A 44785-nucleotide genomic window follows, 5' to 3' on the forward strand; every position below is an offset into this window, starting at 1 on the left:
TGAGCGAGCGAGGGAATTGTACATGGAATCACCACGACACAATGAAATGGTAAGAGTTTCTTACATCATGGCAAAAGGAAATAAGAACGGATATAATTTGGAGACCTTTAGTGAATCCAATTGGTTCTATGATCGGGTAATGAGATTAAATACTCATTATCACGACCCTAACCCGCCAGTATGGCGCGGAGCTGTAGCATTTATTTCACCGTACAATGTATTACTGCCCATTCCACAAAGTGTTATTGAAGCAAATACCAAAGCTGTTGTGAATCAGAATAAGGGGTACGACGGTGCTGAAAACAATGTGGAACCAGTCCAGACTATTGAATAAAACAGCTTTCGCATGAGGAGTATTGTTATATTATTGGCATTTGCATTGTTGACTTCTTTGTCTGTCAATGCTCAAGACTTAATAAACGATGCCAAAAAGATAGAGGAACTCCCGGATATGCCCTTTTTACCTGACCCCCTGGTGTTCATGAACCAGACAGGGCAACAGGTAGATGTCGATAATGAACTGCTGTGGGAAGCGAAGAGGGATCGGATTAAATCCCAATACCAATACTGGGTATCGGGGTCACTACCCCCTGCGCCGGATAAAATTTATCCGGAAGTATTATCAGAACGACGTGAAAATGGAGTGCTGATTCGCACCGTGATTATCCGGTTTGGTCCGGATAGAAAAGCGCAGATAACTGTTGAGTTAATGATTCCACCACTCGAAGGTAAACTCCCCGTTTTTATGACACAATGGAATCATCGTGGTTGGGCTCAGGTGGCCGTTCGCAGAGGGTACATAGGGTGTGTGTATGCAGGTGCGGATGCCAAAGATGATACAAAAAATTATAGCGACATTTTTTCTGAATATGATTTTGCGACCTTGATGAAACGTGCATGGGGGAGTCACAGAGTCGTTGATTATTTATATACGTTGCCGCAAGTGGATACCGATAAGATCGCTCTAACCGGTCATTCCAGAAATGGAAAACAATCGTTGATGGCTGCTGCTTTTGATGATCGCATAGCTGCTGTCGTTAGTAGTAGCGGAGGAACTGGAGGAGAAAGCCTCTTCAGATTTACAGATGAACGTTTTGATACCGAGTCCGTAGAAGAGATTACCAGAAAATTTCCATACTGGTTCCATCCACGATTAAGGTTGTTCTCCGGTCGAGAACATAAGCTACCTGTTGATCAAAACTCTTTAATGGCTCTGATTGCACCGCGTGGACTAATGCTGAGCTCTGCAATTACTGAGCATCAAGGCAATCCATGGGCTATAGAGAAAGCATACAAATCAGTAAAAAAAGTTTACCAACTGCTCGACAAAGAGGAGAACATCGCGATCAATCTCCGTGGAGGACGCCATGCCACAGCAGCTCGTGATATCGAAGACTTTATCGATTTTTTTGATTATGTGTTCGGGAGGTCGCACATTGCCCCAAGCAATAAACTTTTTTATGATTATTCATTTGAGAAATGGAAGACCTTAAGCGGAGTATCGCTCAATGTGGATGATTTTCCAATCGTGTCAGATAAAGATAGCAAGCAAATAGAAAGCGCACTTGATCGCGAGAATAGACTAAAGATCCAGGAACAATTAAAAAAGTTACTGGGTGAGGAACCCGCCGGAGTTTTTAACACCTCTACCTTAAGCTGGGCTCATCGCAAGTCCGAAGATGATTACCTGGGAGATGTTATTGGTGAGCCGAAATGGGAAGGGATGAAAAAAATGCTCATCCGACCTTATAACTCCATGGGTGATTATCTTTGGGCAAATTTGTACTTACCTAGTAATGTTGAAATAGAACACGAGAGCGTAAAAGGAAAGTATCCGCTGGTGGTATTTCTGCATGAGTATTCTTATCCCACGGGCTATCGTCGTAGGATTACCCCATTGCTTAAGAAATTTACTGCTCAGGGATTTGCAGTACTGGCCTTCGATATGATTGGGTTTGGAACTCGAATTGATGAAGCCGGACTGTTTTACAATCGTTACCCCAATTGGTCATTGATGGGAAAAATGGTGGCCGATACCCGCAATGTTATAAACGACGCCGTCGAAAGAATTGAGTTTGTTGATTCGAATCAGGTGTATTTGTGTGGTTATAGTTTGGGTGGAACCGTTGCATTGTTCACCGCAGCCTTGGATGCCCGGGTGAAAGGGGTTGCCGTGGCAAGTAGTTTTGGCTCATTTAGAAATACAGATCCGGCTATAGAAGGCAACAAGCATTATTCACATTTGCATGGTCTGATTCCAAAACTTGGGTTTTTTGAAAGCAATGAAGACCGGATACCCATTGACTTTGATGATGTATTAAAAAGTATTGCTCCCCGACCCCTATATATTGAATCACCCGCCCTGGACCGACATCATCCGAGAGCCCATGTTGAAAAAATGGTGAGACCGGTTTTAAAGTTGTATAAAGATCTGGGGTATGACCATAACATCGAATTCCGGCAATCTCAAACCTATGACCAGTTTACGGGAGCTATGATGGACGATATGATTCAATGGATGAAGGAGCTTAAGTGAATATATGTTTTGGAGTGATAATGCGTAATTGTCGAGTGTTCCATACCCCCTAATTTTATTTTTCGGTTAACAAACCTTCTCTGCTACATCCATTGGTTTAAGTCACTATGTGGTGGGACGTGATCTCTGTTGTTCAGACCGATTGATTTTTGATCACGGCTTTCGTTATAAAAATATAGCCCTTTTACCGACAAAAGCCCCATTCTGGAACCCAACTAAAATCTCCATGTAAAGCAAATTATTAAAAAGTTTTGGAAGTTAAAATTTTTAATACTATCTTAGTGTACGTTACCGAAAAGATCACTATGATTTAATGCCCCATCTATCGCAAGGTCTTTGTCGGAGAATGCTCTTATTACTAAAATATATGGAAATGATAAAGCAAGTATTCCTTAATTTCATTTGGATCTCTCTTTTTTTACTGGTTGCAGTACCGACAGGTTTTTCTGCAGATGTGTTGACGGTGAAAACAGGAGAGGATTTAAGTCAGAACAATTTTGTTGGCGCCGTATCCGGTAAGGTTACCGATGAGGAAGGTGAGCCCTTGATCGGGGTGAATGTTGTGGTACAGGATAGCAACAACGGTACATCGACTGATTTTGACGGGAATTATATGCTGGAGAATGTGGATGACGACGCTGTTTTGGTGTTTTCCTACGTCGGATACCAGACACAGGAAGTAGAAGTAGATGGTCGGTCTGTGATTGATGTCAAGATGTCGTCCGATGCGCAGATGTTGGATGAGCTCGTGGTCATTGGTTACGGAACGGTGAAAAAAAGTGACCTGACGGGTGCGGTAGACCGAATCGAAATGGATGATAAAGAAAATCAAGCCAATGTAAATTTGCTTCAGTCGCTTTCAGGCGCCTCTGCCGGAATCAATATAGAAGGGCGCGGTGGCGCAGGAGGTCAACCTTCCTTTTCGATACGGGGTCAAACATCGCTCTCGGCCAGCAACAGTCCGCTGATCGTACTCGATGGTATCATATACAACGGGTCTGTGCGAGATATTAACATCAATGATGTGGAATCGATCGATATACTAAAAGATGCGAGTGCGGCAGCGGTATATGGTTCGCGGTCAGCAAATGGGGTGATGATTATAACGACGAAGAAAGGACGGACCGAAAAACCGGTTATTTCCTTTAATTCCTACTATGGTTTTCAGGATATGACCAATAACCCGATGCGGGTAATGAATGGGGATGAATTTGCAGTACGTCTGGTTGATTACAGTCACCAAAACCTGCTGTATCAATGGTATGGTACGAATCCGGACGGTCCCGAAGGCCGACCGGTACGGCCGGATGTGACAGATCGGAATCTGGTATCAACCTACCTTCTGACTCAAGAAGAAAAAGACAATTACCTGGCCGGAAACTATGTGGACTGGGTAGATGAAGTGCTTCAGGTAGCTCCGATGCAAAACTATAATTTGAGCTTATCCGGATCGAGTGGGGACAAGCTGAATTATTTTATTTCGGGCTCGTATACGGATGTCGAAGGTATTCAACTCAATGACCAGTACAAGCGACTTACGCTGCGTAGTAACGTCGAAAGTAATGTGAATGATTGGCTTACTCTGGGTATTAATCTGGGGTATACTTTTTCAGACTTTTCTGGGATTCCAGCCAGTTTGGCCAGTGCGCGGGTCGCGAGTCCGTTGGCTAATAATTACATAGGTCAATCATCCTATGATATTTATCTGGGCGGTGAGTTGTTCCAGCCATACCCGCTCGTCGATACATATATCGATAATTCCGACCTCCGAAATCAACTGAATATGACTGGTCGGATAAAAATAGACATTCCCTGGATCGAAGGGCTATCCAATGAATTTAATTACTCCAACCGATTTGCCAATAGTGATGTCAATACCCTGCATGGGTACAACACCCGATCTGGTGTGTCCAATAAGGGACTGGCGATCAAAAACCCTACGAAAAGCCGGGATTGGATCCTAAATAACATAGTTACTTACCTTCGGTCCTTTGGTGATCATCAGGTAAATTCCACCCTGCTGTTTAGCCGGGAAGGTCGCTCTGGAGATGCGACATTGGCCCGTGCCGAAGGATTTGATAATATTGCTCTGGGGTACAACAACATGGGGCTGGCCGAAATCTCCAGTATAAATACCTCAGCCTGGGAAGAAAGTAGTCTGGCCTTTATGGCCCGGGTCAACTACAGCTATAAATCCAGATATATGATTACAGGAACCTTTCGCCGGGACGGATTTTCCGGATTTAGTGAAGGCAATAAATGGGCGACCTTCCCCTCATTGTCATTGGCATGGGTGTTCTCCGAAGAATCAGGCTTGAAAGATCTGGGCGACTATTATGGAAAACTAAGATTGTCGTATGGACAAAATGGTAATCAGGGGGTAGGTCGATACTCAAGCTTGTCAAGAATGGCCACGAGCTATTATGTCTACAATAAATCCACAGCCATCGGTTTGTATCCCTCTACATTGGGAAATGCCGGATTGACCTGGGAAACGACGGAATCATATAATCTGGGGATTGATTTTGGTTTTTACGGAAATCGGTTGACAGGATCCGTGGATGTATATACGGCAGACACCCGCGATGTACTGGTTCGGCGTCAGTTGCCGCGTGCTGCTGGATACAGCAGTGTATGGGCCAACATTGGTGGACTGAAAAACAACGGGATAGATTTGAAACTCAATTCAATCAATTTTGATCAGTCCAAGTTCAAATGGGAAAGCCAATTTGTTTTCTCATTGAACCGGAACGAAATTACTCGTTTGTACGGTACGGAGGATGATGCAGACATCGGGAACCAATGGTTCGTGGGAGAACCGATCAGTGCCTTGTATGATTACAAAATGACGGGAGGGGTGTGGACCGAAGAGGAGTTTTTTGCAGGTGAAATTCCCTTAGAAGGCTGGCTTCCAGGTCAGTTCCGCTATGAGGACATCAATGGCGATGGTGCGATCTCTCCACAGCAAGACCGGGCGATCATCGGTTATGCGGCTCCCAGCTATCGATTTAGTATTAATAATACCTTTTCATACGGACCACTTTCGTTGAATGTAAACATAAACTCTATTCAAGGTGGAGACAATTATTACCTGGCAAACAATGCAAAGTATATTAATCCACTGTTTTACTTTCCGAACCGACACAATAATTCAGCCATTAACCAATACTGGAGACCCGATGCGCCGACCACGAATACGACCGGAATTTATAATAACCCGCCCCAGGAAAGTGGGATATACCAGAGTCGTAGTTTTGTTCGGTTGCAAGACGTGACATTGGCTTATGCGTTTGAAGATCAAGTGCTCCAAGCCCTTGGAATGAATAATCTTCAGATTTATGTGTCCAGTAAAAATCCTTATGTATGGACTAAATGGCAGGGATGGGATCCTGAAACGGGAACCAGTGATACCCCAATGATGCGAAACGTAATTGCGGGTATTCGCTTGAGTTTTTGATCGCACGCTTTGTAATTGTAAATGCTAACTGATAAATAACAACAACCATGATACATCAATTCTTTTCAACGCTACGAAATATATCGCTGACCATCAGTGTCTTGCTTTTGTTTTTGACGTCTTGCAATGAAGATATCCTGGAAGAAAAACCATTGGATTTCTTTTCTCCTGAAAATGCATTTCTCACTGAAGAAGGGGTTGTTCAGGGCATTACTGCCATCCATGAGCGGGTTCGGGATGCGTACTATTCCTTCACAAAATTCGGGACCATGAATTGGCGGGCGCATGGGAGCGATCTGGGGTATGTCGGGGAATCACCTTTACGGACACCAAACTATATCAACAGCTATAAGGATATATCTCCCACCAGAAGATATGTGGTCGATACCTGGAACACCGGATATCAGATTATACAAATGGCGAATGTATTGATTGATAAAATTCAAGACCTGGATGCGGCCGTTTTTGAGAATGGAGAGGATGGTAAAAACCTGTACCTTGGAGAAGCTCGTTTTTTCCGGGCCTGGCAGTATCGCTATCTGGTTTCTACCTATGGTGATATCCCACTGCTTACAGAGCCCGTAGAGTCCGCTAAAGCAGACTTTGTGCGGGATCCGGTTAGTGCGGTGCATGCTCAGATGGAGCAGGATTTTGAATTTGCCGCAGAGCATCTGCCAAATCCAGGCGAAGAAGCGGCACCCGGACGGATTACAAAAGGTCCAGCTATGCACTATCTGGGGGAGGTTTATTTGGAGCAAGGGAAGGCTCAGGAAGCCGTTGCTGTTCTGACAAAAGTGGTTGATAATTTTGATTATGCTTTAATGACGGATCGATTTGGGAACCTCCTCGGCAATGATGTGTTTGGTTCAGGTGATGCCTTCTTTGATTTATTTGGATTTGAGAATCACAACCTCCCAGAAAACACAGAAGACATGTGGGTGATCCAGGTAGAACCCCTGATTCAGGGCGGGGGTCAAATCAGTAGTGCGTATATCTTCGGTCCGCGGTATTTTGACCTGGGATTGACCCCGGATGGATACGAGTCCATCCTTGGGGTGAAATTCGACGGACGGTATACCGGTTATTCAGATACACTGAGCCGGGGTACTGCAAATGTTCGCGGAACCAGTCTGGTCTATTATACCATCTGGCAGGGTGACTGGGATACCGATATTCGCAATGCGGAGCATAATATAAAACGAAATTATTATTACGATAATCCCGAGTCTGCGTACGACGGCCAAAAGATCGATTTAAGTGCTTATAATCCACCGCGTCCCAATCTTCTTCAGGATACGACGAAAATACTCTACCCGATGCATACGAAGTTTTTGGATCCGTTGAATTATTTTTTACAGCCCAACCGGGCCGGTGGGGGAATCACTCACAAAGACTGGTATGCACTGAGATTTGCAGAGACGTTGTTGCTCAGAGCGGAGGCCTTTCTTGGCGTGGGAGATCCAGAGTCCGCCGCTGCTGATGTGAATCGGGTACGAAACCGGGCTGAGGCGACGCCGGTATCTGTTGCTGATATTGACATTGATTACATACTGGACGAAAGAGCCAGGGAGTTGTACGGCGAGGAATGGCGGTTGGTCACCTTACGAAGAGTTGGTAAGTTGCTGGAACGAACACTAAAATACAACGATAACCCTGCTAATCCAGGGGCTGGTATGGAACCGCACAATGTACTGTGGCCAATCCCTCAGGAACAGATTGATTTGAATGTGGATGCTGAGTTCGCACAGAACCCAGGATATTGATTAATTGTAGTTTGTGAATGATTAATTTTTAACTTAGCACATCGGACGATTGATGAATCCGGAGTAAGCGTAATGCGAGAGCCTTCTTTTTTGCTGTAACTCAGGTCAGTGGCAAAGAGGTGTACGGCGAACTTAAGCTATTGCTTCGATTTATAAATTGAGTATGCTGTTGAAGAGCGGTGAGAAAAGAATCCGTCCATAGTGTATAGTATTGATGAGTTCGTGCACTAGGAACTGTGTATCGATCTCGTAATTTGCTTATCTCTATGATGCGCAATCAAATCTTTTTCTATTTGAAAATTAATTAAGCATGATAAAATTTCAGTTCAGGAATGCACGTAGGGTACATGGGGTACCATTGATTTTAAGTGTAGTATTATTATGGTTCGTTTCATCTGAAGCAATTGCCCAATCCAACGAGGACGCTCTCCGTATTTCTACTTTTGATATCGATGTCACCCCACCGGTAGATCGGGATTATCTGACCTACGACCCGCAGGTCGGCACCTGGGATATGGGATTACGGGCAAAAGGGGTGGTCATACAGGGATCTGGAAAGCCTGTTGTACTTTGTGCTATCGACTGGATTGCTATAGGAAATGAAGGCATGGACGCCTTCAAAGGAACCTTGTCAAAGGCGGCAGGCACTACACCAGAGCGGGTCAGTGTCAATGTGCTGCATCAGCACGATGCACCTCGGTGTGATTTTGGTGCTGAACAACGAATACTGGCTGCGGGGGCTGACCCGGCCTCCTATCAACCTGTCAATTTTGATGGAACCTTTGCCCGAAAAGTCTTGCAGGAACTCCGTTCCGCAGTATCCACTTCATTGGACCAAAGCAAGCCCATTAACAAAATAGGTTTCGGAGAAGCGGAAGTGTATAAGGTGGCTTCAAACCGGAATATTTACGATGAAAAGGGGATGGTCCGGGCTACGCGCTATACGGCTACGGCTGATCCTGAATTGAGAGCCGAGCCCGAAGGCCTAATCGACCCCATGGTGTCGGTGGTTAGCTTTTGGAATGAGGAGGAACCGGTGGCCGTTCTGAGTTTTTATGCCACCCATCCGCAGAGCTATTACCGCACAGGTATCCCCAATCCTGATTTTCCGGGAATAGCGCGGTTTATGCGTCAACTGGCAGTGCCTCAGGCATTGCACATTCATTTTGACGGAGCGGGAGGAAATATTGGAGCCGGTAAGTACAATGATGGATCACCGGAGAACCGGGGAATCCTGGCCGGCCGTCTGGCCGATGGCATGAAACGGGCTTGGGAAGCTACTGAAATACAGGATATTAATTCTATGAACTGGGAAGTAGAAAAAGTCTCTCTTCCGCCCCGTAAAAACCTTTATGACATTCGGTCTGCACTGGTGAACGGAGATACGTCCTATCACAAGGACAATGGATTGGCACGGAAAATGGCTTTTCTGGATCGGATGGAACGTGGAGCGAAGATCGATATCGGTATGTTGGCTGTAAATGACGTCCGTATTCTGTATATGCCGGGAGAACTGTTTGTGGAATACCAACTGGCGGCGAAAGCGGAGCGACCCGACCTAAAGGTGGCTATGGCCGCCTATGGCGATCTGGGACCCGGATATATTGGTACTGAAGTTTCATACGAAAAAGGCGGCTATGAGGTTAGTGAGCGGGCCTCTAATGTGGACCCCAGTGTGGAAGGGGTGTTGATGGGAGCGGTTAGAAAATTGCTGAAGTAACCTGAGTCAATTGATTTTTCCGGTACCTTAAACAGCTTGTTGGTATTAAATAATGAATAAAATTCCTTTTTTACTCATTTTATGTGGATTACTGCCAGGCCTGCTTCAGGCGCAGTTTTCATCTTATCGATGGCAAAAGGTTACCGATTCTGCGGACTGGTCCAACCGGGATTCGCAAGGCGAATTAGTTCACGACGGACACATGTGGATATTCGGAGGTTGGGAATCCTCTTACGAATCACCTCCTCGAGATGTATGGAAGTCAGCCAACGGGAAAAACTGGGAACTCGTAACGGACAAGGCGCCCTGGCTGCACAGCGATCTCCCCATGTCCATCGCATTTAAGAATAAAATGTGGCTGATGGGTGGTTGGTACAATGGCCGACTGGAAGACCGTTCGGCCAGTAATCAGGTCTGGTCGTCAGTGAATGGAAAAGATTGGGACCTGGTCACGGGAAATGCCGGCTGGTCGCCACGATGTGCTGCAGCCATTGTGGAATTCAAAGGGAAGATGTGGATACTGGGAGGAACAGCACAGTACTACTATGGAGGTGATACCAGCTTGTTGAATGATGTGTGGTATTCCGAGGATGGTGAATCCTGGCAGATGGCCACTGAAAACGCCGGATGGCCGCCCCGTGCATTCCATCAGGCGGTCGTGCTCAACGATCGGATTTATGTGATGGGTGGTGGTGATTACGATCCCAAATACAAAGGATATCATGACGTATGGAGCAGTGCAGACGGTATTCACTGGCGGGAAGAAATCAAAGCAACTCCCTGGCATGATCGCATTTGGTTCTCATCGGTCGTCTGGAGGGATTACATGTGGGTCATCGGAGGGTGGTCTGGAGACCCTTATAACAACTGGCCAGACACCTGGTATTCCCGGGATGGAAAAAACTGGACAGAGCTCAAAACAGAAGGAAAACAATGGAAGGAACGACATGAACATTCTGTCTTTGTATTTGAAGATAAAATATGGATTGCCGGAGGGATGACCCCGCCTTTGGTCAATGATGTGTGGGTGCTGGATTGGTCTCCGGAGTAACCGTTGGCTGTGGAGTCACATTTTACGGCACCTTAACCCAATTCTGCTGTGTAACATTTTTCACCTCTGCCTTTTCGATGGCATACATTGGCGGTGTTTCATTTTTACCTCGGTACATGCCATTCATAAAATGACAATCATGCACGGGTGCTTCAATGCGAGCCAATGAGTGACCATTTTCCATCACGTTCATGGCGTAGATATTTTTGATGCCACAGATGGCTACCTTTTGTTAAAATTCAGAACTTTTTATTTCTAGCACTTTGTTCATACGTATAAAATTATTAATTTAGTCGTATTAAATGGGGGGGTAGGTGTTAGGACACCCCGAATCCTCGGGGCTATTAAGGGTAAGGACGTATGGCGGTATAAGATTAAAGAATGAACTGACTAAACGTGTAAAGTGCTGATTCCTTTGACCATAAGGATATAAGCTATCGTGCCATGAAGGAAGTTTGTCAGGATGAATTTGGGCTCGATAATCCCGCTTTAGCGCACTCTTCGCACGGGCTTGCCGATCCCAGGATTGGCACGGGATCGGGGAGCTTGTGGGTATGGTTGGTGCATGAGGAAGATTACCGAGCTCATATCCTGACAAATATAGTTCAGTTTTTCACTACGAACAAAGGACTACAAACTAAAAACTAATAGCATGGATGCCAAGGTCACATTATCATTTGACAAAAAAGTCATAGAAAAAGCAAAGAAGTTTGCCGCTGAACACAACATTAGTCTCTCTCGATTAACAGAATTTCTGTATCATCAGATTACGACCGGTCATTACCAGCAGTTGGAAGAGATGCCCATAGCGGACTGGGTGCAGGAGGTGGCCGAAGGACGTGCCGAGTATAAGACGCGAGCGGCCAGCCGGAAAGAAAGGAAAGATGATTATTTCCAATCCCGGAAATGAATATTTTTCTCGATGCAAACATCCTGGTTTCAGTACTCAATAAAGAGTACCCCGTCTTTACCTATTCATCTCGAATAATGAGTTTGGTGAAGTACCCACACATTCAATTGTACACAACCCCCGTCTGTCTGGCTATTGCCTGGTATTTTGCCGAAAAGAAGCATGGGCGTATTCGTGCGAATCAAAAGATGGCTCTTCTGTGTAGTCATATTGAGACAGCTGCGGTCGATCATTCAGTGGTTCAGCGAGCCTTACAAAATAAGGCCGTCGAAGACTTTGAAGACAGATTGGAATATCATTCTGCTTTGATGACTGGGTGTGAGTTTATCATCACCGAAAGTCCGGACGATTTTTATTTCTCGAAGATTCCCGTTTTAAGAGCACAGGAGTTTTTGATCCATCATGTGACGGTTTAATCCGGTTTGCTCACTAAAAGCTAGGGAAACACCATATATTTTATCGAACTGTCATAGATGGTGTAATGGATATAAGACCGGTTTTGCATCCAGAGTACCATTTTTTTATCACCCGGCTGCTGATAACGAGGTACAAACGGTCGAACATTGTCGTATTCCGAATGACGGGTGACCGGTGTGATCCCCCAGTTCTTTCCAAAATCCGGCGTTTCTCCACGAGATATTTCAAAGACTCCGTCAATCACATGAGAAAAATAGACCACCGATGGATCTACCGAGTCCAGTGTCAACCCCGCGGAATAATTCACTTCGCGCTGAGTGACATCGGGCACATCTTCGGGAAACCAGGGGCCGGAATAAATGATTTTGTGGTCGTGCCATTGTGATCCGTCAAAACGTGCATAATAATAATCATGCACTTTAAGTCGGGGATACCGGCTGTAAGCGATGATGGGATAACCTTTATCATCTGCAGCGATATCAAAGATCCAGGAACGTCCTTTTTCTTCCGTAGCCTGATAAACAACGGTGGCATCGGTTGGATGAAAGGGCAATTGCTCGATCGTGCAAATCTTTTCACCATTGGCTCTCCAGAATGCGCCGTTTTCGTAGTAGCAATAATAGACCGAATTCAGTGGTTCTACACGCGGATGGCCATCTGTAAAAACCAAGTGAATGCGTGAACCACCGTCGGAATAGTACTTCACATAAGGCCGGTTGTTCGTATCCAGCTCCGGTGAAGTGATGACGACCTGGGGGTCGGACCAGGTTTTGCCATCATCTGTGGAAGTGATCAGGTTCGGTTTGTAACCGATCCATCGACCAAATGCGTATATTTTATTGCTCTCTTTCTGAAGCCGAAAGGGGTTGGCGTACGTGTAGGTCTCTCGTTTATATTTGTCGAGTAATTCCTTTGTTTTCGGTTTAAACACGATAGGTTGTCCGAAGGTGTTAATATTCCCGGGTTCTGTCGTGGTGGATTGGATGACTCCGTTTTTTCCTCCGTGCCAGGTAAACATCGTTAGAATATTATGATCAGGTAATTCCAAAAACGCCGGATTATTGTGGTCGTCTATCTGGAGCTCCGGATAGATGATTTTATTTGAAATGTCGCCAGTGCTTAGCTCAATTGAAGCAGCTTCTACATCGCCAGTCTTCGTCACCCACCCGGTGACCACTTGTCTGTTTTCTTCGTCCCCCGCATAAATAGCGCGGGGATCACTAAACCAACACCAGGCGCCGTCTTCAGTAATCGTTTCGATCGTCTGACTTGAAAGTGTCATTGATCCGGACAGCCATACCACAAGTAAAATCCAAAATCGAATGTAAATATGCATAGTCTAAATTTATCTTGGGGGGTAAGGTAATAAATTATTGTTTACGTACACGTCTGCAGCAAACAATTTGTATTTTTGATTTCTCATCAACACTTCTTACATCCTATGCGTGTTTTTTCGATCGTGATTATTGTCGTATTGATTGCAGGTTGTGCAGGACCCCGGAAAAATTCAGTTCCCGTGGCGGACCATCCTGACATTTGGTCCCGCATCGATACCTTTTTTGAACCACCTATCGAGTATCAAGGTGAATATGGCGATTACCGTTCTCCGTTGGTGTATTACAATGGCGATACTGTTAAATCCAAAAAAGAATGGAACACCCGGCGTCTAGAAATCAAAAACACCTGGATGGATAAAATGGGCGCATGGCCGGCCTTGTTGGAGGATCAGAAGCTAACCCTGGTCGATAGTGTGCATCGGGAAGATTTTATGCAGTATACGGTCGAATTTAATTGGATGCCCAATGAAAAGACCTATGGTTATCTGTTGGTACCGGACCGAAAAGGAAAAAAACCGGCAGTGATCACGGTATATTATGAACCGGAAACGGCCATCGGAATCACGGATATTGAAAACCGTGATTTTGCTTACCAGCTGGCAAAACGGGGATTCGTTACTTTATCACTTGGAACGAAGGACGCGTCTGAAGCAAAGACTTTTGCTTTGTATTACCCTACTATTGAGAATGCGGAAGTAGAACCGTTGTCCATGTTAGCGTATGCTGCGGCCAATGCCTGGTATGCGCTGTCACATTATCCGGAGGTGGATTCGAACCGGATCGGAATTACGGGGCACTCTTTCGGTGGTAAATGGTCCATGTTTGCCTCTTGTCTGTTTGATAAGTTTGCTTGTGCCGCCTGGTCAGATCCCGGTATTGTTTTTCAGGATGACCGTCCGAGTATTAATTACTGGGAACCCTGGTATCTGGGGTATCATCCCAAGCCTTGGCGGAAAAGAGGATTAATGACCGAAGACAATCCAGCGGTTGGGTTGTATCCTCAATTGCGTAAAGAAGGATTCAACTTGCAGGAGTTACATGCATTGATGGCCCCCCGTCCGTTTTTAGTGTCTGGAGGCTCTGAGGATCCGCCTTCCCGATGGAAAGTATTGAATCACAGTGTGGAGGTGAATTCGTTGCTGGGCTACCCTAATCGGGTTGCCATGGAAAATCGTCCCGACCATAGTCCCACTCCGGAATCCAATGAGGTGATTTATGAGTTTTTTGAGTATTTTTTGAGTGAGTAGGATTTTGGAATTGGAAGGTGAAGATATGGTAGAAAAGAAGCCATCAATACCGCTTGGTATTTATGATTTAGTGTACCAGCCTGGGATTGGTAAACCAATGAGAGGCTTGTATTCGCATGGATTGCCGAACCCAAAAACAACATCAGGCCATTAGCACTAGGAATCGAAAAGTTCCTACAGGTTATTTGATTAGCTAAAACATTTAGTGTCATTTTTTTTTCTAATAAAAAACCCGCCGCAAACAGTGTCTGCGGAGGGTTGAAGTTTTGATTCATCACTTTATTGATGCACAATTAACCATTAATAATCAGTACCCCGGGTTTTGTGTCAACTGAGGTGCTTTGTTCTTCTCTTCCCGGGCGATAGGCAGCCAGTACTGGGAGTCTTTCCATTCGCGTTCATCGACCGTGGTAGATTTATCATAAAACCATCGAGTACCGCCATCGCTGAAATGGGTAATTTTCATGGAGTGGACATCTTTGATGACCTCATCAGCAATCATCCACTTCCGGATGGTGTACCAGCGATCACCTTCCCCAAAGAATTCAATCTGACGTTCATGACGCAACCATTCTCTGGCCTGTGCCTGATCCGCAGTGACCCGATCGGGTAGACCGGCCCGGTTCCGGACCATATTGAGCGCATCGAGGCCTTCCTGAATATCACCCAACTCGATGGCTGCTTCCGCAAAGTCCAAAACAACTTCTGCATACCGGAATTCCAGCCATGCATTTTCATTGTTGAAATATTGTCCGACTGTGCTTTCATCCATGTATTTTTTGATGTAGTAGCCGACCTTAGTTCCGTTCCAGGCTTCGATCAATCCCTGACGGGTATCCAGTCCGGCTGTTTCACTACCATCGGCTTCCAGCCAATACCCGGTCTGGACCCGACCAGTGGGATCAATTCCCGCCGCATCGCTGGGGCGGTCTTGCCACTTGGCACCATCATACAGAACACTGGCATAAAAGCGGGGTTCCCGGCCATTGTAGGGATTGCGCTCAGGGTCAGCTTCCAGTTCAGCTGCTGAGAATTCTCTGACCTGATCATCTCCTGGATTGTATTTGTCCCATTGGAAAGGTGTCCCGTCGCTCATTTCAAATTTGCGAACCACGGGTTCCAGCGGGTTGTTATTCCCCCAATTGTGGTATCCATTGGGTCCGAACCATTTGTTTTGTGACGTGGTATTGCCCTGTGAATTTAAATATTGAACGCCCCAAATTACCTCATCATTCCATTCCCCCTTTTGCGTGAACAGGTTGTAGAAATTGGCGGCATAAGCATCTACGTCTGCCTGGGTCATATTTGCGGGTGGATCATCGGTTCCTCCTACGAGGGCGTACTCGCCATAGGTGCCATCCATCACCGATTTGGCGGCGGCCTTAGCTTGCTGTAGACGACTTTCTCTGGATCCGTTTTGGAATGAAACCAAAGGATCAGAAGCCATGTATCCTCCATTCATCAGTTCTCCGGCACTAAAGCTCAAAAGCCGGGACTTTAATGCTGCTGCAGCCCCCTTCGTCGCACGCCCTTGTTCGATATTCCCCTTTTCGGGTAATCCTGCGATGGCTTTTTCTATATCCGCCAGGATAAAATCCAGGGTTTCGTCAACGCCGGATCGTTTGGCTTCCAGAAAATCCTCCCCCAGTTCAAAAGGTTTGTCGATCAGGATCAATCCTCCATAGGAACGGAAAAGATTCGTGTAATCGAAGGCGCGAATAAAATGGGCTTCGGCTTTCATTCTATCCAATAAGGCTTGATCATTGGGTGTCTCGATGGGTGTCTTGTCGATATTGGCTAACAGGACATTGACGTTTTTAATATTTTGATACAAAGGATCCCATTGTAAAAATGAAAATCGCCAATTACCAAAATGCCCCATATCGTCCGGGCTAAGTGTTCCCTTTACAAACGTGTACCCCCCGGGCCGGTGAATGCACAATGTCTCGTCAGTGGCAGATGAAAGGAGGTCTTCCCGAAGGCCTAGAACCTGATTGTTGTCTCCGCCGATGTAATCGTAACAACGACCAAGATACGCATCGACCAGGTTGATGTCCTGGAATACGGATTCTTCATTAAATGAATCTACGGCCTGCTGATCCAGGATGTCTTCACAAGAGAATAGTCCGCCGAGCAGCAGTAAGAAAGTTATGGATGTGATTAATTTTTTCATGATTATTGTGTTTTAACTATGGTCCGATTGATTAAAAAGTCACTCTGGCTCCGACAGCAAATGTCTTGACCGCTGGATAGGTCATTGGATTCCCGATCTCCGGATCAAAGTTTTTCTGCGCAGAATAAAGCAGCATTAAGTTGTTGCCTGAGACAAATATGTTGGCATGAGAAACCCCCAAATTACCAAAGGCTTCACTCGGAATGGTATAGCTCAACACCACATTTTTTAAGCGGGTGTAGGCCATGTTACTCCACCAATAGGTACTGTTATTGCGACCAAATGCCCAGTACTGATCATCCCGGTTGTAAGCCCGGGCAACGCTGGCGTTGGGATTTTCTGGTGTCCACCGATTGTCAAAGTGCCACTGGAAATAGTTTCCGGCTTCTCCTCTTCGGCCATCCTGGACATTTTGTCGGTAATACTCTCCCTGGCCTTGGATCAGAACGGACAACGCCCAGTTTCTATAGTTGGCCTCCAGAGCGACACCGTAGAAGACTTCGGGTGCATCGGTTTTGTCAAATAAAATTCGATCGTCGCTGTTGATTTTGCCGTCACCGTTGATGTCGGCAAACTTGACATCACCGGGTTTGGCATTGGGCCAGGATGCTGAAGATTCTACATCCGCCTGATCTTTAAATATTCCAACGGCCTGATACAATAGTTCTGCACCATAGGGATGGCCGGTACGTTGTTGCCAGGGAACGGCCCGTTCGGGTTCATCCATAAAGACAACCTTGTTCCGATTCCAGCTAAAATTACCCGTGATATCAAATCGAAAATCATTGCTAAAATTTTTATGATAGCCTCCCTCTACTTCAAATCCCCGATTATCGACTTCGGCTATGTTTTCATCGGGTAGCTCCAGACCTGTAAATCCGGGGACAGAAGCGTTTCGTTGGGTCAGGATATCTGAGCGTTTATTGTAAAACAGTTCCGCTGTCAGCGAAAACAAATTGTCTTTGAACTGTGCATCAAATCCAATGTTGGAGGTGGTTTGCTTTTCCCAGGTGATATTGGGATTCGCCACACCACTTTGTTGAACCACGGTCTGCACGGCTTTGCTGGTGTTGAAAGTCATACCACTTGACAGAACATACTTGTTCACGTATTGGAAAGGATCGCCCGGATCCATTCCGATCTTTCCGTAGCTGGCCCGCAGCTTAAAGTAATTCATGAAAGACAGATTATTCTTCCAGAAGTCTTCCTCTGAAGCCCGCCATCCTAATAATATAGCCGGGAAATTACCCCATCGGCTGTTTGGGGGAAACTTCAATGATCCATCTCGCCGGATGAGGAACTCTGCCAGGTACTTGTCCTGATAGCTATAGTTGACCCTCCCTATCCAGGACTTCCGGGAGTAGATGCCAAGTGTTCCTTCATTGTCCTTGTCGGTGTCCGATCCCGCGTCAATGCTTTGAACCACGTCAGATATGTAATATTTACGGAATGCCTGGAAATTGTTCCAGTCCTGATCAAGTTGTTCATACGCTCCAAAAAGGGATAGATCGTGTTCCCCAAATTGACGATCGTACGAAATACTGGCGTTGGCCAGCTTCCGAGTGAACCGGTCATAGTACTCACGGAGTTCCGGTGCGGATACTCCACGGGGGGTGGGGGTTAATTCCATGTCGGTAATAAATCCTTCCGAATTACGGGTAGCTGTTTCCCATTTTGGGAAATACAGCGTCCAGGGCTTTTGGAAGCGCTTTCTGTAAGCATTTCTGATGTCGTAGGTGTAAAAACCACTGATCGTCAATCCTTCCGTAAAATCCGGGGTAATATCTCCACGGAACGTGAATTGATTGACATAATCTTTATCATCATCGTACCCTGTTTCGAGTGTGGAGGTCACCACTGGATTGTCTCCATACTCGATATCCGGTCCTGGTCTTCCATTGGGCCAGAATGACCATTGAGTCGGAACCAATCGGGTAGACTGACCGAATATATCCCCGGCACTTTTGGTCGGATACAATCGTCGGTTCAAAAATCCGGCGTAGTCTACGGAGGTTTTTAGCCAGTCGGTGATGGGTACTTCCACTTTAGCCCTCAGGTTATATTGCTTATAGTTGGTGGATTCCTGCTCATAGATGGCTTCCTGGTTTTTGAAACCAGCCGAGACGTAGTAGAGCATCCCATTGAATCCCCCATCAAATGAGAGGTTGTGCTTGCTGTTCGTGTTCCATTTGGATACCAAATCTCCGACCCAGTCACTATTTGGATGTTCCCAGGGATCACGTCCACTGTAATACAACTCGATATCTTCATCCGAATAGGTTCGGTTTCTGTTTTCATAATCCTGATATTCACTCAGCATGGTTGCATAGTCCCCCGCATTGGTCACTTCGGGCAAGACCGTCGGAGTCATAAATCCCTGATAGAATTGATAGTTGAGTCGTGGTTTCCCGGATTGTCCTTGTTTTGTGGTCACTAATATCACTCCGTTCGCAGCAGTTGCTCCATAAATAGCGGCGGAAGCATCCTTAAGAACGGATATGCTTTCGATGTCGATCGGGTCAATTTCACTTAAGGACCGGCCAGGTATCCCGTCGATCACCACCAGTGGTCCAGTCCCATCTCCCAGTGTCGTCCGACCCCGGATCAATATCTTAGCGGCATCTTGTCCTGGCTCGCCTGATCCCTGGGCAATGACCGTGCCCGGTAGTCGACCGGATATGGCGTTGGTCACATCAGGTGCCGGTATAGCTTCTATTTTGGATCCGCTCACAGCGGTAACCGCACCGACTACATTGGCTTTTTTCTGTGTTCCGTATCCGACCACCACGATTTCATCCAATTGCTGGAGATCTGCTGTTAATACAACATCATGCACCGGTTCACCATCCACCGCGACTTCCAGCGTCTGATAACCGACGTATGAAAAAATCAAAATAGCATCATCCGCTACATCTTGAATGCTGTATGTGCCGTCCAGATCAGTAGAAGTCCCTTTGGTTGTTCCTTTGACCAGAACATTAACACCAATGAGGGTTTCTCCATTGGCATCTTTAACCGTTCCGCTGACATCTACTTCTGGGTACAGTGCATTTCCGAGGACTTCTTCTTCGGATGCTTTGGTGTGAATGGAGGCCTGGATCGGTTGATAAATACCGAGTAGTAACCCCATCAAAATGAATTTACAGGTAAAAGTTTTCATTATGATAAGTTTTTATGAGTAAAAATAGATCGCTCTCACTGATTGTGATGCTAGTGATACAGGAAGGGGATTAGACTGGTGGAAGTGTCGGTTTGTTATAATCTACACTCCAAATCAATACGTATGCATTAGCTTCAATCCTATTCTAAAACTTTTGGTAAAAAAGTTACAACTTTTGTAAAAATAGGCAATTGCATCTCAATTTGCAAATATATTCTTAACTAAATATCCAACAAATGGGTTGTTGCATCATATTTCAGAGAATGTGAAGGGGGGACTCTGAATAAATAAACGCATAAGACATGTATAATGTATGACAAAATAAGGTTGCCCTCAATGTATCTTTCGTGAACCTTTGGAGAATAGTAGTGGGGTAGAGCGGAATCCTCTATTTTATAAGTTTCGATATTCGCTTGAAAGTATCTGTTCCTGCCTGCTTAAGCAACTGGAATAAAATCATCTCCGTGGTACAGATCATTGCGCCGGACTGGCGAAGTCTTTCGATGCCAAAATGACGGTTGGCGGGGGTTAGTGACGACACTGCATCGGCCACGAGATGGACTGTGTAGTTTTGGTCAAGTGCATCAAGCGCTGTATTGAGTACACAGATGTGTGCTTCAGCTCCGGCCAGAATTAAATGGTTTGCATTCAGTTTTTTTATTTCCTCAACGAAGGTAGAGTTTCCCATGCATGAAAAAGAAATCTTTTCCACCACCTGATCGCCGGACTCTTTTTGCACCGATGCACAGGTCGGGCCGAGTCCTTTGGGGTATTGTTCTGTGAATAGCAGAGGAATGCCAATGATTCGGGCACCGGAGATCAAGATATTGACGTTCCGGATTAGTTCATCCCCTTCCGAGATGACAGGAAGTAAGCGTTCCTGGACATCAATGATAATCAAAGCGGTGTTATCTCGGGTAGGAATCGCTGCTGAATGTTTCATGTGTTTATTGTTACTTCCATCTTTCACTTTCCACCTTTATCAGATATTCTGCTTTTTTAATTCATCAACCGCATAATTGGCTGCCCGGGCAGCCAATGTCATATACGTCAACGAAGGATTTTGGGTGCTGGTCGAGGTCATACACGCTCCGTCGGTCACAAAAACATTTGGTACTTCATGCATTTGGTTCCATTTGTTGAGTAGAGATGTCTTGGGGTCTTTGCCCATCCTTACGCCGCCCATCTCATGGATATCCAGTCCGGGTGCTCTACGATCATCGTCTGTTTGTATATTTCTGACGCCGGCTGCCTCAAACATTTCATGCATTTGTTCCAGATAGTCCTGGGTCATCTTCTCGTCGTTATCATCGTATTGGATATCGATTCGGAGCTGTGGAATATCCCATTGATCTTTGAGTTTAGAGTCTAGCTTGACAGTGCTAATTTCTTTTGGGATGGTTTCGCCCATCATGTGGGAGCCGATACGCCAGGGCCCATATTTTGGATTTAACAGGTTTGATTTAAGCTCTTCACCAATTCCATTGTAATCAGTTATAATCTGACGAGACCCACTCAATCCGGCGGCATATCCCCGGAGAAAGTCCGTTTCTTGCTTCTGAAGGTTTCGGAAGCGCGGAATATAACCTGCAGTAGGGCGACGACCCGATGTGCGAAATTCTTTGAGGCCATCATAATCACCAGAAATACGGGCCCGGTAATTGTGAAACGCCATGTATTTACCCAGCAATCCACTATCATTACCCAGTCCATTTGGAAAACGGTCAGAGGTCGAATTCAGCAGCACCAGATTGGTATTAATGGAACCGGCATTCACGAAAATTATTTTAGCAAAATAGTCGGTCGGGGTATTGGTTTTTGCATCAATGACCCGGACGCCGGTCGCTTTTTCTTTCTGATCATCATAAATAATGGAATGCACTACGGCGTGATGACGCAATGTGAGATTGCCCGTTTTCATAGCCCAGGGGAGCGTGGAGGAATTACTGCTAAAATAGCCGCCAAAAGGGCATCCGCGTTGACAAAGCCGTCTGTTTTGACAACCGCCCCGCCCCTGCTTGGCGTAGTATTCAAAGTTGCCGGTAATATGTGCGCATCGACCAATAATGACGGGACGATCCGGATAATGTTCAGCCATGGCTTGCTTGAAGTAGGCTTCCATAGCAGTCAATTCGAGGGGTGGAAGAAATTCTCCATCGGGTACGGATTCAAGGCCATCTTTGTGGCCGGAAACCCCAATAAATTTTTCCACATGACTGTACCAGGGAGCTACGTCTTTATAACGGATGGGCCAGTCCACCGCAAAGCCATCCCGTGCCGGACCTTCAAAATCATAATCGCTCCACCGTTGCACTTGCCTTGCCCAGAGTAAGGATCGACCCCCGGTTTGATAACCTCGTATCCAGTCGAACGGTGCATCTTGTACATAGGGGTGTTCTTCATCTTTTACGAAAAAATGCTGGGCATCTTCTTTGTAGGCATAGCATCGGTTTACGATGGGATTTTGTTGGGCGTCTTCATATGACATTTTCCCTCTGTGGGGGAATTCATAAGGCTGAAGATTGGTCGTGGGATAATCTTTGAGGTGCTCGACTTCCCGGCCTCGTTCAAGTACGAGTGTTTTGAGCCCGTTTTCTGACAGCTCTTTGGCTGCCCAGCCGCCACTCATACCCGATCCGATTACGATGGCATCGTAGGTGTTTTCTGCTTTTCCTTTGTTGTTTATGTTAGCCATAAATGTTTGCTTTCTCATTTTCTTCAATACGTAATTTTCCATGGAACGGTCCAGGCACTAGCTTGTAAGGCATCACTTCTTTCATGATGTACTCCGAAGTCATATAGCCTTGAACCGTGAGGTGCTTGGTGGTCCTTACACAATATCTGATTTGTTCAAAATCGACCACAACCTGATCACCGCTGTGTTCCACATCCGGATCCGAATGATTTAGGATCTGATTGATCAACTCATTCGCATGAGCCGAAGACATGCTCTGGAAATTCTGACGGGTTTGTTCAAGGGAATATTGATCCAGATTCTTAAGCCCTTCGGTGAATATTCGCTGATCCTCGGGGCTGTAACAGTCATTGATCATGACCAACACAAAGTCGCTGAGTTTCAATTCATCGGCACCGATATGGTCGGTGTCTGAAGGGATGATTGTATTGCAAAGTTTTTGTAGAGTGGCTTTGTGGTCCGCCGTGATCTGCAAATTATCGTACGCTTTCAAAACATCGTTTTTTGAAAAATCACACGAAGGTACCAGCATGATTCCGCCCGATAAGATAGCCAGTTGTTTAAGAATGTCCCGTCTGTTCATAGTGTGTTCAATGAGTGACTCGTGAATTAAATTGCCCTAAAGTAAATATTCAACGGGAGAAAACTCATTATCTGGTAATAATTTAAAATTTGACTCGGCGCGAATGCAGACCGGTGAGACGAATGCCAAATGCCCATAGTTCATTTGAGGGCTCAGCAATCCACCTGCACTGATTTGCTTTTTATAAAATTAATACGCATATTGCATTACGCAAAAGATGTAACGCAAAAACTGTAACGCAAAAACTGGAATTCTTAAATAACCAACAACCATTAATCATTAACCATATAGCTATGAAAAAGTCTGATAATCCATTTGTTCTTTACGGCTATTGGGGGAAAAAATATTTTTGTGACCGGGATGTCGAATTGGTAGAGTTAAAAGATCATCTGTCCAATGGCCGAAATATAGTACTCTACGCCTGGCGTCGTATGGGGAAATCATCGCTGATCAAATGTCTGTTCGCAGAACTGGACAAGTCAAAAATATACGACACGATATATATCGACTTGTTATCGACACAATCTCCATCCGAAGCTGTACGTGCCATTGCATTGGCGGTTTATCACAAATATGGAAAAACAGGGAAAGGTCTGTCCGCGACCATGCGCAAAATGTTTTCAGCCATTGGGGTTACGCTCAGTTTTGATCCGTTGTCCGGGGTGCCGGAAGTGACTTTTGGAGTTACTCAGGGTGGGGTGCCGGAGCGTTCGTTATATGCTATCGGACAGTTTTTGGAGGATCAGAAAAGATCGGTTATCCTCGCCTTGGATGAATTCCAACAAGTTGCTGATTATGAAGGGAAGAATGGTGAAGCCATTTTTCGGAACTGGATGCAGGAATTTCCGGCTCTGAGATTTATTTTTAGTGGAAGCCATCGCGGGATGATGGAAGCTATGTTTACCGAAAAAAGTCGTCCTTTTTACAAAAGTGCTCAGTTGATTTCGTTGGAGGCCATATCATTGGAATCGTACACGCCTTTCATTCAGAAGCATTTCAAGTCCGGCGGGATGTCCATCGCGAAAGAGCTAATCAGTGAGGTGTACCAGTGGGCCCGGGGACAGACCTACGCGATACAGTTGATTTGTAACTACCTGTACGGTCGTCGCCGGGATGTCTCGGAAGATGATCTTCATGCGATCACCCATAATATCCTTGATCAGGAAAACGCTGTATTTATTAATTATCAAAATATATTACCCGCCAATGAATGGGAAGTATTGAAAGCCATAGCCAAAGAAGGCTTCGTGCATTCACCTACCGGCCAGAAGTTTGTATTGGGGCATCAATTGGGTGCAGCCAGTTCCGTCCAAAGAGCGGTGCAATCCCTGGTGCGAAAAGAGATGGTGGTCAGGGAGGTGGATGGATATATGGTGCACGACATTATTTTGAGTCGCTGGTTGGCCAGACTTTTGTAGGTGTTAGGAGAAAGGTGTTAGGGGGTAGAATGGTGATGTTTGACTTTTGATTCATACATAATCCTCGGGGCAGAGCCCTCCCACAGCCAAGGCGGGGACAGGTCGGTTCCCTCATCCTACCCACCCAAAATGAGGGTATATCTTCGTCCTCGGGATGGAACCCTCCCACAGTGAAGGCGGGGACAGGTCGGTTCCCTCATCCTACCCACCCAAAATGAGGGTATATCTTCGTCCTCGGGATGGAACCCTCCCACAGTGAAGGCGGGGACAGGTCGGTTCACTCATCCAAGGTTCACCGAACCTTGTGCCCCGGCTAAGCCGAGGCTTCATTCGCTCATCCTCATCAAAGATGAATTTACCATCTTTGGTCTGCGTTCCACGCCGACTATATTCAGTCATTCCTGGCATCTGCACCTGTCTAACTGCCATTAAACAATAATCAACGCCAGGTAGGTAAATCAAAAGCCATGAATTTTGGGTTAATCCATTTGAATTCATAATCGCCGCATATATTCCGAAATATACTTCGATTCTCTTCGTCAAAATTACTCAACGCGGTTCTGGCTACACCCCGCTTTTTTCCTCAACAATCTTTGAATATCTACTAAATCATATACGGCATTATTAAATGCAAATGGTATTAGTCCTTTTTTTGGAGTATTCACCCAGAGCATAGATTATATCACAAACTACAAACTATCAATTGTAATAGTAGCGACCACAGGCCGATGATCCGAAGCGTATTCCTCTGGTACCACATGATGGTTGGTGGTCTGAAATGCACCTTTGGGTCGATACATCAGAAAATCAATGGTTTTTGTGGGGTTGATCATCGGTATGGTATAGGGACATTCACCGGTGCACGTTCGTTGAAAGGTTTTATCAAACAAGGCAATGGTTTTACTGGATGGAACTACATTAAAATCGCCACCGATAATAACCGGTATAGATAGTTGTTCCAGGGCTTTTAAAAGTGTATTGGATTGATGCAGATTGTTTTCTTCCGTTTTAAAGTCCAGGTGGGTGCTTCCAAACCAAAGGGATTGACCATCTACCTGAACTTTTATGCCGGCCCAGGAGCGATCCTCCGCTTTGACACCCGGGAGGGTCGGTAATTCAATCCGGATGGAATCCTCTATAGGGAATTTGGATAACACGGCATTCCCGTAGTATCCTCCCTGGTAATCGATCGCTTTGGCAAAGTAATAGTGCATGCCTAGTTTGTCAGCGATAGCTTGTGCCTGATGAAGGTCCTTGCCTGATCTGTCTGTGAAAACATCCACTTCCTGAAGCGCCACCAGATCCGGATCTTCTTTTTGAATAACCTGCGCGATTGCATCGATATCAATGACACCGGCCTCAGACGGTGGGTTGGCGTGATGAATATTGTAGGCCATAATCTTTAACGACTTTCTGCTGTTGTCGTTATCTTTATTCGCTTTTGGAGTGGAGCACGCAGATGTGCCTAACAGAGTCACAAGGAATACCCAGCATATTGACTTCATCATAAATAGATCTAGTTTTTTATGGATCAAAGATACCAATTCTTGATAAAGAAAAAGATCAGGTTTTTCCTAGCACAGTGAAATTTTTAACGCCTACTGTGCCTCATAAACCTCCAATTCTGCCAGCATCGCAAAAGGACTGGAACCACTTTGTGCATTGTACCGAATATACCGGGCTTCCACCGGTTCAAATTCCATTAATTGGCCATCGTCTGTTTTATTATCAATATCAAAAATTCCTTTATCTACCCATTTTTCCTGATCTATGCTGGTCAGAATCTGAACGACATTTTGAGCCGAGCCGTTTCCTCTGCGCCGGAAAGATTCTACGGCCCCTATATTATAAGCCTGACCAAGATCTAATATGAAGTAGTGGGGGTAATCCGGTGAACCGCCTTGCCACTGCGTATGCCAGAAGGTATTTAGATTGTCATCAATGGCTGCTTTGGCCAACCCGTTATCCGGGTAGGTGGCATTTCCTTCTGCCGGTTCTTCTGAATCCACTTCTATGATGGACCAATTGGATTTGTCCGTGATCAGGCTAAGCACGACGGGCACGGGCAAAGTGGTGGTGTCATACCGGGTGTAAAAAGTATCCACGGCGTTTGGTTCGGGCAGGTAATACGTACGGTAGTGCATCATGGAACCCGGTTTCCAATCATCCATTACCACAATTTCCTGATCGATATCGACAATTTCCATCACCGATTCCCCGTCACGATTCAGGTAATTGAGTTCAAATAGAGCAGCTCCTTTTGTTCCCTGTCCCCATTCGGTGATCAGAGTATCTCCTTCTTCGATAGACATATCCAGCAAAAGTCTGTTGTTAAGTGCAGTTTCATATCGGTCTCCGTATGCAGTACCTACGGTTTGAACTAGAACGGACTTATTGCCTTCTTTATCAATGTTGTGTAAATCGATAAAGTAAGATTTCTCATCCAAATTGGTAATTTCTACGGTCACAGAATCCAATGGCCCGGTGGGATTAACGTCGATGATTTTCGAATCCGCACCACCATTCCATTCGATAAGTGTTTGCCGGGCAGTGTTGGGGCTCGGGTAAAATATTTTAAGCTCTACCCTGTTTCGTCCCGGAAAGGTTTCTACGACTGGTTTAGTCGTATATATCTTTTCACCGGATTCAATGAATTTTTCATGAAACTGGTTGACATCCGAGCAGGATATACATGCGAAAAGTATCAGGCTCAGGGATGTAAAAAATGTTAATATATTCTTTGTCATAGCTTTCAACTTGATTTTTAAAGTATTTGCCCCCATAAGGAGACCTCCGCAAAGTGAATAAATCCAGTATTTCCCCAGGTTCTTTTCGTGACGAAACGAATATACCGAACGGGTGGATCGTTCAAGTCAAATCCGTAGTTGTCTCCCTCTTCAAAGTGGACTTGATCTTCATCGGGTGTTCCGCCTTGAAGGGTCGGTCGGGTTGCCTCACAATCACACAGTTTGGTCCACCCATCGAAGCTGCCGTCCGTAGGTTCCGATTCGCGTCCCCATACTTCCAGATTTCTGGGATTTCCGTGGGCGTAAAAGAAATTTTGACGCTGCAATACATTTAAGCGGCTAATTTTAGCAGTGACACCCAGGTCCAAAGTCCATATTTGAGGCCAGCCACTGCCTGCCCAGGTGTGATTGAAGGTGTTCGGATTGTCGTCATAAGCATACTCATACCGACCTTCCCAGGCGTCCATATCGGCATCTCCTTCCAGTTCGATTTTTTGAAATAAATCTTTATCCAACTCTTCTTCAAACAAGGGAGTCAGGGTAACCAACATAGTGTCTGAATAGTTGTCCCACCGGTCTCTGATCACGACACCAAATTCTCGTTCTGTAGGATCAAAACCACGAAGTGTATATTTTCCGGTGTCGACTGCACTATATACGGTCTCAAAAGGAAATAAAAGTCCGGTCGAATCCCGGGCCAGAAGTATAAAGGCCAGTGAGGCGTTGTTTTCATTGATCCAGGTATATTGCACCCCACCAAAATCAGGAATCATCTTCACGCTTGCAAATGTGGTATGCACCGAAGGTTCCTGAGGTGTAAAAGTCACTTCTACCGGAGAACTTTCATTCTCACTGCGGTCTACAGCCACTACGGTCACCTTTTTTTCATTGGTATCACCAAATCCTACAATCTTCAAGGTGTCGTGATACAGGGATGCCCGTTGTTCTGCAATTTGTCCATTCTTCAATTCATATTGTCCTTTCACATAGAGCAGGTCTGTATCATCAGGTAATTGATAGGTCAGGTAGGCTCCTCCGGGAATAGTTTCGACTTCCACATTGGTTACAGGCCCTGGAGCACCACCGTCTTTAGTGATTGGTTTATTCTCCAATTCAGAACAGCTGAATCCGGTCAGTAAAATAAAGAGAGCTATCAGATAGATTAAATTATGAGACATAATATAAAATGTTTTATAAGTTACCAACCCGGATTTTGAACCAGGTTCGGATTGTTGATAATTTCTGTTTCTTTGATCGGCCACAAATAATCCTTGGGTTCAAAATCCGATTGCCATAAATTGACCACCTGATAGAATTCCAGTCCCGGGCCATTGATGTTCCACCCTCGGATCGGTTGCGATAAAATATCTTCAGCCGTTTTCCAGCGCCGGATGTCCCAAAAACGCTGCCCTTCAAAAGCCAGTTCAATCTTCCGTTCTTGTTGTATTATTTCCCGCATTCCTGTTTTGGAGGATGGTTTGTCGGGTTGGCGGGAATAGGTCGACCATGATTCTACGACACCTTCGAGCCCGGCTCTTTCCCTTATTTTATCGACATATTCATACACTTCAGCATCGGGCGCTGACTTTATCTCATTCAGTGCTTCTGCATACAAGAGGTAAAGGTCTGCCAGGCGAATAATAGGAAAAGGGTAAGAGTAGTTGATGACGTAGGACTGACCGTTGAAGTTGTTTTTAGCATCGATCAATTTTTTTACAAAATATCCTGTCGCAGAGAACTCGCCTTGATTTCTTTTTGTCGCTAGTTCACCAGCACGAGCCTGGACATATCGATAAGTGGGATCCAGGACATAGGCTCCACGGTCAAATGCGATACCAGCATAAAAACGGGGTTCCCGTTCAAAGTGTAGTTTGGCGGTGAACTGACCTGGCTGTACAAAGTCGGCTTCATCACTGGAGGCGCGCTGAAGTTCATATCTGCGGTCGTATTCGTACATTTTGTCTTCATCGATGGGTACACCGTTTTTGGAATAAAAGAGTTCAGCCATCCGGAGCGTGGCCGCATAGAACTGTGACACCGGGTTGGCAGAAGTTACCGTTACAAGCAGAGGCTGTGCCATGCGCTGGTAGGTCCAGGAAAAACGGAAATGTGTGGAGCCCCATATGACTTCCGGAGATTCTCTGGCAGATATGATGGAACGAAGCATCAATTCCTGGCGAATTGTTTCATTTAAATCGGAATTAGTTTCATATTCCTGGACGAGCTCGAAACCGGCCTCTTCACACAGGTCAATGGCTGTCTTCACCGCATCTGCTGCAATCTGCCATTTCTCAGGTGAGTACGTGGTGTTGAATAAATGGCGACCCTGATCATCCACTACAGCGGAGAAGTCACTGTTTCCATTGAACAAAGGGCTGGCAGCGGTCATCAACATGCGCGCTTTGATGGATGCCACAATAGGCTGTGTGATCCGACCCATTTCGGTCGTCAATGATTCTACTTTGAGTGGTAGGTCTGTCATTGCTTCATCCATCAGATCAGAAATGTAAGCGACCACATCATCCACAGGTTGGCGATACGTTTTGATCCCCTCTGAAGAAGTATATATCGGTAGATTTTCATCTATGATTGGTATCGGTCCATAGCTTTTGAGCAACCAGAAATGATAGTAGGCCTTCAGGAACTTTACCTCTGCGATCCATCGCTTCCGTTCCGTTTCCTGAATATCATGCGGCCGATCGATGTTCTCCAGAAAAATATTGCAATCCCGAATGGCCTGAAATAGTGGTTTTCCTCGCTCCAAACCATCCCAGTAGTTTAGATAGGGCGTTACGGTGGATTGCAGGTTTCGTGCGATGAGGGTTGCCTGCGGGTCGCCTTGTTCTTCATTGAGCCAGACTTCGTCACTGCCGAGCAACCCGGGGTTGACCCAGGGATCGCCATAATTTGGCAAATAGGAATAGCACGTGGCCAGAAATTTCTCTGCATTGGCCCGGTCGGTAAACGCGTTGTCCAGCGTAGCTACATTATCGGGTACGATATCCAGATAATTGCAACTAGTCACTGTAAGTCCCAGGACGCTGATCAAAACGCATAGGAATATATAAGGTTGGTGTATGTATTTCATTTTGTCTTTCATTTTAAAAGGATACTTGTAATCCAAAGTTAAACACTCGTTGTACCGGGTAATCCAAACCATTTCCGCCCATTTCCGGATCCCATAATTTGAATTTACTCCAATGCATTAGGTTCGTTCCGCTGACGTAGACCCTTAATTGTTTCATTTTATATTTATCAATCCATTGTTGCGGTAAATTATAGCCTGCTTCAAAAGATTTTAATCGTAGAAAAGAACCATCCTGCATCAGCCAGGTTGACTGCTGATTGTTATTGCTTTCCAGATTATCTGATAGTCGAGGCCAGAATGCATAGGCATTGCGGTCGGTTTCGGACCAGTAATCATCCGCCACTTTTTGGAGTAGAGCATTGTAGCCTATGAAATTTTTGGTTTCACCATTGTAGGTGGCGTCAATAAATGGAGCCACAAAATTCTGATTGATCCAAAACGAAGAGTTTGCAGAACCCTGGAAGAACATCGACAGATCAAAATCTTTGTATCCGGTCGAGAAACCAAATCCATAGATCACTTCAGGTGTCGTTGGGTAGCCGATTGGAACCCGATCCAGACCGGTAATCTTATCATCACCGTTGATGTCCCGGTATTTGATATCTCCACCTCGTACTACGCTTCCGAAGAGTTGCTGTGGTGATTGATGCACTTCTTCATCGTCAATAAATAACCGTTCCGCCAGATAGCCCCATTGTTGTGTGATGGGCTGGCCGATCCTTGACAGCCATGGGGTCTCCGTATAACTTGGTTCTTCAAAACGATCAAATACGCCACGGGCATAGGTGAAATTAGCACGACCGATGATCCAGAAATCATTATTGAAAAAGTGCTCTACATCGAGCGACATATCAATACCACCGCTGGAAGCTGCCCCGACATTGGCTTTCGTACTGGCTTGTAACCCCAGTGTCGCCAGATTGATCCGGTCCATCAGAATATTATCTCTGCTCTCGAAGAAAACATCGGTAATCAATGTGGCTGTATTGAACAATCCCATTTCAAACCCTAAATTCAGTTTTTTGGCTGTTTCCCAGGTGATCAGATCATTAGCATACCGGCCGATAGAGACTCCATCCACGGACACCAGTCCATCAGTCCCCCAACTGTATGATCTTGCCGGGTCATTCAGACTGACATTGGACAGGTAGAAGAACCGGTCTGCTGGACTGCCAATGGCATCATTTCCCACCAGCCCGTAGGTTGCTTTTAGTTTCAGACTGTTGACAACCGGACTGAGTGGCTCCCAGAAATCTTCATTCGATACCAGCCATCCGGCCCCATAAGAGGGGAAAAACCCGAATCGTTCCTGTGCAGCAAAACGTTCCGTCCCATTATATCCAAAGTTGAATTCGGCAAAATACCGATCCGCAAAAGAATAAGTGAATCGACCCGATAAACCCAGGTTTCTTCGGGGTAATGATCCTTGCAGGTCAGTACCGGCTCCGGGGGCTACCAGCGACTGGCGAGCGATACCCACAAGCAACCCACTGACGCCATGTACATCGTTAAAAGTGCGATTGTAATTGATTGCACTTTCGGCATAAAAGTTGGATAATAAATCCTTGTTGCTGGGTTCAAAGTCGAGGTATTCCCTTCCCTCGTCTGAGTTCAACGGTTCCAAAACATACTCATCCGCCCGACGGTCAAACGATTCCACTTTGTAATAAAAAGGAATGGATGTTCTTTTAACATCAAAAAAGGATTCCCGATAGGTGTTGGCCATGATGCGAAAGTTTAAGCCTTCGGTGATCATTTTGAGGTCTTGTTGAATCTGAAATTGAGCCAGCATCAGTGATTTACTACTCTCTTTATAGCCCCGTGTAAGATCTGCATAGGGGTTCATAAATCGTCCACTTCCTGCATTTCCATATAAGATATGTTGTCGGAATCGGTTGGCTTCATCGGGCTCATAGTAAGCCGGAAAAAGAACGGGATTGGATCGTGCAACATTTCGATACACCTGGGTTCCCCCATTTATGGGACCCGTATAGTCATCAAATGTACCATGAACACGCAGTGTGGCTTCAGTGGTCTCACTCAGCGTTATATCTATATTGGACCGGACCAGATACTGCTGCAGATCGATGTTGGAATTGTAACTGTTTCGGTTGTCTACTTTTAAGATACCATTATCTTTGGATGCCGACGCAGAGATGTAATATCTTGCAATGGATCCGCCTCCGCTTAAATTAAAATTCAAGCGGGTATTCGTGGTTGAGTTTTTAATGGTCTCACCGAACCAATCGTTCGCGGGATAAGCAAATTTGTTTCGGTTGGGATCGGCTGTCTGGTCAATTTTGAGCTGGGAATAAGGAAGAATGCCCAATGGGTCTCTTGTACGGACAGCTTCATTATGGAGCCTCATGTAGGTCAGCGGATCCGCAAAATCAATTTTCTGTGTAGGCCGGGAGTTAGAGGATTCCAGACGAACATTAATTTTCATGACGCCCTCTACGCCTTGTTTGGTCGTGACCAGGATGACACCATTTGCCCCCCGCGCTCCGTACAACGAAGTGGCTGTTGCATCTTTCATGATCGAAAAACTGGCAATATCATCCGGGTGCAAATCAGCGAGATCATCAGTAGAAAGTTCGATCCCATCGATCAGAATCAACGGACTACGGTTGTATCCAAACGTGGTCACACCACGGATAAAAAACTCCGCATTGTCCTGGCCAGGTTCGCCAGAGCGTTGGTAGGATATGATTCCCGACATCCGGCCGGCCATGGCCGTGGTTAGATTGCTTGAGGGCACACGGAGCTCACTGGGATTAACGGTGGTCACGGAGGCAATGACGCTTTCTTTCTTTTGTTTTCCAAAGGCGACCACGGTCAGCCCTTCAAGCTCCTGAAGTTTGCTTTGCAATACGACATCGATGGTGCGCTGGTTGTTGATCTCGATCAGCTGTGTTTCCATTCCTACGTAGGAGAAACGAATGGTTCCGTCGGAGGGGGCTCCGATGGTATATTTACCATCAATATCGGTGATGACACCCCCTTGAAGATCGATGATGGTTACCGTAACACCGGGTAAAGGCACATTGTCCTCATCGACGACCGTGCCACTTACCTGGATGGTGTCTGGAACGAAATTTATATTTGATTCATCTTTCGTTTCTGGTGCTCCGAAACCAGAGACATAAAAAAGCGTCATAATAAATGTGACACTCAGCTTAAGTAAGTGTATTCTCATTGAATAATTATTAACGGATTACTAATTGATACCTTTTTTTAGATATATGTCTTACAATATACGTAGAAAGACATACAAAATCAGAGGCCAAAACTATAAAAATATTATGAAATTGGCGGGTAATAGTCAAATAAATATTAAAATAGTTGCTGACGACCGATAAACATTTAATAAAGTTTATACGCAAATGAGAAACCAAGGCATGATTTCACGGGTGTCAAGAATGCAATAATCTGTTAATGATCGAGTGGTAGGTAGAAAAATACAGTGTGGATTCGTACGGATCCCATGTTTTCTGGCTTTTGCAGGTTATTTGGCTTCTTCTTTACCGAGCCAATTTCCGACAATTTCCCGGATAAGCCCTTCTTCCTGCATTTCCAGTAAATACACGCTTAGGGTTTTGCTCCACGGGCTGTCGAGCGGGGTGACAAAACCATATCCCTGGGGGAGATATTCGCCCAGTCCGATGGACAAATCCCGGGCTTGATCGGGGTGATTTTCGAGGTAGTATTTGAGTTGCGGTCGGTCATAAACCACTGCGCTGACTTTGCCTTCTTTTAGTTCATGAAGGCTGGTTTTTAGATCCGGCATTTTTACAATGACACCGGAATGATTTTCTACAAACTCTAGGGCTGGCGAATTGCCGACCAATGCGACCTTGTTCCCGGCCAAATCATTGGGACCTTGAATGGTTGAGGTATTCAGGCCTGATACCGTGAGTGTGCTGGCTATGCCGGCGACCAGGGAAGTTGCTGTGACCAAAGCTATAATCATCCAGGAACCTGCCACAATTCGACCTGCTCTTGTGATGGGCGCCCGATCCCCATACCCCACTGTGGTCATCGTCACAACGGCGAGCCATATTCCGTTGCCTATCCCATGGATGGGATCTTGAGGAAATTGTTCGGGGTTGGCCTTTCGCTCGGCCAACCAAAAGAGTGCTCCGACGCCGGTGAGAATAAGCAATAATACCGAGACGGCAATAAAAAAACCTTTGCTGAAAAAAGGTTGGATTCGCTTCCAAATGGAAAGTCCGCCATACGATGATGCGATGGAATAACTGGCGATAAAATAGGGCTGTGTAAATCGCACCTGTTCTGCTCGCTCTGATGTGATGCTTATGGGACCAACAACCACGTCCACTTGTTCATTTTTGACCAAACGAAGTGCCTCGTCTACATTGGCATTCCAGATGTACTTATAGCTTAGATTGTGTAAATCAGCGAGTTCTTCCCAGACCTCGATGGAGATACCTTGCGGATCAGTACTATCTTCCATCACAAAAGGTGGGTTCCCGGAAACCAAGACTTTAAGGGTGTCCTGACTATTTGCGGGGATCAGCATTTGGCAAAAAAGAAATGCCGAGAAAAATACTTTAGCAAAAATGCTTCTAGTCAGCATAATGTCCGATCATTAAGAAAGCCGAGCTTTGACCAGCGTGGCTATCGTCTTTCCATCTGCTCGTCCACCCATCTCTTTTTGTGCTAGTCCCATGACCCGACCCATGTCTGCCATGGTTTTTGCGCCCGTTTCATCAATGATGGCATCAATTTTTAGTTTAATCTCATCTTCACTCAGCTGTTCGGGTAAATAGGCCTGGATATGTTCGATTTCAGATCGTTCTTTTTCAGCAAGATCATCGCGGCCTTCTTTTTCATAAATTTCTAATGATTCCTGTCGAGATTTGACCATTTTTTGAATGATCTTCAGCTCTTTGGAGTCATCCATAGCCCCACCACTACCATCTGTTTTGGCCAGGATGATTTCCGATTTTACGGCTCTAAGTGCTCTTAGTTTATCTTTGTCCTTTGATTTCATGGCCTGAACCATGTCTTTTTGAATGCGGTTTTCTAAACTCATTGGAACTTAATTGGGTAATAAAATTTACTTGAGACTCAAAGATATGCTTTTTTCAGGACACTATGATCCTCGGGCGAGCAGCTGATTGATGAGGTATTGATTCTTTTCATGCGGAGCCGCTTCGGTAGCACTGGCTATTTATTAAAATATATGCTTCAGATCTCTATGGCTTAGGATGGCCTGAAAGCTTCAATATACTTCCAGGTCGCCATTGGAATGTCCACAAATGATATAGTCTGCCATATCGATGAAAAGACCGTTACACACCACACCTGGAATTTGATTCAATTTTACTTCGAGTTCCGCCACATTTTTTATCAGTCCGAAATCCGAATCCAGGATATAATTTCCATTGTCCGTCACAAAAAAGCCGTCATCTGACTCGCGCAGTGTGGTATCAGCATCCAGTTCTTGGATATGCCCGGCTGTGACTTGCCACGCGTAGGGAACAACCTCGACCGGCACCGAAAACGACCCAAGGCGTTCTACCTTTTTGGAGTCGTCGATGATGATAAGGTATAGATCAGTAATAGCTCCCACAATTTTTTCACGCAGTAAAGCACCACCGCCACCCTTGATTAGGTTTTTGGACGGATCTACTTCATCAGCACCATCAATAGTGATGTCCAATCGGTGAACTTCATGATGGGCCATCAAGGGGATATGCAATGATTTCGCGAGCTCTTCAGAGGCTTGGGATGTCGGGAAGCATGTAATGTTTAGTCCTTCTTTTACTTTAGTTCCCAAAGCATGTATTGCATAGAAGGCTGTAGACCCGGTTCCCAGGCCGATTTTCATGCCAGGTTTTACATATTCGGCAGCTTTTTTACCAGCTAGTTCTTTCGGATTCAGATTATTCATTGCGCATAATGTTTGAGAAAACAAAGGTACTTAAAATTTCATTGTAGCGGCGGGTTAGTTTCTTTTTTCAACCGCCGGAGGTTCAGGGACCGCTGGGGGACTATCGGCGATAGCTTTGAGCAGATATCCCACAGCAGCTTTGAGCTGTGGATCATTCCCCCGGGCTAGCGCACTGGGATCTTCGGGAATGTAAATGTCCGGTTCTACACCATGGCCCTCCGGGAACCAGGTCTGATCGGGATTGTACATTCTGAATGTCGGTGCAGTTACGCTACCGCCATCCACGAGAGTAGGGGTTCCTGTAATCCCGATCAGCCCACCCCAGGTTTTGGTGCCGATCAGTGGTCCAATTCCGGCTTTTCGAAAGTAATCCGGAAAGGCATCACCACCGGAACCTGACCAGCCATTGATTAACATAGCCTTTGGACCAAAATGCGCAGTTGGAGGCCAGGACCAGGTCGCTCCGTCCCGTACATCCCAATAAGCCAATGCCGGTCGGTTGAGCAATTCTATAAACCGATCGGGAATCTGTCCTCCATTATTGAACCGTTCGTCGATCACCAGGGCTTTTTTGTTGATTTGGCCATAAAACATACGCACCAATTCTTTTTGGCCATCCAGACCGGTACTTGGCACATACACATACCCAATCTGCCCGTCAGAAGCCTCATCGACATATTTTCTATTTTGTTCTATCCAAGCCAGATTTCGTAGCCGTGTTTCGGAGGCCATGGTGTTGACGTAAACTGTATTACGGTGGGTGCCGGATGCATCATCGCTGATGACCAGTGCCACTGTTTTTCCGGCTAATCCTTCAAATGCGGCATATGGATTTTTGAATTGTGCCAGCTCCAGGCCGTTAACTTCCAATATGTATTGACCTTCTTTCACGCCGATTCCCGGTGCATCAAGCGGAGACCGTACTTCGGTATCCCAGGCGGCCGGACGGATTATCTTTGCAATTTTGTATGCACCCTGATCCATTGACCAGTTAATGCCGAGATACCCTACCGGAGTATTCTTTGATTCTTCCGTGTCGCCCCCGCTTCGATAGGTGTGTGAAGCATTTAATTCCCCGATTAGTTCGCCGATCAGGTAATTTAGGTCGGTTCTGGAATGTGCATGCTCCACCAGATTGCCATATTTGGCTTTCATCTCATCCCAGTCCACACCGTGAAGATTTTGATCATAAAAATAGTCTCGTTCGATGCGCCAGACATCGTTAAATATTTGTTTCCATTCCTTTTTAGGATCCACCCATGTCTGGATTTGATCCAACGGCACTATTTTTTCTAGTTTTTTTCCTTTACCGGGAGCTATGAATCCCATTTTTCCTCGGGTCCCCGTAAGGATTTTCTGGTGATCTGCCGTGAATTGATAAAAACTAATTCCGGAAATTACAGTTTCTTCTTTTTTGTCTTTAAGGTCAAAATATTGTAAGCGGGTCTTTCCATCGATTTCGCCTTTGACAGGTCGGCGCAGGTAATACACTTTATTATCTGTCAAATAAGGATGGGAGATATTTCCGGGTGCCAGTGGAAGGATGATCATTCGAGATTCCATGCCTTCAAAATCAATCCGGAGCTGGTCTTTGGTGGTATCCTGGTCGATGGAATCCTTTTTCTTTTCTTTGGTTGTGCTGGTATTGATCGTTACAGAATCGTTTTCAGCCAGGAACGGTGACCTCTCTTCTTTATCCAATGGAATGAGTGCAATCTGACTGCTGTTAACATAAACCCAGGAATTGTCAAATGAGCTGTATTGGGGTGAGAATCGTTGATTGGTCTGGAGTACCAAGAATTTATTATCCGTTGAAAAAGCGGGTTGGGTACAATTGTAAAAGCCAGAAGTCACCTGGTGTTTTTTTTGTTTTTTGGTGTCATAAATAAAAATGGCATTTTGCCGATTGGTTAGCCCCCGGTCATAAACCAGGTATCTGCTGTCACCGGACCAGCTTATTTTAAAATTATCCAAGGCACCCTGGAATAAATAAAGCCCTTGGTCTATGCGGTGAATCTGATTTGTTTCTGTGTCGATCCAATGCAGAACCATGTCCTGGCCGATCCAGGCTAGTTTTTTACTATCGGGGGACCAGAATGGTTGGTATTTAAATCCTGTTTTAAAATGAGTGAGTGAAGTTGTTTCATTGCCTTGATGATCGGCGATCATGAGTTGATACTCCCCGCTTTGATCACTCCAATAGGCCCATTTGGAACCGTCCGGACTCCAGGCCGGATAACGCTCAGCACTGCCGGAAGAAGAGGTCATGTTTCGTACTGCGCCTTTTTCGGCCGGCAGGGTGAATATATCGCCCCGGGCTTCGACCAGAACGCGATTTCCATCCGGAGATGGAGATACGTTTTGCAACAAGGCTGAAACATTTTTTAGTTGAGGCCTGGTATTAATAAAATCATCAACAATGGTGATATCCACCTTATTATAACGGTGTGTGTGAAGATCCAGCAAATAAATACTTCCACCGGCCTCAAATACAATATCGTCTGGTCCCAGTGCTGGCAAATGTATGTCATAGTCCCGGAATTCTGTAATCTGTTTGTGCTTCTTTGTGTCGGTATCGTAGGCCCATATATTCGCCCGTTTGTGTTGGCCGCGATCCGACAGGTAATAAATGGTATTCTCATGCCACATAGGCAGTTCGTCATTGTGATCACTACGAGTGATGTTCTCCGAGGTGTAGTTGTTCCGGTCAAAAATGAAAATGTCTGCAGCCATGCCGCCCCGGTACCGCTTCCAGGTGCGTGTGATTCGGCTTTTGTAGGTGAATGCCAGGTTTTTTCCATCGGGAGAGAAGGAACCGAACTCGGCGTGTTCCAACGCTAGTGGAATGGGAAGACTGCCTTCAGCAGAAACTCTGAAAAACTGGTTGTATCGTTGTTTGCCACTGTACCGCGACGAAGCGAATAAAAGACTATCACCGGACGGGTACCACTCTACCACCCGATCAGACATACCGTGGTGGGTCAGGCGCTGCGGATTCCCACCGTGGGTATTTATAGTGTAGATGTCCGTATTTCCGTCGTAGTTGGCTGAAAAGGCAATTTGGTGGCCATCCGGAGAAAAGCGGGGGTAGGTTTCCGGACCCTCTGGAGAGCTTAATCGATACGCCTGACCACCGGTTTTTGATACCAGCCACAAATCGTTTGCAAAACTAAATACGATGTGTTCAGCTGATACATCCGGGTACCGGTAGATGTGGTCTTGGGCTGTAGCCGATGATGCTGCCAGGTATAGAGCTGCTACAATGTGGAAAATAAAAAGGCAGTGTGAATAGAGGTTCTTGGTTTTCATATGATAAGGTGATTTAAATGAGCTTGCATTTCGTATCTTTGACGGGCTATTGAAAAATTGTGGTGCGTGTTATAAAATATTGTATTTTCATATTTGCTCTAATCCCGCATCCTGTCCTTGCCTCAATGTCGTGTCAAAAATCAACAAACCTCCCTCAAGAATATTCGGTGATACTGAATTAATAGACCCGGAAGGCTGATTTCGATGTATATCATAACCTGTGAGTGTGTAAACACCACTACAGACTACACAACTATTTTATTTTATCCAACCGATCCCTTCGTCGTTAATATATCCGAAGCCCATAGTGCATAAAATGTGGCAAACACACATTTATCTTGTCTACCGGCCCATGTGTACGAGCAAGACTGAAATGTCAGCGGGTGAAACGCCCGAAATCCGGCTCGCTTGACCGATATTCATGGGTTTTGAAGCCATTAGTTTTTCACGTCCTTCCATGGATAGGGAGGATATTTTGTGATAATCTACGTTTTCACCCAGACTGACTTCTTCCAGTCGCTTGTGTTTTTGGGCCTGCTCCAATTCTTTTTTGATGTATCCACTGTATTTCATTTCGATTTCTGCACTATTGATGGCTTCTTCGCTTTCTTGATTCAAAAAATCATCCAACGGATTCAAATAGGGGCGTAGGTCTTCAAAATGAACATTGGGCCGAAGAATAAGCGTTTCCAGTTTAATTTTTTGAGGTAATGGTGAACTGTTAATGGTCTCCAGGTAGGGATTAATCAGTCCGGGTTCCACACTAAAGTCGCGTGCAAAATGCTCAATCCTGGAAATAGCGTCCAGTTTTTGTCGGGTCTGCGCCATGCGCTCCTCCATGCCTTGCATACCTAAAGCTGCTACTTTGGGCGTTAATCGGATATCAGCATTGTCTTGTCTGAGTAAAATACGGAATTCAGCTCTGCTGGTAAACATGCGATAGGGTTCATCGGTTCCCTTGTTGACCAGATCATCAATTAACACACCGATGTAGCTGTCGTAGCGGGTTAATACAAAAGGTTCTTCTTCCTGTATTTTGAGATGAGCATTAATCCCTGCCATAAGGCCTTGGCCGCCAGCTTCTTCATAGCCGGTGGTGCCATTGATTTGTCCGGCGAAGAAAAGATTTGAAATGCGTTTGGTTTCGAGATTGTGTTTAAGCTGTTGAGGTGGAAAGAAGTCATATTCAATGGCGTAGCCCGGTCGAAACATTTTAACATCCTCGAATCCCTCTATTTTTTTCAGTGCTTTATATTGTACATCTTCCGGTAAGGAGGATGAAAATCCATTAACATAGATTTCGCAGGTATGTCGTCCTTCCGGTTCTATAAATAACTGATGTCGGTTCCGGTCAGCAAACCGATCTATTTTATCTTCAATGGACGGACAATATCTGGGGCCAATGCCTCTGATGCGACCGTTGAACATGGGGGAATCCTTAAAGCCTTTTTTTAATTCATCGTGTACCTCCGATGAGGTATAAGTGATGTGGCAGGGGATTTGATTTTTCAGGACGGGGGTTTGTGTGAAAGAGAATTTATTAGGATGTTCATCTCCGGGTTGTATTTCCATGCGATCCCAGTGCAATGAACGGCCATCTACCCGGGGCGGAGTCCCTGTCTTCATGCGACCGCTCTCAAATCCGAGTTCTTCCAACTGGGCAGTAATCCCTTTGGCTGCGCGTTCTCCGGCACGGCCGCCCCCCATTTTTTTTGCGCCTATATGGATGAGTCCGTTGAGAAAGGTACCATTGGTGAGAATGACTGTTTTTGATGGAATTTCCAGGCCCAGCGAGGTCCGCACCCCATAGACTCGGTTGTCCCGAACTATTAATCCGGTGACCATTTCCTGCCAAAAATCAATCAATGGGTGACTTTCCAGCATTTGACGCCATTTGGAGGCAAATTCCATGCGGTCTGATTGAGCCCGTGGACTCCACATAGCGGGCCCTTTGGATCTGTTGAGCATACGAAACTGAATCATGGTATGGTCTGTAACAATCCCTGTATAGCCATTCATAGCATCCATTTCCCGGACAATCTGGCCTTTGGCGATCCCGCCGATGGCGGGATTGCAGGACATCTGGGCTATGGTGTTCATGTTCATGGTGACCAACATAACCTTTGATCCCATGTTGGCTGCAGCTACAGCTGCTTCGCAACCAGAGTGACCTCCACCGACGACAATTACATCATATTCTGCAAACATAGGTATTCTATACTATTGATAATGAACTGCAAAAATACGGTTTTTTGAAGATATTATCGATAAAATTGAGATTCTATTTCGACATATTAAAAATTATAATAATGTGTAATTATCGTGTGATATGGTCGATATCTTGATTTGAAATGTTAAAAAAGATATTTAACGTTTTTAGATGGGTGTAATATTGGCCATTAATGTCAACTTATTATACCTTTGTGCAGTGACGGAAGACGAGTGTAATAAGCAAAGGTGTGCACCCGGCGCGTACGCTAAAAAGTTTTTCCAGGGAGGAGTTTGAAGATATCAAATTTCTTCTATATGATTAAATATCTAAAACCAGTGATATGTATTGCGTTGTTTTTAATGGTATTTAATTCTGAAATAAAAAATATATGAATTTTTGCATTAAATATTTTTTAGTTTGATGTTTTATGTCTAAATTTATTCCCTGTGACGGAACAGGTGGTCTGTTTTCGGAGCGAGAATTAGAAATTAGACATGTTATTGTCCCATTTTAAAACCAAAAACTGTTGATGAGAAGACCCTTACTTTTACCATTAATTTTGCGGGTAGTTAATTCAATAAGAAGCGCTGAGCAAGCTTTTTCTAAGGAGAAAGGTTTGTTTGGTTTTTTGTAATTTGGAATTATTGTTTATTTATTTTATTTACATAACTTATTTTAAGAACCGATTGTTTAATCAACCAAAACTAGAACTCATGAAAAAGACGAATTTTACAACAATTCAGCCATCGTGGTGTCTGGGCTCAAACTGGCTCAAGGGCATAGTCCCCTTGCTCGCCTTGTTTGTGCTCGCGCTGCCGATGCAAACCCAGGCGCAGCAAGCGCCAAACTGCTCCAACTTCTCTCCTGCCATTGATGAAAGTGGCGATATTGAAGTTGGTGCCGATGATTATGTCACCAACCACGCAGGGGTGACTTACCCTGTGACAGTTACTGTTTACAACCAGTGGGGTGGGGTGTTGTCTGGCTTCCCTGTGGAGCTGGCTGATGCTGATGCTACGCACACATGGAATGTATGTAGTTACCTTGGTAAAAACCTGGACTACTCAGTTCGGAACGACGTAGGGAATTGTACGCAAGGGGTTATTAACCTCAATGGTACACCTGGCGTGGTCCTGACTTCTGCTTTGGGAACCAAAGTTACAGGACCTCATGTGACAGATAATAAAATTAATGTGTATTGCGGAAGCATTCCTGCGCCATCTATGCACGTGCCGACAGCAAGTGCTCCTTGCGGTGGAAGCGCGACTGCTCCGAAAGTACAGCCGGATTGGGTGATGATGCCCAATGCGTGTGGCGAAGGCGATACAGCGAAAGTCATCTGGAGAACTTGGGAGTCGTACGATAAGAATGGTCAGTTGACTACGCTTACTGATACGATTGTCGTATTCCGATTGCCGGAATTGACACCGGAAGCTTTCCTGGCGAATGCTGAAGATTCTTTCTTCTGCGAGCTGGAGCCTGTAGTGGACGAAGGCGACGCTTTGAAGCGTTATGCAGCCTGGAAGCAGCCTGTAGGTATTCATGATTATGAGTACGCGCATTCCAAATTGGGTGGTGTGATCTATGATCTGCCATTGACAGTAATAGAAGCTGGTCTGGATCACGCGTGGGACCAGGGACCGAAAATATTTGCTGAGTACTTAGAGTGTGTGATTCTGCAAAAAGCAGATGGTACGCAAGTAACCATTAAAGACATCATTACTGGCGATTACGGTGATGATGTAATAGCAAATGCAACTCCAGAACAAATAGGTTATGGTTTGCTTCACGAAATTCTTGAAGGCGGTGTATCGCCAACTTCTTGGAACTATGGAGGTACGAACTATACTTTTGTACCTTACTTGTTGTTGGAGGAAGGTGATTTAGTCTTATCTGAAGGTGGAACCTTTGTTAAGGTGGATTCGAAGTGGTTCTATAATGGTCACGGTAACAGTCCTTTCTGGTTCTCCGGAGGCTGGCCTTCCATCTATGGAAGCGGTGACTGTGTGAGCTATTGCGATGTAGGAGCAGGTGAAAAGTTCGATTGCGTACGTGTGCTCGTGCCTGGTTTGACCATCGCAGAAGGGATTTCTACGAATCCTGAGCTTTGTCAGGATATTTGCTTGAAAGAAGGTGTACACTGCGGTATTCAGATCCGTCAGGAATCTGCGGACTGGTCTGGAAGCTGTCCTCAGACACGTGGTTTGGACACGTATGTAACACAGACGTGCTGGGCTACTACGCCTAATTCTTGTGCAATTCAATCTGAGATACCAAGCGAAGCTGTAGTAGATTATGACGCGACTGATAAGTCGATCAAGATTCACATCAGCGAATGGCAGACACTTGTTGACACCATGGGACCAATCTTTGACTTCTGCTACCCGGCTGACTGGGATCAGGAAGAGATTCAGGAATCTATCCGTGACGGTGTACAATATGGAGGTGCAGCTGAATGGGAATTTAGTAACCCAACGACCTACCGAGTAGGAACACATGAGTGTGCTGCTGAAGTATATGTACCATCTGTACAGGTGGTTGATAACTGCAGTGGTGTTCATGCTGTGAAAGCGATGGTCGAAGTACAAGGTGGAACTCGTGCCGTAGCACTTGAGTTGACCAATACCGAGACGAAAACATTGGCTAGTGGAGAAGAATGTATCGTATATACTTACTCGCACACGGCTGATCCAATCACGATCCCTTTCAGTGGATGTGATGGTGAATTGACTGAAGTAGTATATGAAGCTGCAGATAACTGCTGGAATCAAAGCACATGGAGCAAATTCATCCGTGTAACAGACGATGTACCTCCGACAGTAGTTGTAGATCGCAACCTGAATGTAACCTTGGCTGACAAGATTGCGTGGGTTCCTGCGGTTAACTGGGACGAAGGAAGCTGGGACAACTGTGCGATCGATCTTCGATTGGGACGACGCAGTGACTGGTGGACGGAGACAGCCATGGTTGATCTTTGTGCTGAGCTAGGTCCGAATGCACCGTATGACAACTGGGTTGACCTGTTGGATGACCTGGGTGTAGACC

29 protein-coding genes (1 of these 29 only partly in view) are annotated in these 44785 nt (G+C 45.5%); 12 read left to right on the top strand and 17 right to left on the bottom strand.

The window, feature by feature from the left end; all coding sequences use genetic code 11:
- From KUV50_RS15465 to KUV50_RS15490, 6 genes are all read left to right on the top strand, one after another.
- A protein-coding gene (locus tag KUV50_RS15465) for a RagB/SusD family nutrient uptake outer membrane protein (protein ID WP_222581086.1) crosses the window boundary here: on the top strand, positions 1-334 show its final stretch. It extends 1433 nt beyond the left edge of the window; 334 of the gene's 1767 nt are visible here — the last part of the coding sequence; its start codon lies beyond the left edge, outside the window; its stop codon occupies positions 332-334.
- Positions 335-346: 12 nt separating this feature from the next.
- The gene (locus KUV50_RS15470; RefSeq protein ID WP_222581087.1) at positions 347-2536 is read left to right on the top strand and encodes an alpha/beta fold hydrolase; all 2190 of its coding nucleotides are present in this window, start codon (positions 347-349) and stop codon (positions 2534-2536) included.
- Between the two features lie 373 nt (positions 2537-2909).
- Positions 2910-5993: a SusC/RagA family TonB-linked outer membrane protein gene (locus tag KUV50_RS15475; protein WP_222581088.1), complete on the top strand. Its 3084-nt coding sequence runs from the start codon at positions 2910-2912 to the stop codon at positions 5991-5993.
- Between the two features lie 47 nt (positions 5994-6040).
- On the top strand, positions 6041-7756 hold the full coding sequence (locus tag KUV50_RS15480) for a RagB/SusD family nutrient uptake outer membrane protein (protein ID WP_222581089.1): 1716 nt from the start codon (positions 6041-6043) through the stop codon (positions 7754-7756).
- A gap of 310 nt (positions 7757-8066) precedes the next feature.
- The gene (locus tag KUV50_RS15485; protein ID WP_222581090.1) at positions 8067-9476 is read left to right on the top strand and encodes a hypothetical protein; all 1410 of its coding nucleotides are present in this window, start codon (positions 8067-8069) and stop codon (positions 9474-9476) included.
- Between the two features lie 52 nt (positions 9477-9528).
- Complete coding sequence (locus tag KUV50_RS15490) at positions 9529-10527, top strand: hypothetical protein (RefSeq protein WP_222581091.1); 999 nt, start codon at positions 9529-9531, stop codon at positions 10525-10527.
- Between the two features lie 22 nt (positions 10528-10549).
- Here the strand turns inward: KUV50_RS15490 and KUV50_RS15495 are convergent, their stop codons facing one another.
- Positions 10550-10720: a hypothetical protein gene (locus KUV50_RS15495; protein ID WP_222581092.1), complete on the bottom strand. Its 171-nt coding sequence runs from the start codon at positions 10718-10720 to the stop codon at positions 10550-10552.
- Between the two features lie 251 nt (positions 10721-10971).
- Between KUV50_RS15495 and KUV50_RS15500 the strand changes: the two genes are divergently transcribed.
- From KUV50_RS15500 to KUV50_RS15510, 3 genes are read left to right on the top strand one after another with little or no spacing between them, the layout of a single operon-like run.
- Positions 10972-11175 carry a hypothetical protein gene (locus tag KUV50_RS15500; protein WP_222581093.1) on the top strand — a complete coding sequence of 68 codons (204 nt, stop codon included), beginning with the start codon at positions 10972-10974 and terminating at the stop codon, positions 11173-11175.
- Between the two features lie 4 nt (positions 11176-11179).
- Positions 11180-11437 carry a DUF6364 family protein gene (locus KUV50_RS15505; protein ID WP_222581094.1) on the top strand — a complete coding sequence of 86 codons (258 nt, stop codon included), beginning with the start codon at positions 11180-11182 and terminating at the stop codon, positions 11435-11437.
- Positions 11434-11853, top strand: coding sequence for a type II toxin-antitoxin system VapC family toxin (locus tag KUV50_RS15510; RefSeq protein WP_222581095.1), 420 nt, complete (start codon positions 11434-11436; stop codon positions 11851-11853). The genes KUV50_RS15505 and KUV50_RS15510 overlap by 4 nt, the downstream gene beginning before the upstream one ends.
- Before the next feature lie 20 nt (positions 11854-11873).
- Here the strand turns inward: KUV50_RS15510 and KUV50_RS15515 are convergent, their stop codons facing one another.
- Positions 11874-13190, bottom strand: a complete 1317-nt coding sequence (locus KUV50_RS15515; protein ID WP_222581096.1) for a BNR-4 repeat-containing protein — start codon at positions 13188-13190, stop codon at positions 11874-11876.
- 105 nt (positions 13191-13295) lie between these two features.
- Between KUV50_RS15515 and KUV50_RS15520 the strand changes: the two genes are divergently transcribed.
- Positions 13296-14438, top strand: a complete 1143-nt coding sequence (locus tag KUV50_RS15520) for a dienelactone hydrolase family protein (RefSeq protein ID WP_222581097.1) — start codon at positions 13296-13298, stop codon at positions 14436-14438.
- Between the two features lie 307 nt (positions 14439-14745).
- On the opposite strand, the gene KUV50_RS15525 is transcribed toward KUV50_RS15520, so the two are convergent.
- The 5 genes from KUV50_RS15525 to KUV50_RS15545 form a co-directional block, all read right to left on the bottom strand.
- Positions 14746-16611 (bottom strand): RagB/SusD family nutrient uptake outer membrane protein, encoded by a 1866-nt coding sequence (locus tag KUV50_RS15525; RefSeq protein ID WP_222581098.1) that lies wholly within the window; start codon positions 16609-16611, stop codon positions 14746-14748.
- Between the two features lie 31 nt (positions 16612-16642).
- Entirely contained in the window at positions 16643-19771 is a 3129-nt protein-coding gene (locus tag KUV50_RS15530) for a SusC/RagA family TonB-linked outer membrane protein (protein ID WP_222581099.1), read from the bottom strand.
- A gap of 388 nt (positions 19772-20159) precedes the next feature.
- On the bottom strand, positions 20160-20714 hold the full coding sequence (locus tag KUV50_RS15535) for a hydrolase (RefSeq protein WP_222581100.1): 555 nt from the start codon (positions 20712-20714) through the stop codon (positions 20160-20162).
- A 39-nt stretch (positions 20715-20753) separates the two neighbouring features.
- Positions 20754-22466 (bottom strand): GMC oxidoreductase, encoded by a 1713-nt coding sequence (locus KUV50_RS15540; protein ID WP_222581101.1) that lies wholly within the window; start codon positions 22464-22466, stop codon positions 20754-20756.
- Positions 22459-23049 carry a gluconate 2-dehydrogenase subunit 3 family protein gene (locus KUV50_RS15545; RefSeq protein WP_222581102.1) on the bottom strand — a complete coding sequence of 197 codons (591 nt, stop codon included), beginning with the start codon at positions 23047-23049 and terminating at the stop codon, positions 22459-22461. Before KUV50_RS15545 ends, KUV50_RS15540 begins: the two co-directional genes overlap by 8 nt.
- 293 nt (positions 23050-23342) lie before the next feature.
- Here KUV50_RS15545 and KUV50_RS15550 point away from each other — a divergent pair, with 293 nt between their 5' ends.
- A complete protein-coding gene (locus KUV50_RS15550; RefSeq protein ID WP_222581103.1) occupies positions 23343-24467 on the top strand; it encodes an AAA family ATPase in 1125 nt (374 codons plus the stop codon).
- A 689-nt stretch (positions 24468-25156) separates the two neighbouring features.
- Here KUV50_RS15550 and KUV50_RS15555 read toward each other — a convergent pair.
- From KUV50_RS15555 to mnmG, 10 genes are all read right to left on the bottom strand, one after another.
- A complete protein-coding gene (locus KUV50_RS15555) occupies positions 25157-25975 on the bottom strand; it encodes an endonuclease/exonuclease/phosphatase family protein (protein WP_222581104.1) in 819 nt (272 codons plus the stop codon).
- A gap of 90 nt (positions 25976-26065) precedes the next feature.
- On the bottom strand, positions 26066-27214 hold the full coding sequence (locus tag KUV50_RS15560) for a DUF4998 domain-containing protein (protein WP_222581105.1): 1149 nt from the start codon (positions 27212-27214) through the stop codon (positions 26066-26068).
- Between the two features lie 17 nt (positions 27215-27231).
- The gene (locus KUV50_RS15565; RefSeq protein WP_222581106.1) at positions 27232-28392 is read right to left on the bottom strand and encodes a DUF4959 domain-containing protein; all 1161 of its coding nucleotides are present in this window, start codon (positions 28390-28392) and stop codon (positions 27232-27234) included.
- Between the two features lie 20 nt (positions 28393-28412).
- A complete protein-coding gene (locus tag KUV50_RS15570; protein WP_222581107.1) occupies positions 28413-30302 on the bottom strand; it encodes a RagB/SusD family nutrient uptake outer membrane protein in 1890 nt (629 codons plus the stop codon).
- A 13-nt stretch (positions 30303-30315) separates the two neighbouring features.
- Entirely contained in the window at positions 30316-33498 is a 3183-nt protein-coding gene (locus tag KUV50_RS15575) for a SusC/RagA family TonB-linked outer membrane protein (protein WP_222581108.1), read from the bottom strand.
- 309 nt (positions 33499-33807) lie between these two features.
- Positions 33808-34899 carry a transporter substrate-binding domain-containing protein gene (locus KUV50_RS15580; protein ID WP_222581109.1) on the bottom strand — a complete coding sequence of 364 codons (1092 nt, stop codon included), beginning with the start codon at positions 34897-34899 and terminating at the stop codon, positions 33808-33810.
- Between the two features lie 12 nt (positions 34900-34911).
- Positions 34912-35358, bottom strand: coding sequence for a GatB/YqeY domain-containing protein (locus KUV50_RS15585; RefSeq protein WP_222581110.1), 447 nt, complete (start codon positions 35356-35358; stop codon positions 34912-34914).
- A 189-nt stretch (positions 35359-35547) separates the two neighbouring features.
- Positions 35548-36210 carry a ribose-5-phosphate isomerase RpiA gene (gene rpiA / locus KUV50_RS15590; protein WP_222581115.1) on the bottom strand — a complete coding sequence of 221 codons (663 nt, stop codon included), beginning with the start codon at positions 36208-36210 and terminating at the stop codon, positions 35548-35550.
- 63 nt (positions 36211-36273) lie between these two features.
- Entirely contained in the window at positions 36274-39528 is a 3255-nt protein-coding gene (locus KUV50_RS15595; RefSeq protein WP_222581111.1) for a S41 family peptidase, read from the bottom strand.
- A 342-nt stretch (positions 39529-39870) separates the two neighbouring features.
- A complete protein-coding gene (mnmG, locus tag KUV50_RS15600) occupies positions 39871-41736 on the bottom strand; it encodes a tRNA uridine-5-carboxymethylaminomethyl(34) synthesis enzyme MnmG (protein ID WP_222581112.1) in 1866 nt (621 codons plus the stop codon).
- 717 nt (positions 41737-42453) lie between these two features.
- On the opposite strand from mnmG, the gene KUV50_RS15605 reads away from it, so the two are divergent.
- On the top strand, positions 42454-44785 hold a 2332-nt coding region (locus KUV50_RS15605), incomplete at its 3' end, for a hypothetical protein (protein WP_222581113.1).

Source organism: Membranihabitans marinus, from assembly GCF_019802045.1.
GTDB classification, from domain to species: domain Bacteria; phylum Bacteroidota; class Bacteroidia; order Chitinophagales; family Saprospiraceae; genus Membranihabitans; species Membranihabitans marinus_A.

Excerpts from the sequence above, each read along its gene's own strand:
- KUV50_RS15515 (WP_222581096.1), bottom strand. The coding sequence starts at position 13,190 with ATGCATATTTACATTCGATTTTGGATTTTACTTGTGGTATGGCTGTCC.
- KUV50_RS15575 (WP_222581108.1), bottom strand. The coding sequence starts at position 33,498 with ATGAGAATACACTTACTTAAGCTGAGTGTCACATTTATTATGACGCTT.
- KUV50_RS15485 (WP_222581090.1), top strand. The coding sequence starts at position 8,067 with ATGATAAAATTTCAGTTCAGGAATGCACGTAGGGTACATGGGGTACCA.
- KUV50_RS15495 (WP_222581092.1), bottom strand. The coding sequence starts at position 10,720 with ATGAACGTGATGGAAAATGGTCACTCATTGGCTCGCATTGAAGCACCC.
- KUV50_RS15535 (WP_222581100.1), bottom strand. The coding sequence starts at position 20,714 with ATGAAACATTCAGCAGCGATTCCTACCCGAGATAACACCGCTTTGATT.
- KUV50_RS15480 (WP_222581089.1), top strand. The coding sequence starts at position 6,041 with ATGATACATCAATTCTTTTCAACGCTACGAAATATATCGCTGACCATC.
- KUV50_RS15545 (WP_222581102.1), bottom strand. The coding sequence starts at position 23,049 with ATGAACAGACGGGACATTCTTAAACAACTGGCTATCTTATCGGGCGGA.
- KUV50_RS15505 (WP_222581094.1), top strand. The coding sequence starts at position 11,180 with ATGGATGCCAAGGTCACATTATCATTTGACAAAAAAGTCATAGAAAAA.
- KUV50_RS15595 (WP_222581111.1), bottom strand. The coding sequence starts at position 39,528 with ATGAAAACCAAGAACCTCTATTCACACTGCCTTTTTATTTTCCACATT.
- KUV50_RS15565 (WP_222581106.1), bottom strand. The coding sequence starts at position 28,392 with ATGTCTCATAATTTAATCTATCTGATAGCTCTCTTTATTTTACTGACC.
- KUV50_RS15570 (WP_222581107.1), bottom strand. The coding sequence starts at position 30,302 with ATGAAATACATACACCAACCTTATATATTCCTATGCGTTTTGATCAGC.
- KUV50_RS15585 (WP_222581110.1), bottom strand. The coding sequence starts at position 35,358 with ATGAGTTTAGAAAACCGCATTCAAAAAGACATGGTTCAGGCCATGAAA.
- KUV50_RS15530 (WP_222581099.1), bottom strand. The coding sequence starts at position 19,771 with ATGAAAACTTTTACCTGTAAATTCATTTTGATGGGGTTACTACTCGGT.
- KUV50_RS15580 (WP_222581109.1), bottom strand. The coding sequence starts at position 34,899 with ATGCTGACTAGAAGCATTTTTGCTAAAGTATTTTTCTCGGCATTTCTT.
- KUV50_RS15475 (WP_222581088.1), top strand. The coding sequence starts at position 2,910 with ATGATAAAGCAAGTATTCCTTAATTTCATTTGGATCTCTCTTTTTTTA.
- KUV50_RS15470 (WP_222581087.1), top strand. The coding sequence starts at position 347 with ATGAGGAGTATTGTTATATTATTGGCATTTGCATTGTTGACTTCTTTG.
- KUV50_RS15520 (WP_222581097.1), top strand. The coding sequence starts at position 13,296 with ATGCGTGTTTTTTCGATCGTGATTATTGTCGTATTGATTGCAGGTTGT.
- KUV50_RS15560 (WP_222581105.1), bottom strand. The coding sequence starts at position 27,214 with ATGACAAAGAATATATTAACATTTTTTACATCCCTGAGCCTGATACTT.
- KUV50_RS15525 (WP_222581098.1), bottom strand. The coding sequence starts at position 16,611 with ATGAAAAAATTAATCACATCCATAACTTTCTTACTGCTGCTCGGCGGA.
- KUV50_RS15540 (WP_222581101.1), bottom strand. The coding sequence starts at position 22,466 with ATGGCTAACATAAACAACAAAGGAAAAGCAGAAAACACCTACGATGCC.
- KUV50_RS15510 (WP_222581095.1), top strand. The coding sequence starts at position 11,434 with ATGAATATTTTTCTCGATGCAAACATCCTGGTTTCAGTACTCAATAAA.
- KUV50_RS15490 (WP_222581091.1), top strand. The coding sequence starts at position 9,529 with ATGAATAAAATTCCTTTTTTACTCATTTTATGTGGATTACTGCCAGGC.
- KUV50_RS15500 (WP_222581093.1), top strand. The coding sequence starts at position 10,972 with ATGAAGGAAGTTTGTCAGGATGAATTTGGGCTCGATAATCCCGCTTTA.
- KUV50_RS15550 (WP_222581103.1), top strand. The coding sequence starts at position 23,343 with ATGAAAAAGTCTGATAATCCATTTGTTCTTTACGGCTATTGGGGGAAA.
- mnmG (WP_222581112.1), bottom strand. The coding sequence starts at position 41,736 with ATGTTTGCAGAATATGATGTAATTGTCGTCGGTGGAGGTCACTCTGGT.
- KUV50_RS15555 (WP_222581104.1), bottom strand. The coding sequence starts at position 25,975 with ATGATGAAGTCAATATGCTGGGTATTCCTTGTGACTCTGTTAGGCACA.